Source organism: Pseudoalteromonas sp. S1727 (assembly GCF_005886375.1).
Classification (GTDB): domain Bacteria; phylum Pseudomonadota; class Gammaproteobacteria; order Enterobacterales; family Alteromonadaceae; genus Pseudoalteromonas; species Pseudoalteromonas haloplanktis.
The window spans coordinates 1-42555 of record NZ_PNDT01000057.1 but is presented as its reverse complement, the minus strand read 5'-3'; the positions used below and the strand labels follow the sequence as shown (position 1 = coordinate 42555).

31 protein-coding genes are annotated in these 42555 nt (G+C 40.6%); 27 read left to right on the top strand and 4 right to left on the bottom strand.

The genetic code is table 11. The annotated features are described in order from the left end of the window. Positions 1–242 precede the first annotated feature (242 nt). The 14 genes from nhaC (at position 243) to CWB85_RS13835 (ending at position 24685) form a co-directional block, all read left to right on the top strand. Entirely contained in the window at positions 243–1706 is a 1464-nt protein-coding gene (nhaC, locus tag CWB85_RS13900; protein WP_016709616.1) for a Na+/H+ antiporter NhaC, read from the top strand. Positions 1707–1750: 44 nt separating this feature from the next. Next, a complete protein-coding gene (pepN, locus tag CWB85_RS13895) occupies positions 1751–4345 on the top strand; it encodes an aminopeptidase N (RefSeq protein ID WP_138555208.1) in 2595 nt (864 codons plus the stop codon). Positions 4346–4348: 3 nt separating this feature from the next. Continuing rightward, positions 4349–4570 carry a DUF2835 domain-containing protein gene (locus CWB85_RS13890; RefSeq protein WP_016709618.1) on the top strand — a complete coding sequence of 74 codons (222 nt, stop codon included), beginning with the start codon at positions 4349–4351 and terminating at the stop codon, positions 4568–4570. 237 nt (positions 4571–4807) lie between these two features. Then, positions 4808–6910, top strand: coding sequence for a DUF1302 domain-containing protein (locus CWB85_RS13885; protein ID WP_016709619.1), 2103 nt, complete (start codon positions 4808–4810; stop codon positions 6908–6910). 10 nt (positions 6911–6920) lie between these two features. After that, on the top strand, positions 6921–8285 hold the full coding sequence (locus tag CWB85_RS13880) for a DUF1329 domain-containing protein (protein ID WP_138555207.1): 1365 nt from the start codon (positions 6921–6923) through the stop codon (positions 8283–8285). 131 nt (positions 8286–8416) lie between these two features. Further along, on the top strand, positions 8417–9418 hold the full coding sequence (locus CWB85_RS13875) for a WD40/YVTN/BNR-like repeat-containing protein (RefSeq protein WP_138555206.1): 1002 nt from the start codon (positions 8417–8419) through the stop codon (positions 9416–9418). Continuing rightward, the gene (locus tag CWB85_RS13870) at positions 9418–11742 is read left to right on the top strand and encodes an efflux RND transporter permease subunit (protein ID WP_138555205.1); all 2325 of its coding nucleotides are present in this window, start codon (positions 9418–9420) and stop codon (positions 11740–11742) included. Before CWB85_RS13875 ends, CWB85_RS13870 begins: the two co-directional genes overlap by 1 nt. Positions 11743–11952: 210 nt before the next feature. After that, on the top strand, positions 11953–16794 hold the full coding sequence (locus tag CWB85_RS13865) for an NAD-glutamate dehydrogenase (protein ID WP_138555204.1): 4842 nt from the start codon (positions 11953–11955) through the stop codon (positions 16792–16794). A 114-nt stretch (positions 16795–16908) separates the two neighbouring features. Continuing rightward, a complete protein-coding gene (pyrD, locus tag CWB85_RS13860) occupies positions 16909–17919 on the top strand; it encodes a quinone-dependent dihydroorotate dehydrogenase (protein ID WP_138555203.1) in 1011 nt (336 codons plus the stop codon). A gap of 121 nt (positions 17920–18040) precedes the next feature. Then, positions 18041–18571 carry a cell division protein ZapC domain-containing protein gene (locus CWB85_RS13855; protein WP_016709625.1) on the top strand — a complete coding sequence of 177 codons (531 nt, stop codon included), beginning with the start codon at positions 18041–18043 and terminating at the stop codon, positions 18569–18571. A gap of 90 nt (positions 18572–18661) precedes the next feature. Continuing rightward, on the top strand, positions 18662–20779 hold the full coding sequence (rlmKL, locus tag CWB85_RS13850) for a bifunctional 23S rRNA (guanine(2069)-N(7))-methyltransferase RlmK/23S rRNA (guanine(2445)-N(2))-methyltransferase RlmL (RefSeq protein WP_016709626.1): 2118 nt from the start codon (positions 18662–18664) through the stop codon (positions 20777–20779). Next, positions 20772–21014, top strand: coding sequence for a glutaredoxin family protein (locus CWB85_RS13845; RefSeq protein WP_138555202.1), 243 nt, complete (start codon positions 20772–20774; stop codon positions 21012–21014). The genes rlmKL and CWB85_RS13845 overlap by 8 nt, the downstream gene beginning before the upstream one ends. Positions 21015–21023: 9 nt before the next feature. Beyond that, complete coding sequence (gene uup / locus CWB85_RS13840) at positions 21024–22937, top strand: ATP-binding cassette ATPase Uup (protein ID WP_016709628.1); 1914 nt, start codon at positions 21024–21026, stop codon at positions 22935–22937. Between the two features lie 11 nt (positions 22938–22948). Next, on the top strand, positions 22949–24685 hold the full coding sequence (locus CWB85_RS13835) for a DUF3466 family protein (protein WP_016709629.1): 1737 nt from the start codon (positions 22949–22951) through the stop codon (positions 24683–24685). Positions 24686–24780: 95 nt separating this feature from the next. On the opposite strand, the gene CWB85_RS13830 is transcribed toward CWB85_RS13835, so the two are convergent. Beyond that, positions 24781–25287: a DUF2062 domain-containing protein gene (locus CWB85_RS13830; protein ID WP_138555201.1), complete on the bottom strand. Its 507-nt coding sequence runs from the start codon at positions 25285–25287 to the stop codon at positions 24781–24783. On the opposite strand from CWB85_RS13830, the gene CWB85_RS13825 reads away from it, so the two are divergent. Genes CWB85_RS13825 through tcdA form a run of 7 tightly spaced genes read left to right on the top strand, consistent with a single transcriptional unit; the run spans position 25267 to position 32740 of the window. Further along, on the top strand, positions 25267–27546 hold the full coding sequence (locus tag CWB85_RS13825; RefSeq protein ID WP_138555200.1) for a DNA internalization-related competence protein ComEC/Rec2: 2280 nt from the start codon (positions 25267–25269) through the stop codon (positions 27544–27546). The two genes, CWB85_RS13830 and CWB85_RS13825, sit on opposite strands and share 21 nt — an antisense overlap. 58 nt (positions 27547–27604) lie before the next feature. Then, positions 27605–29350 (top strand): lipid A export permease/ATP-binding protein MsbA, encoded by a 1746-nt coding sequence (gene msbA, locus CWB85_RS13820; RefSeq protein WP_016709632.1) that lies wholly within the window; start codon positions 27605–27607, stop codon positions 29348–29350. Further along, complete coding sequence (lpxK, locus tag CWB85_RS13815) at positions 29347–30327, top strand: tetraacyldisaccharide 4'-kinase (RefSeq protein ID WP_016709633.1); 981 nt, start codon at positions 29347–29349, stop codon at positions 30325–30327. Before msbA ends, lpxK begins: the two co-directional genes overlap by 4 nt. After that, entirely contained in the window at positions 30317–30514 is a 198-nt protein-coding gene (locus CWB85_RS13810) for a Trm112 family protein (RefSeq protein WP_016709634.1), read from the top strand. The genes lpxK and CWB85_RS13810 overlap by 11 nt, the downstream gene beginning before the upstream one ends. Then, entirely contained in the window at positions 30502–31275 is a 774-nt protein-coding gene (gene kdsB / locus CWB85_RS13805; protein ID WP_016709635.1) for a 3-deoxy-manno-octulosonate cytidylyltransferase, read from the top strand. Before CWB85_RS13810 ends, kdsB begins: the two co-directional genes overlap by 13 nt. Beyond that, positions 31268–31939 carry a TIGR01621 family pseudouridine synthase gene (locus CWB85_RS13800; RefSeq protein ID WP_016709636.1) on the top strand — a complete coding sequence of 224 codons (672 nt, stop codon included), beginning with the start codon at positions 31268–31270 and terminating at the stop codon, positions 31937–31939. The genes kdsB and CWB85_RS13800 overlap by 8 nt, the downstream gene beginning before the upstream one ends. After that, positions 31940–32740, top strand: a complete 801-nt coding sequence (tcdA, locus tag CWB85_RS13795; RefSeq protein ID WP_138555199.1) for a tRNA cyclic N6-threonylcarbamoyladenosine(37) synthase TcdA — start codon at positions 31940–31942, stop codon at positions 32738–32740. It begins immediately after the preceding gene. Here the strand turns inward: tcdA and CWB85_RS13790 are convergent. The 3 genes from CWB85_RS13790 to CWB85_RS13780 all read right to left on the bottom strand — a co-directional run bounded on the left by CWB85_RS13790 (position 32737) and on the right by CWB85_RS13780 (position 35797). Continuing rightward, a complete protein-coding gene (locus tag CWB85_RS13790) occupies positions 32737–33153 on the bottom strand; it encodes a SufE family protein (protein WP_016709638.1) in 417 nt (138 codons plus the stop codon). The genes tcdA and CWB85_RS13790 overlap by 4 nt on opposite strands. Positions 33154–33166: 13 nt before the next feature. Next, entirely contained in the window at positions 33167–34381 is a 1215-nt protein-coding gene (locus CWB85_RS13785; protein WP_138555198.1) for an aminotransferase class V-fold PLP-dependent enzyme, read from the bottom strand. Positions 34382–34510: 129 nt separating this feature from the next. After that, positions 34511–35797, bottom strand: coding sequence for a citrate synthase (locus CWB85_RS13780; RefSeq protein WP_016709640.1), 1287 nt, complete (start codon positions 35795–35797; stop codon positions 34511–34513). A 411-nt stretch (positions 35798–36208) separates the two neighbouring features. On the opposite strand from CWB85_RS13780, the gene sdhC reads away from it, so the two are divergent. The 6 genes from sdhC to CWB85_RS13750 all read left to right on the top strand — a co-directional run. Further along, positions 36209–36586, top strand: coding sequence for a succinate dehydrogenase, cytochrome b556 subunit (gene sdhC, locus CWB85_RS13775; RefSeq protein ID WP_080571547.1), 378 nt, complete (start codon positions 36209–36211; stop codon positions 36584–36586). After that, positions 36577–36924: a succinate dehydrogenase, hydrophobic membrane anchor protein gene (gene sdhD, locus CWB85_RS13770; RefSeq protein WP_016709642.1), complete on the top strand. Its 348-nt coding sequence runs from the start codon at positions 36577–36579 to the stop codon at positions 36922–36924. Before sdhC ends, sdhD begins: the two co-directional genes overlap by 10 nt. Then, on the top strand, positions 36925–38697 hold the full coding sequence (sdhA, locus tag CWB85_RS13765) for a succinate dehydrogenase flavoprotein subunit (RefSeq protein WP_016709643.1): 1773 nt from the start codon (positions 36925–36927) through the stop codon (positions 38695–38697). It abuts the gene before it with no gap. Positions 38698–38707: 10 nt separating this feature from the next. After that, positions 38708–39424: a succinate dehydrogenase iron-sulfur subunit gene (locus CWB85_RS13760; RefSeq protein WP_016709644.1), complete on the top strand. Its 717-nt coding sequence runs from the start codon at positions 38708–38710 to the stop codon at positions 39422–39424. A gap of 86 nt (positions 39425–39510) precedes the next feature. Beyond that, the gene (locus CWB85_RS13755) at positions 39511–42333 is read left to right on the top strand and encodes a 2-oxoglutarate dehydrogenase E1 component (RefSeq protein ID WP_016709645.1); all 2823 of its coding nucleotides are present in this window, start codon (positions 39511–39513) and stop codon (positions 42331–42333) included. 3 nt (positions 42334–42336) lie between these two features. Continuing rightward, a partial coding sequence (locus CWB85_RS13750; RefSeq protein ID WP_283235133.1) for a biotin/lipoyl-containing protein occupies positions 42337–42555 on the top strand: 219 nt, incomplete at its 3' end.

Here is a 42555-nt window from a genome sequence, read left to right as displayed (position 1 = left end):
ACCAAGGCTCGCCGCCTAAATAACGCGCTAACTGCGTTATAAATTTATCATGTAGAACAACTACATGTCAAAATTTATGCCTTGTTATCACTCCATTTATCTGTCGCTATAAATGGTCAGTAACTCAACACGATTGGTATAAAAACCGATTAAACGTAGATCATTAGTTACGCTCAATATCGCGTTCGTGCCGAAAAATAATAATTAAATGCGTATATAAAATACGCGTAGGAGCCTCTATTTTGAAGTCATTAGATGAAAAACCTATTCCACAGGCCAGCTTTCTTGATGCCTTGATCCCCATTACTGTACTAATCTGTTTACTCGGTGCAGCGGTCTACTTATTTGGTGATAGTTCATCATCTGGACCTAACCAAATTGCATTGTTGTTTGCAACATTTACAGCAGCATTGATTGGTCTGAAAAATGGCTACAGTTGGAAAAAACTTGAACAAGCAATGATTGAAGGGATCACGTTATCATTAGGGGCTATACTCATTTTATTGATGGTTGGCGCACTGATTGGTACTTGGTTACTCTCTGGGACAGTGCCGACGCTAATTTATTATGGTTTACAAGTCATCAACCCTAGCTGGTTTTATGCCGCGAGCTGTTTAATTTGCGGCATAGTTGCAATGAGTATAGGTAGCTCTTGGACCACAGCTGCAACAATAGGTGTCGCATTGCTAGGGGTGGCCACTGGACTTGGTTTAGAGCAAACAGTCACTGCAGGAGCGGTAATATCAGGTGCTTATTTTGGTGATAAGCTGAGCCCACTCTCTGAGACAACAAATTTAGCGCCAGCTGTTGTGGGCGCTGACTTATTTGAGCATATTCACCACATGCTGTGGACTACCGTGCCTAGCTTTGTTATCGCTTTGATAATCTTTGTTTTTATGGGGTTTAATGCCACGGCTTCTAGTGAAGCTGGACGTATTGATGAGATCACGGCGATTTTGCAGCAAAACTTTAATATTGGTTTCGAAATGTTGGTGCCATTATTGGTTTTATTAGTGTTAGCGATTAAAAAAATGCCTGCTTTTCCTGCTATTTCGATTGGAGCGGTGATAGGGGCTGTTTGGGCTATGCTATTTCAGTCAGACTTAATTGCCTCCCAAATAGATAGCTCGAAAGGAGAGCTTGTTGGATATTTTAAGTTAATTTGGACCACTTTTTTTGATGGTTTTACGATTGCTACCGGCGATGAAAAAATGAACTCATTACTTAGTGGTGGTGGTATGTCCGGTATGCTTACAACCACTTGGCTTATCATGACTGCCTTGATGTTTGGTGCCATTATGGAAAAAACGGGGTTACTTGATATTTTTGTAAAAAGCATTCTTAAAATTGCTAAAAGCACCGGTTCGTTGATTAGCGCGACAATCGCAACTTGTATCGGCACTAATGTCATTGCTGCAGATCAGTACATTGCTATTGTTGTGCCAGGGCGCATGTTTAAAGAAGAATATAAAAAGCGGGGGTTAAAGCCGGTTAATTTATCACGAACCCTAGAAGATGGCGGTACGATAACGAGCCCATTAATCCCATGGAATACGTGCGGTGCGTACATGCAAAGTGTGCTTTTGATTAATCCATTTGATTATGCATTGTATGCATTTTTTAACCTTATCAACCCTTTATTAGCTGTTGTGTATGCTTACCTAGGTATTAAAATTTTACGTATTAAGCCTAAACAACAGGCATAAATTAGTTGCTCCCCGCTCAAGGGGAGCCCTTTTTGGAGTTCTCCATGACTGCAACAAAAAAACCTCAAGCCCAGTATCTTAAAGATTATCAAGCTCCCCCATATTTTATTGAACATGTTGATTTAACCTTTGATCTGGCTCCCTTAAATACCCGGGTAACAAGTGTGATAACGCTAAAAAAAGCGGTAGCTGGTGAAGCTGATTTAGCGTTGGATGGAATTGAGTTAACTTTAATTTCAGTGGCTGTAGACGACGTCGCTTATAGTGATTATACGCTGTTAGATGAACAGCTGGTGATCCATAATTTACCCACAGAGTGTCAGGTCACAATCGTCAATGATATTTCACCAAAAACGAATACTTCCTTAGAAGGTTTATATCTTTCAGGGGGAGCGTATTGCACACAGTGTGAAGCACAAGGCTTTAGAAAAATAACCTACTATTTAGATCGCCCTGATGTGCTTGCAAGCTTTGATGTTACAATTATCGCAGATCAAAGCTATCGTCACCTTTTGTCAAATGGTAATAAATTAACGCAAGGACAATTAGATGACGGTCGCCACTTTGCAAAATGGCAAGATCCATTTAAAAAGCCTAGTTACTTATTTGCACTGGTAGCAGGGGATTTTGATGTACTTGAAGACACTTTTGTCACAAAAAGTGGACGCAATATTGAATTAGCGTTGTTTGTTGATAAAGGTAACTTAGCGAAAACCCCCCATGCCATGACCTCACTTAAAAAATCAATGCAGTGGGATGAGCAACGTTTTAACCTCGAGTATGATTTAGATATCTACATGATTGTTGCCGTGGATTTTTTCAATATGGGCGCGATGGAAAATAAAGGATTGAACATCTTTAATTCTAAGTGCGTACTAGCGAATCAAGAGACCGCGACTGATAAAGATTATCATACTATAGAGTCAATCGTCGGACATGAGTATTTTCATAATTGGACAGGCAACCGAGTTACTTGCCGCGACTGGTTTCAGCTATCATTAAAAGAAGGCCTAACGGTTTTTCGTGATCAAGAATTCAGCAGTGATCTAGGTTCACGAGCACTTAACCGTATTGATGCAGTAAAAGTGATGCGTACCCATCAGTTCAGTGAAGATGCAGGTCCTATGGCGCACCCGATTCGTCCTGAACAAGTGATAGAAATGAATAATTTCTACACGGTGACAGTGTACGATAAAGGTGCTGAAGTTATTCGTATGATGCATACATTGTTGGGTGAAGAAAAATTTCAACTTGGTATGGCTCTTTATTTTCAACGTCATGATGGGCAAGCTGTTACTTGCGATGACTTTGTTGCAGCCATGAGTGATGCCTCTGGTATTGATTTAACTCAGTTTAAACGTTGGTATAGTCAAGCTGGGACACCACGTCTGATTGTTGAGCAAGAATATAATACTGAGGAGGGTATCTTTACATTGAGTATTGAGCAACTCGCGCCAGTTAATCAACCGGATAATGCGCCGTTACATATACCATTTGCTATTGAGTTACTTGATAGGCAGGGCCAACCTGTACCATTGAGCTTTGCAGGTAAACCTATTGACCATGTTCTAGATGTAACCAACACGTATCAGCGCTTTAGTTTTGATGGTTTAGCAACAAAGCCTGTGGCAGTGTTATTAGAAGATTTTTCAGCGCCATGTATTGTCGAGCAACACACAACTGAGGCTGATTTATTACATATAATGCGTTTTGCTCGTAGTGATTTTTCGCGTTGGGATGCGCAGCAACAACTGCTTATTAATGCTGTGAAAGCCGCGATAGAAAACCCTAGAGAGCATTCACTTGCCAAGGAAGTTATAAACGCGTTACGTAGCTTAGTTATTGAGAGAAAGGGTGATTTAGCGTTGATCGCTGAGCTGTTAAAATTACCTAGTTTTGACACTTTAGCCGCAGAATTTGCAGTGATCCCGGTCGATGAAATTGTTGCTATCACCCAGCAATTTGAACTGCAAATAGCGAAACAATTGCAGTGCGAGTTTATCGCATGTTATCAAAGCTTGGTTGATGATGGTTCTGTTAGCGCCGATGCCGTTGCAGTACGTGCATTAAAAGGAATATGTTTACATTATTTAGCAAAAATTGATGAACCTGAGCATGCGCAACTACTTTGCGATGCCGCGAACTCTCATAATATGACCAACGTATTGGCAGCCCTGAGTGCTGTTGTTAAGGCCGACAGTCCTTTATCTGTTGAATTATTAAATCAATTTGACAGCCAATGGCGTCATGATGTGTTAGTGATGGACAAATGGTTTGCATTACAAGCAATGCAAGGTGGCGATAACGCAATTGTTAATATCAATAAGCTCTATGAACATCCTTGTTTTGATTTTTCTAACCCAAATCGCGTAAGGGCATTAGTGGGGAGTTTTAGTCACTTTAATACAGCGCAATTCCATCGTAAAGATGGTGCAGGTTATCAGTTATTAGGGGACTTGTTAGTCAAATTAAACGCTATTAATCCGCAAAATGCATCACGCATGCTTACACCATTTATGTCGTGGCGTCGTTATGACGAAGTACGCTCGATGGCGATGAAAGCCCAGTTACAGCGTCTTGCAGAGCTGGACAATTTAAGCGATGATTTATTTGAAAAAGTTGATAAAGCATTGCAATAAATTATGGTTGAATATTATTTTCTACTTAATCTTACCTACAAACAATGTATGGATTATTACGAAGGCAAGTACACGTCGGTACAAGTAATTGAAGATGGCGGCAAGAAAGTTCGTTTTGCCGCAAGCCATTTACGTCCTTTTATTTCTTCGTTAGGAGTGAGAGGACGCTTTCGACTTTTACTTACACCTGAACACAAATTCTTACGCTTGGAGCGAATAGGTTAGAACAGTATTTTCTTATAATATTGTTTTTTTTGTTAATTCAATTTGTCCTATTGTTAATTTACGTGTATAAATTATCTGGTAGGACGTCTTACCATTACGTAAACGCCAACTAAACAGAAAAATTATGACTGATTGAACGCGTTCTATTTGTAATTTCTTTATTTCGCTTCTATCGTTACGACTACACTAAAAACAATAACTTGATCACAAAATTACCCGCGACAGGGGGAACACACAATGATAAGAAGATCGCTTTTTGTTAAAAACAAAATATTTTTAGGCCTAGCTGCTGCAACATTAGGTTTATCAACAGGTGCGTCACACGCTGCTAACTTTGAAGTTGGTGGCTTTGATGTAACATTTGATTCAAACTTTTCCTATGGTCAAAGTATCCGCGTAGAAGACCGCGACTTTTCTTTGATTGGTAAAAGTAATAATCCTGCTTTTAATTGGACAGGCTATGATCCATCCCTTAATCCAATATACACAGCACAAGATGTGTGGGCACAGCCTGGCGCCTACTCAAATAATGGTGATGCTGGGGATTTAAATTTTGACAGTGGCGAATCCTTTTCGAAACTATTAAAAGGCACACACGATTTATCGATCAATAAAGATAACTATGGCTTGTTTACTCGCTTTATGTATTTTTATGATTTTGAGTTAATGGATGGCGATCGGGCTTATGTTAACCCTGTATCAGGTGGTGGCGTTGACCCATGTGATGATCCAGATACTAAAGAGCAAGTGTGCGCGGACATTCGCTTACTCGATGCCTTTGTATGGGCAGATTTTGATTTAAATGATGGTAAAAATCCATTATCAGTGCGGTTAGGTCAGCAAGTTGTCAACTGGGGTGAAAGTACGCTTATTTCACACGGTATCAATGTTAACCCTGTTGATATAGACCGTTTAAAAGCGCCTGGTGCTGAGCTAAAAGAAGCCTTTATTCCTGTAGGCATGCTATGGGCATCATTAGGTATTACCGACAACATCAACCTTGAAGCGTTTTATCAGTATGATTGGCATGAAACACGACTACCAGCAGCGGGGAGTTATTTTTCGACCAATGACTTTGCATCTGAAAACGGTTATCAGCAAAACATTCAGCTTGGCTTCACGTCTAACCCAGATATTGATCTGGCGTTTTTAACACAGAGCTTAAATAATTTACAAGCATCGTTTGGTGCTGCAGCTGCTGCACAAGGTATCGACCCAACCAGTGCTGAAGGTCAAGCATTACTTGCTAATATGTATTTAGCTTACCCAACTAAAGTAGCACTTAAAGGTAAGGGAGATGCAGGTAAGACTGAGCCAAAAAATGGCGGCCAATACGGTTTACGTTTAGGGATGTTTTTACCTGAATTAAATGATACTGAAGTGGCGTTATACCACATTAACTATCATAGTCGTCGTCCACTTATTTCAGGTCAAGTATCTAACTTTACAAATGAAGCGATTGCTGAAGATTTGGCGATGATCCTCTCGCCGGATACACAGATCACTGAAGACAATATCACTCAACTGAACGCATTTACACAAGGTAAGTTAGTCTACCCTGAAGATATTAAGCTCTATGGTGTTAGCTTTAATACTTCAATTGGTGAGACGGCGTTTGCGGGGGAGTTTGCATTTCGTGAAGACGAGCCTCTGCAAATTGATGACGTTGAACTACTTTATGCAGGTATGCCTGAGCAGTTAGCTGTTGCAGGTATTCGTCCTGATTTTGCGGGTATTTCACAAATGAGCCAAGGCGATGCAATTAGCGTTGTAGGACCTGGCGAAACAGCACAAGGTTATATTGAACGTAATACTGCACAACTACAGTTTACTGCTACACATTTATTTGGACCATCACTTGGTGCAGATAGTTGGGCTGTGGTCGGTGAAGTTGGGGGGGTGCGTATTAATGATATGCCAGAGTACGACGAGTTACGTTTAAATGTCTCAGGTACTGGTCGCAGTGGTGTTATCACAGGTCCTGGTACTGATGATTATTCAACGCTGCATCTTGGTTTATCAAATGGGCCTGAAACGAACCCTTTCCCGAGCGCATCAGCATGGGGTTACCGCTTAATTGCTAAAGGTGATTATTTTAACTTCTTTAAGGGGGTTAACTTTTCACCTCGATTTGTTTTTTCTCACGATGTAAATGGTATTACACCTGATCCAATGTTCTTATTTATTGAAGACCGTAAATCACTAGGTGTAACAGCAAACTTTAATTACCAAAACGCGTGGTCGTTTGACTTTAGCTACAACTCATTCTGGGGTGGTGGTCAAACTAATACATTCTCTGACCGCGATTTTGTTTCTTTTAATATTAAATATTCAATTTAAGGGTATCATCATGATAAAAAAACCTACCCTCATTGCACTAACGCTATGTAGTTTGTTTTCTACAACGGCTGTAGTTGCTAAAATGACTAGCGAAGAAGTCGCACGTTTAGGTGCGGATTTAACACCAGTAGGTGCTGAAAAAGCAGCCAATGCAGATGGCTCGATTCCAGCTTGGACGGGTGGTATCACCACTCCACCTGCAGGGTATACGCCAGGTATGCATCACCCAGACCCATATGCCAATGACAAAGTACTTTTCACCATTGATAAATCAAATGTTGATAAATACAAGGCTAACTTAAGCCCAGGCCAAGTTGCACTTTTTGAAGCGTACCCAGATACCTTTAAAATGAATATCTATACAACCCATCGTAGCGCTTCTAATCCGCAGTTTGTTTATGATGCAACGAAGCAATATGCACCTACTGCAGAGTTGATTGAAGAAGGTAACGGCATAAAAAATACCGCCATTGGTATTCCTTTTCCAATTCCTAAAAATGGCTTAGAAGCGATTTGGAATCACTTATTACGTTATCGTGGTCTCTCGATTGAACGTTTTGGTGGCCAAGCTGCACCGACTGCGTCAGGCTCATACAACATGGTTGGCTTTGATGAGCAATTGTTAGTTAAATATTCAGACCCAAAAGCGACTCCAGCGGAGCTGCAAGAGTCAAATATTTTATTTAAATTTAAACAAAAAGTGACAGAGCCTGCACGACTTGCAGGAACGGCGTTATTAGTTCATGAGACGATGGACCAAATACTTACCCCTCGCCAAGCATGGACTTACAATACCGGTCAGCGTCGTGTTCGTCGTGCTCCTAACGTAGCCTATGATGCACCTGGAACTGCGGCTGATAGCCTTCGTACCACAGATGATTTTGATATGTTCAATGGTTCACCAAATCGCTATACGTGGACATTAAAGGGTAAGCAAGAGCTTTATGTTCCTTACAATAGCTACAAATTGCATAGCGACAAGCTTGAATATGATGATATTTTAATGGCGGGGCACATTAATCCTGAGCATGTGCGTTATGAAAAGCACCGTGTTTGGGTCGTTGAAGCGAACCTAAAAGGCGATACTCGTCATATCTATAAAAAGCGCGTGTTTTATATAGATGAAGATAGCTGGCAAGTTCAAGTAACAGATATCTATGATAACCGTGATCAAATGTATCGAGTTGCGATGGCGCATACGATCAACTACTACGATGCGTTGACTAATTGGAGTACGCTCGATGTGTATCATGATTTGAATTCACGCCGCTACCTTGCAATCGGTTTAGATAACCAAGAGAAAATGTACGATTTTTCACAATCGTTTAACGATAATGAATTTACCTCGAGCGCACTGCGCCGCGAAGGTCGTTAATTCATTCAAGCACCTGGTCTAAGCCAGGTGCTTTTTTGTTCCAAATCGCGTTTGTCATTCTGACACGTATGGGGTCCCCCGATTGCTCGTTATATACCGACAAACACACTCTTTCAAGGCGATTTAAAAATATGAAGTACATGCTTTATGCAGGCCTTGCTATTACTGCAAGCCTTTCAACACAATCAATAGCGTCTGAACCGCTTGCGGCTATTACTGCAACAAAAGCAGATAAAACGTTGTTGACTGATATTGAATTTACAGGAAAGCAATTGGTCGCTGTAGGGAAGCACGGCACTATAATTACAAGTGTTGATGCAAAAGACTGGCAACAAGCTGCTGTGCCAAGCCAAGTGTTATTAACAGCGGTCACCTTTAATGGTAGTGAGCGCGGTTGGGCGTGTGGCCATGATGCAACAATCATTAACACAACGGACGGCGGGGCGAATTGGCAATTACAACAAGTAAATACACAATTGGATAAACCCTGCCTAGACATCTTATTTATCACTGAGCAACACGGTTTTGCCGTTGGTGCTTATGGTATGTTTTATGAAACCACAGATGGTGGAGAAAACTGGCAAAAACGCTTTTTAGATTCATTGCTATTTGCAGAAGACCAAGAATACTTAAATGATTTAAAAGATTCTGATCCTGAAGCCTATGAAGCTGAAACAGCCTCAATACTGCCGCACTTCAATCGTATTGTTGCAACGGGTAATAAACTTATGCTGGTTGGTGAAATGGGGTTACTTGCTCACAGTACAGATAATGGTAAAAGCTGGCAACGTGATGAAGAAATTTATATGGGCTCTTTCTTTGCATACGCCAGTGACGATCATGGCGAGGAAGTTGTAGCGGGATTACGCGGCAATATTTTCAGCCGTCAACAAGAACAGCAGTGGCGACCAATAAACAATGATAAAACAGCCACAGTAAACAGTATTATTAAAGCAGGTGAAAACCATTGGCTGTTACTTGCTAATAGCGGGGTGATTTTTCATTACATAAATAATCAATTAACAGTTGAGCAGTTACCCGATGGTAAAGCTATTTTAGATGCGGTTCTTTTTGATAATCAGTTGGTTATGGCTTCAGAAAATGGCATTAAAGTGAAGGAGATGGCTGAATAATGCATGCAATCGTAGAATTCTTAGAAAAAGCTGTTTTTCGTCATCGATTATTGATGGTAATGAGCTTTATTGTAATTACGTGTTTTTTAGGGTTTAAAGCCACGCAAATCCAACTAGATGCCTCATTTAATAAAAATATTCCACTTAATCATGATTACATGAAAGTGTATTTAAAGCATGAAAAACAATTTGGTGGGGCAAATAGTATTTTAATCTCCGTATGTGATGATAGCGGCGATATTTTTAATCCTGAATTTTTTACACAATTAAAAGCGGTCCACGATCAGCTGTATTTTATACCTGGAGTAAACCGGCCCTTAGTGAATTCAATTTTTGCCCCTAGCGCACGTTTTGTCGAAGTCGTTGAAGATGGGTTTGCCGGCGGACCAATTATCCCAGCTAATTTTACAGCAGACAAACGTGGTTTAGCGGTTGTAAAAGAAAATATTGAAAAGGCCAAAGTAGTTGGTCGCATGATAGCATCCGATTATTCATGCGCCATGGTAACAGCGCAGTTAATGGAAACGGATCCACAAACCCAAGAAAAACTGGATACCTTAGCGTTTGCTCAAAAACTAGAAAGTGAAATTAGAGAGCCATTAAGTACGGATAAAGTCAGCATCCATATCATTGGTTTTGCCAAGATGGCTGGTGATATTGCTGAAGGCGCGAAGGGCGTCGTGTTATTTTTTGCTATCGCAATTGCGTTTACCTTCGTGATGGTGTGGTTATTTTGTGGCAGTTTAAAGCTGACTATTTTGCCAATTACTTGTTCTATTATCGCCGTGGTTTGGCAGTTAGGATTATTATCGAGCCTAGGATTTGGCTTAGATCCGATGTCAATTTTAGTGCCATTTTTAGTGTTTGCGATTGGTGTAAGCCATGGTGTACAAATGATCAATGCGATTGGGAAAAAAGTTGCAGAGCAAGACAGTGATACCCGTCGTTGTTGTCAGGCAAGTTTTAGAGCGCTATTGATCCCAGGTGGCATTGCATTGTTATCTGACACCGTTGGCTTTTTAACCTTACTGACAATTGATATTGGTATAATTCGTGAGTTGGCTATTACAGCAAGTTTAGGTGTTGCGGTTATTATTTTCACTAACTTAGTGTTATTACCTGTGTGGGCATCTTATATGCATTTTGACAACACAGTGCATATCCAATCAGGAAATAGTGACAAGCCAAATATGCTTGATACTTTGCGTGACTTATTAGTGAAAACCACCGATCCTAAATGGGCTAAAGTCATTATAGCCAGTACTCTAGTGCTATTTGCTTTGGGCTATTGGCAAGCAGGAAAAATGCATATTGGAGATTTACACGCGGGTGCACCGTCATTGCATCAAGATGCGCGTTATAACCAAGATACATTTTTAATATCGGACAAATACACCATTTCTTCGGATATTCTTAAAGTGATTGTAGAAGCGTATCCAGCAGCTTGTACAGAGCACGATGTAATGGAGCGGATCAGCCGCTTTCAATATAAAGTTGAAAACCTTGCCGGAGTGCAGTCTGCTGTAACGCTAAGCTCAGTTGCGCAATCAGTAAATGCAGGCTACAACGAAGGTAATTTGAAATGGCAAAGCTTGCCACGTAATACCGCAAGTTTAGTACAGTCAACGGCAAGAGTTGAAACCAGTACCGGGTTACTCAATGGTGATTGTTCAGTCATGCCAGTGATCATCTTTTTAGACGATCATAAAGCGCAAACCATTGAGCATATCATTGCAAGTGTTAAGCAATTTGCTATCGAAGAGCAAACCGACACATTACACTTTAAGTTGGCATCAGGACCTGTAGGCGTAATGGCTGCAACCAATGAGTCAGTCTCAGCGGCGCAATTGCCAATGATGCTTTATGTCTATGGGGCGGTGATTATTTTATGCTTAATTAGCTTTAAGAGCGTAAAAGCAACCATTGCTGTCGTGCTACCTCTATACATAGTGTCCACGTTGGCTCAGGCTTTGATGGTGCAGCTTGAAATAGGGCTAACAGTTTCAACCTTGCCTGTTATTGCATTAGGGGTGGGAATTGGTGTTGATTACGGAATTTATATTTTGTCATCTATGATGGGGCAACTAAAGCAAGGTGTGGCATTACCTGTTGCGTATCGAAATGCGCTAATTGAACGTGGCAGTGCGGTATTATTCACCGGAATTACCTTGGCCATCGGTGTCAGTACTTGGATTTTCTCTGATCTGAAGTTTCAAGTAGACATGGGGATATTGTTAACCTTCATGTTTTTGGTCAATATGCTCGGTGCGGTGTTACTTTTACCGGCAATCGGCAGTTTACTCTGGACTGACCAGAAAAAATAATGTGAATAATTTTGCTCCTAAATGGCCTGTATAGGCCATTTATATCTATAATTTGTGAATAGATGACCAAATAGCTGAAATGCTTAAAATGTTTTCATCGAAAGGGCTGTTTATTAATTTTAAAAGGGTTAGAATTTGCCTGACTCCACACAATAAATTGCTGTACAAATTTTCCACCTAAGTCGGTGGTATAGATTTAAGGAACATGTAATGACACGAAATGAAGGGCAAGCCTCGGTTATCTTAGATAATGTCTGTAAGCTGATCCAGAAAAAAGTTCACGCTGATAATGTGTTACTCGTTGAGAAATTCGCCAAATCCTTGTACAGCAATATGTCTAAAGAAGATTTGGCACATCGCAATGATAGTGACTTATATGGCGCTGCACTTAGCCTATGGAACTCGCTAGAAAAAAATACCTCTGATGACGCGGTTATCCGTGTTTTCAATCCTGAAGTAGCAAAAGATGGCTGGCAGTCATCGCATACAATCGTAGAAATTATCACTAAAGATATGCCATTTCTAGTTGATTCGGTGCGTATGGCGATGACCCGTGAAAATATCGCCTCTCACTTGCTACTGCATAGCCCACTTAAAATTCAACGCGATAAGAACGGGAAGATTTCAGCCGTTTCTAATTTAAAAGCGGAACAAGAATCCAGCTCGACAAAAACGGTATTTTTTATCGAAATCGATCGTCAAACAGATTCTTCAGTGATCGACTCGTTCAAAAAAGAACTTGAGTCAGTGCTCAACGATGTCTCTACTGCGGTAGAAGATTGGCAGCCGATCCGTAAAAAGTTAGTTGCGGTCACCAAAGAGTTACCTAAGCGTCACCACAACAACAATGCCAGTGAAGTAGCTGAAACAGTTGAATTTTTAGATTGGTTAGCGAAAGATAATTTTACTCTAATGGGTTATCGTCAATATGATTTGATACCTGTTCAAGGTGACTATCAACTCAAAGGTAAGATCGAGGGCAGTTTAGGTTTGATGAAAAATTCAACCGAAGAACATTCTCGATTGTTATCTGATTTACCAGAAGTTGCACGCCAAGAAGCGCGTAATAATAATTTACTGATCTTGACTAAAACTAACTCATTATCACGAGTTCATCGCCCAGCATACATAGATTATGTTGGTATTAAACGTTTTGATGACGAAGGTAATGTAATTGGTGAAGACCGTTTTATCGGTTTATTCTCATCAAGTTTCTATAACAACAGTGCCGCTGATGTGCCTGTATTAAAAAGCAAAATTAATCGCATCATGGAAATGTGTGATTTTGCCAAAGGCACACATGCGTACAAAGCGGTATTAAATATTCTTGAGACTTATCCGCGCGATGAGTTAGTACAAGCACGCGAAAGTGAGTTACTTGAAGTTGCAATGGGTGTATTGCAAATACAAGAACGTGATATGTGTCGCTTATTTGTTCGTAAAGATGCTTATGGCCGTTTCTTCTCTTGCATGGTTTATGTACCACGTGAGCGTTATAACACAGCACTACGCCGCGAAACGCAATGTATCTTAGCAAACGCATTTAATTCTGACGATAAAGTCGAATTTACTACCTTTTTCTCAGAGTCAACACTAGCGCGTACTCACTATACCGTGCGTGTGACTGACAACAATATCGAATATAACGTGAAAGACATCGAAAATAATTTAGTAGAAGCCGCTCGTACTTGGGAAGATAAACTACAGTCAGCATTATTAGAATCAGCTGGTGAAGCGCGTGGTAATGAACTTAATCGTAAATACTGCAATGCATTTGCCCGTTCATACAAAGATGAAGTATTGCCAAGTGCGGCCGTTGTTGATATTGAAAAGCTTGAATTGCTTAACGATGATAATAAACTCGAAATGTTGTTTTATCGTCCGCAAGAAGAAGCAAACAGTAATATTGTTCGTTTGAGCCTATTCCATAAAGACGTACCAATTCATCTATCTGATGTTATGCCAATGCTTGAAAACTTTGGCTTACGTGTCATTGGTGAAACGCCATATTCAGTTAAAACCAGTGATGGCAGTGTTAACTGGATCATGGATTTCTCTATGTTACTTGATAGTAAAGGGATCGCTGATTTTGATAAAGTATCCGCGCGTTTTCGTGCTGCATTGACCAGTGTATGGAGTAATCGTTTAGAAAACGATGGTTTTAATCGTTTAGTGCTAATGGGTGGCTTAACTGGCCGTGAAGCATCAATTCTTCGTGCTTATGCAAAGTATATGCGTCAAGTTGGGGTTACTTTCTCGCAAAGTTACATCGAAAGCACCTTAGCGAACTACCCTCATATTGGCTCACAAATTGTCAATTTATTCGCTAAAAAATTCTCAGTGAAAAGTCCAGTAAGTGTTAAAACACTTGATAAGCTAATTGCGCAAATTTACCTTGAGCTTGAAAACGTTGCTAACTTAGATGATGACCGTATCATCCGTTTGTACGTGGATATGATCATTGCTACGTTACGTACTAACTACTTTCAAAAAGATGACACTGGCCAGTTCAAATCGTATGTGTCATTTAAAGTTAACCCGAGTTTAATTCCAGATATGCCATTGCCGTTACCGGCATTTGAGATATTTGTTTATTCACCGCGCGTTGAAGGTGTGCATTTACGCGGTGGTAAAGTGGCTCGTGGTGGTCTGCGTTGGTCTGATCGTCGTGAAGATTTCCGCACTGAAGTATTGGGCTTAGTTAAAGCACAACAGGTTAAGAACACGGTGATCGTCCCGGTAGGGTCTAAAGGTGGCTTTGTATGTAAACAACTGCCTACGGATCGTGATGCGTTTTTCAAAGAAGGCCAAGAGTGCTACAAAATCTTTATTCGCGGTTTATTAGACATTACAGATAACATCATCCAAGGCGAGATTGTGCCACCTGTTGATGTGACACGTCATGATGAAGATGATGCATACTTAGTTGTTGCAGCGGATAAGGGCACGGCGACGTTCTCAGATATTGCCAATGGTATCGCGAATGAATATAACTTCTGGCTAGGTGATGCATTTGCATCGGGTGGCTCTGTGGGTTATGACCATAAGAAAATGGGTATTACTGCGAAAGGTGGTTGGGAATCTGTTAAGCGTCACTTCCGTGAAATTGATATTGATACGCAAACTACAGACTTTACTGTGGTTGCAATTGGTGACATGGCAGGGGATGTATTCGGTAATGGTATGTTGTTATCGAAGCATATTCGTCTGCAAGTGGCATTTAACCATTTACACATTTTTGTTGATCCAAACCCAGATTCAGCAACGTCTTACCCAGAGCGTGAACGCTTGTTTAATTTACCACGTTCTTCATGGGAAGATTATAATAAAGAGTTAATTTCAGCGGGCGGTGGGGTATTCTCTCGCGCTGCTAAATCAATCACTTTAACGCCAGAAATGAAGAAAATGTTGGGCACTAAAAAAGCCAGCATGACACCAAATGAATTGATCAAAGCCAGTTTAATGATGGAGTTTGATTTATTATGGAATGGTGGTATCGGAACTTACATTAAGAGCAGTAAAGAAAGCGATGCTGATGTAGGTGATCGTGCTAATGATGCACTGCGCATTAATGGCCACGAGTTAGGTGCAAAAGTATTTGGTGAAGGTGGTAACTTAGGCGCGACACAACTAGGTCGTATTGAGTTTGCTACTAAAGGTGGTCGTGTAAACACTGACTTTATTGATAATGTGGGTGGTGTTGCGTGTTCTGATAACGAAGTAAATATCAAAATTTTACTTAATGGTTTAGTCACAGCAGGTGATTTAACGCGTAAACAACGTGATGAATTGCTGTACTCAATGACTGATGAAGTAGCACAACTAGTATTGAAAGACTGTTATCGTCAAACCCATACGCTGTCTATTACGCAATCTAAAGGTTCATCAACGCTAAAAGAGAAAGTACGTTTTATCCATGCGCTTGAAAAAGAAGGCAAGTTAAACCGTGCTATTGAATTTATTCCAAGTGATGAAGAATTGGCAGAACGCGCTGCCGCGGGTAAAGACCTCACTCGCCCAGAGCTATCGGTGCTTGTTTCTTATGCCAAGATGGTACTGAAAGAGTCATTAGTGACAGACGAAATTACAGAAAATCCGTATTATCGTCAGCTTTTAGTGAAGTCATTCCCATTACCGCTGCGTGAAAAATTCAACGCAGCAATGGATAATCACCCACTGCGTAAAGAGATCATTGCAACTAAACTTGCTAACAATATCGTTAATGATATGGGCCTTAATTTCATGGTGCGTATGCATGAAGAAACAGGTGCAAATGAAGCTGAAGTTGCATTATGTTACTCAGTTGCCAGTGAAGTGTTCCAAATGCGTGACACCTGGTCTGCAATTGTGGCGCTGGATAATAAGATCCCAGCTGCAGTACAAACTGAAATGCTGTATCAATTACGTCGTACAGTACGCCGTGCAACACGTTGGTTCTTACGTCACCGTAATAAAGCGCAAAATATTGAGCAAACAATTGCATTCTTCGCACCAACGTTTGCTGACTTAAGTGCAAACTTAACCAGCTATATGGTTGAAAAAGAAAGTGAACGTTTAAACAAAGCGGCTGAAAAACTAATAGATAGTGCAGTACCTGCAGAGCTTGCAACACGTATAGTATCGCTATCTAGCCTGTTCTCAGTAATGGATTTGGCTGAAGTAGCTGCGAATTCAGGCCGCAGTATTGATATGGTGTCGAATACCTACTTCAAACTTGGCGCCCGCATGGGTCTACATTGGTTCTTAGATCAAATTACCAATCAACCAGTGGCAAACCATTGGCAAGCCTTGGCACGTGCTTCTTATCGTGAAGAACTTGATTGGCAACAACGTACATTATCAGAAGTAGTACTAAACAACTTCACAGGTGATGACAAAGACGTTGACAGTCAAATTGATCACTGGATGGATAGCCAAGATTTACTATTGCAACGCTGGAAGCAAATGTTGGCTGAGTTTAAAACTTCACAAAGCCATGATTTTGCTAAGTTCTCAGTCGCACTTCGCGAACTTATGTTACTGAGTCATAACTGTGATTCGTCAACAAAATAAGCGATTACTAGTGCTTCATTATTTTCTCAACTGAAAATAATGAGTTAATCACTAAAATTGTTATACAATACCCCAGCCTAGTCTGGGGTATTTTTTTATAAAGAGGATTATTTGATGTTTTACGATCTAGCTCGCCGTTTTATGTTCACCCGTGATGCGGAATGGGCCCATGAATTTGCACTGCATAATTTACGCCGTTTTAATAATACGCCATTCAGTGCCGCATGGTCTCAATCAGTGGCAGATCGCCCCGTAGAATTTCTAGGCTTACAATTTAAAAACCCAGTTGGACTTGCTGCAGGCCTTGATAAAAATGCCGAGTGTATTGATGCTTTTGCAAAAATGGGGTTTGGTTTTATTGAAGTGGGGACTGTCACACCACGTCCACAAGCGGGGAATGATAAACCACGTATTTTCCGCCTGCCAGAATCAAATGCCATTATTAATCGTATGGGTTTTAACAATAAAGGGGTGGATAACCTAATTAATAACGTCAAAGCAGCGAAGTATGACGGTATTTTAGGTATTAATATTGGTAAAAATAAAGATACCCCAAATGAGCAGGGTAAAGACGATTATATCCACTGTATGCGTAAAGTGTTTGAATATGCATCATATATCACTGTAAATATCTCTTCACCCAATACACCAGACTTGCGTGATTTGCAATATGGTGCTGCACTGGACGATTTATTGCAAAGCTTAAAGAACGAACAATTAGATTTAATTGCTAAGCATGATAAACAAGTCCCCATGCTGGTAAAAATTGCGCCAGATCTTGATGAAGTGCAAATTGCCCAAGTGAGTGAGTCTTTGATCAATAATAAGATCGATGGTGTGATCGCGACAAATACAACCTTAGAGCGTGCAGCTGTGCAAGGTCAACAGTATGCAAATGAAGCGGGCGGCCTGTCTGGTCAGCCAGTGCGTCATCGTTCAACCCAAGTTGTGCAAGAGCTGAAGCGTTTAACTGCAGGAAAGTTACCAATTATTGGGGTGGGGGGCATTGATGATTCAGCTAGCGCCAACGAAAAGTTTTCAGCAGGAGCTGATCTTGTCCAAGTATACACAGGATTTATATATAAAGGCCCGCAATTGGTAAAAACGATCCTGCAAGGCTTATAAGGATCAGTTATTTAAGCTTTTGATCATTCAATAAATGTTCTAAGGAAATGTTTATTAATTGGTCAAAAGCGGCTATAATTCGCTATTCATAAGATTAATTTATAAGGAGCATAGGAAACGCATGTTACAAGCATCAAAGCAATGGAAGTGGATTGCTTGTCCAGTAAAAAATCGCTTGTTGATCGACTTAGATCAAGATATGCAACTGTGCACGCCTTATAAACTCCGCCAACTTACTGATTCAGTGCTCACGCAACCATGTTTTAGTTTAGAAGACGCCGCGTTTTATCAGCAAGTTTATCAATACCTTGATGGTTTTAATGTGTGGAAAACTGCGCAATTGTGTCAAATTGCACTCAATGCAACTGCTGCAAAGTTTTACCTAAAACCTATGTTGGCAAAAAGTTGGTTTTTTGACCCTTATACTGGCAGTGAGCCGAGTGTTGAAGCTGTGATAAAACTGCATAGCCGCCTTCAGGCTGGTGAGTTTTTAATTGTAGAACACAGTAAAGATGCGTCATTATGTATTAGTTTAGCTGAGCATTTTCAGCTTGATGAAAATTTAAGTCTGAATCAGTTTGAGGCTATTCGAGTGCTTAATAACCGCGTTCACCCAATTTATAACCACGTTCAAAACAGTAAAACTGCTTAAGCATATTTTTTAGCGTTCCTGCCTTTATCGCGTGTTTGTCTGCCAACCTATGTTATAATCCTGCGCAATTAGCTATCAAGGGTTATTACTTTGCATTTTATCGCACTTACTTCTATCGGAATCGAAAACTTATTGGTTGAAGAACTTACTGACATTGGCGCCACGGTGACCAAGCAAACGGTGGGCTCTGTACGCTTTGAAGGTGACACTACATTAGCACAAAAAGTGTGTTTGATGAGCCGCTTCGCAACTCGTGTACTTATGTTGATTGAAGAGAAAGAAGGCGTAAATGATAAAGAAAGCCTCTACAAGTTTGCTCGTTTGCAACCATGGCAAGAATGGTTTGGCCCAACGCAAACATTCGCAGTTGACTTCAATGGCACTAATGATGCACTTAAGAACACTCAATTTTCAGGTTTGGTGATTAAAGATGCCATTGTTGACTATTTTAATGATTTATACGAACAACGCCCTAACGTAGATAAACAAGATGCCAATGTTCGTGTTGTTGCACGTTTATCGCGTCAAGGTGTGGCTATGTATATTGATTATTCAGGTCCGCGGTTATCAGAGCGTGGTTATCGTGAAGGCCAAGGTAAAGCACCAATTAAAGAGCATTTAGCAGCGGCACTTATTAAACGCAGTGGTTGGCTCGAGAATGTACAGCAGCCATTATTTGACCCTTGTTGTGGTGCCGGTACTATTTTAATAGAAGCTGCTGGTATGGCACGTAATGAAGCGCCGGGACTATTCCGTGAAGGTTTTGCATTTGAACGTCTACCAAGCTTTAGAATTGCCAAGTACAAAGAATTAAGAGAGCAGTTAATTGCTCAGATCACCGATCCTAAACTATGGCTTATAGGTCATGATTATGATGCCAATGTATTAAGCAAAGCAGTAGATAATGCGCGCAGAGCTGGACTTGGTGATGTAATTAAATTTAAACAAAGTGATGCAACTAAACTGACCTCAGTGGCAAAACTACCTGGTGTGGTTATTTCAAACTTGCCTTATGGTGAGCGTATTGGCTCTATGGCTGAGTTAGTCAGTTTGCACAGTGCGTTAGGCACTGGCTTTAAAAAACATTTTAATAACTGGAAACTTGCTCTATTGGGCATGGATGAAAGCCTATTTAAATTATTAAAACTGGTTAAACTTAAACGCTATAAGTTTAAAAATGGCCCGCTTGATGTGGTACTTAATCTATACCAGTTAGATGATAAACAAGTTAGCCAAACAACCGAAGACAAGCCCGCATTGAATTTTGAAGGCTCGTTGTCATTTGCTAATCGCGTGAAGAAAAATAAGCAAGGGTTAAAAAATTGGCTTAAGCAAAATGAAATTCAAGCTTATCGTGTGTATGACGCTGATATTCCAGAGTACAATGTTGCAGTGGATGTTTATGGCGATTCGGCGGTTATTTTTGAATACGCAGCCCCGAAAGAAATTGATGATGCTACCGCACATAAACGTTTACAAGACGTAATCTCTCTAACTGCACAACAGCTTAATATTGCACCAGGCAATATTGCTGTCAAAGTCCGTAAAAAACAAAAAGGTGAAGAGCAATACACACCAATGGCCAAACAAAACAGGACTCAAGTCGTTGAAGAGTTTGGTGCCAAGTTTAAGGTAAACTTATTTGATTACCTAGACACAGGGTTGTTTTTAGATCATCGCCTTGCGCGTCGCTATATTCAAGAAAACGCCAAAGATAAACGCTTTTTAAACTTGTTTGCTTATACAGGCACAGCCTCTGTCCACGCAGCTCTTGGTGGTGCAAAAGCGATTACCACGGTTGATTTATCAAAAACCTACTTAAAGTGGGGGCAGGATAATTTTGAGCTAAATAATATTAGTAATACCCGTTATCGCTTTGAGCAAGCAGATTGTTTGAAGTGGCTGGAATATGCAACTAGCCAATATGATTTGATCTTTTTAGATCCACCGACATTTTCTAACTCAAAACGTATGAAAGATGCATTTGATGTACAACGTGATCACATTAAGTTATTAACGTGGGTTAAAAAAATTCTCAGTCCATCAGGTACTTTGATATTTTCGAATAATAAGCGTGGTTTTATCATGGATGAAGTGGGTTTAATTGGCTTAGGCTTAAAAGCGCAAAATATTTCAGAGCAAACATTATCGCCTGATTTTAAACGTAATAAACAGATCCATAATAGCTGGTTAATTACGCATGGCTAATTGGGTACTATATCATACTGATGGGTGTCATTTGTGCGAGCAAGCGCAGTCTTTGATTGATCCATTGTTAGGTGATGATTCATTACTGCTTGTTGATATTATCAGCGATGATTCATTGATCGCTGAATATCAGACTAGTATCCCAGTTTTAAAAAGCGAACAAGGCAGACAATTGTATTGGCCTTTTACTGCGCAAGATGTGCGTCAGTTTTTTACGCAAACAGAAAAAGAGTAAACAGATCATATGGACTTAATTAGAATTTCTAAAGCTCAACTCGCGTACGGCACGCACCCATTACTTGATAACGCGGATGCAATTATTGAAAGTGGTGAGCGCGTGTGTGTGGTTGGCCGAAATGGCGCTGGTAAATCAACACTATTAAAAGTACTCGATGGCCAAGTGATTTTAGATGATGGTGAAATAAATCAGCTTGGTAGCATTAAAATTTCACGCTTAGAGCAAGATCCTCCAAAAGGTGCCAGCGGTTCGGTGTTTGATTATGTCGCACAAGGCATGCCTGAAATAGCTAATTTACTCATTGATTATCATCATGTTAGTACCCAGCTACAAACGCAGTGCACAGATCAACTATTAAATAAGTTAGAGCGTTTATCAAACCAGCTCGAAGCGGCAGATGGCTGGCGCTTTGATAGTCGAATTCAATTAGTTTTAACGCGTTTGGAATTGTCTCCTGAAGCTAAACTTGAGTCGCTTTCAGGTGGTTGGTTACGAAAAGTGGCACTTGCGCGTGCGCTGGTCAGTGAGCCTGACTTACTGCTACTTGATGAGCCTACCAACCACTTAGACATGGAAAGCGTGATGTGGCTTGAGCAGTTTTTGAAAGAGTTTAAAGGTGGCATTGTATTTATTTCTCATGACCGTGCTTTTATTCGCGCTGTGGCGACACGAATTTTAGATTTAGACCGTGGTAAATTAATTTCCTACCCTGGTGACTATGCAACTTATTTAGAGCAAAAAGCCCACGATTTAAAAGTCGAAGAAGCACAAAATGCGTTGTTTGATAAACGCCTAGCTGAAGAGGAAGCGTGGATCCGCCAAGGTGTTAAAGCCCGACGTACGCGTAATGAAGGTCGGGTACGTGAACTTAAGCAACTTCGTAATGAGCGTAAGCAACGAGTGGATCAAGTTGGTAAAACTGACTTTAACATTGAAACGGCTGACCGCTCTGGTAAATTAGTGTTTGAGGCTAAGCACTTAAACCATCAATTCAATAAAGACAAAGTAATTGCTCGTGATTTCTCTACCCTTGTTATGCGTGGTGATCGCATCGGTTTAGTTGGGCCTAACGGGATTGGTAAAACAACCTTATTAAAATTATTATTTGGTGATATTGCAGCGGATGAAGGAATAGTTAAACAAGGCGTCAATCTTGAGTTTGCTTATTTTGACCAATACCGCCAGAAGCTAGATGAAGAAGCAACAGTACAAGACAATGTTGCAGAAGGTAAGCAAGAAGTGATGATGAATGGTCGTTCACGTCATGTGCTTGGTTACTTGCAAGACTTTTTGTTCCCGCCTGCGCGTGCGCGTACGCCGGTTAAAGCATTGTCTGGTGGTGAAAAGAACCGCTTATTATTGGCAAAGCTCTTCCTAAAGCCGTCAAACATTCTGGTTCTGGATGAGCCAACCAATGATTTGGATATAGAAACCCTTGAGTTGTTGGAAGATATCATTAATCAATATCAAGGTACTGTGCTAATTGTTAGTCATGACCGTGAGTTTATTGATAACACTTGTACCAGTGTTTGGGCGTTTGAAGGAAATGGCGTGATCACCGATATTGTCGGTGGTTATAGCGACTACGAAGCCTATACAAACTATTTAGCACAACAAAAAAAGCATGAGAGCACGCCAGCTAAAAAGCAAGCTGTAGTTACAGCTCCTGTTATTAAAGCTGAAAATAAAACGAATAAACTCTCTTACAAATTAAAACTTGAATTAGAGCAATTACCCAGTAAGCTTGAACAACTTGAGCAAGCATTAGAAGCACAGCAAGTTGTGGTTAATGACGCTAATTTCTTTAAACAAGATGCCAGCATAACAACCAAAGAGTTGAACCATTTAGCACAACTTGAGTCTGACCTTGAAGCCGCTTTGGAGCGCTGGGAAGAACTTGAAGATTTAAAGAATCAGTAGTAAGGACTAAAATGAAATATAAATTACTCGCTGCTAGTATTTTAGCTACCATGAGTACCTCGGCACTTAGTGCAACGTATCAGTTAACTGAGCTGAGTGTATTAGCCGATACAAAGCATAACTATGTTAAAGATGTTAGTGAAAGCGGGCACATAATTGGCCTTTCTAACGGCTTATACAACTTACCTATTGATGTTAGTTATATTGATTTCACAGATAGCGCAATCGAAAGAGCTTATGAACAACAAGAAGACTACTTCGAGTTAATTGATAAGCAAATTACTTTTACGCTTGATGATATTGAAAATAATAATGCAGCGGCAACTAATCCTGATGCTCACAGTTTTATGCTGTCTTTTTTAACAGCGCAAGCAACGAACCCTGATTATCAAAAACTAGCTAATATTGTCGGGTACAATATTTTAAATGGCGAAGCCCAAGAGCAAGTATTATTTGATATCGCTTCAGTTGATTATGATGGTTTAACGCGTTCTGTTAGCAATTTTTATAATGCCGTAGCAGAAGATGGAATCGCAGTGGGCTGGGGCAGTGCGCCTTATGAAAAAACAGTGTTTACTCCAGATGGTGAAACTGAAGAAGAAACCCGTTTCGTGCGCGATTTTATCTCTCGGGGTATTATTGTCTCTCCTGACGGATTGAGTGTGCCACTGGTCCCTGAGTTTGATGAATACGGCGGAATAAGTAGTGCCAGTGATATTGTAAAAACAAATTCAGGCTATACGGTGGTAGGCCAAGTGTCGACAGGTATACCAGCTGATCGTCAAGAAAATATCGATGATTCTTGCGATGGTGAAGACCAACCCGTTTCTGTGTGTATTGAAGGTTTACAAAGAAGTACTTCGTCTCGTTTATTTGATACCCGCGCTGTTAGATGGAGTTTAGATAGTAATTTAAATATTACCAATACAGAGTTATTAGGTTTAGGGTTAACACCTGAAGAAGATGATGACTTTGCCTTTATAAGCAATGCACTGGCTGTTAATAGTAATGGCACCGTTGCAGGTTTTTCTGATGTACGTGATCATGATAGTTCATCAACGATTCGTTCGTTACCTGTTTATTACAAAGACGGTAAAGTGGTTGAAATGCTTGATCAAGAAGATGACTGGACTGCAGGTAAGTCATTAGCGATTAATGAGAATGACGTTATCGTGGGGTATGGCATAAGAAGAATTGAAGGTTCAGACCGACTTAAATTTTTCTACCACGACATTGCAAGTAACAGTACAGTGTTCCCTACGGATTACTTTAATAGCTCAGCGTCAATAGCTAATGATATTAATGATAATGGCTACATTGTAGGTGAAGGTGAAACCGATGTATTTAATGTTGGCTCACGTCGTCGTGAAGGTTTCTTGTATAAGATTGGTGAAGATGCAATCACCAACATTAATGATTTATTACCGTGTTACGAAGCTGATGGTGAAACGCGTTATAAATATGTCGTGTCAGAAGCAAAAGTAATAAACAACAAAAATGAAATTTTTGGTGTTGCAACGAAGACTGTTGAAAAAACGGATACATTAGGTGGCGTGGTACGAGATATTAACGGTGAAATAGAATACGAAAGTATTGCAGTCCCAGTTAAGTTAACACCTATTGATGGCAGTATCGAAAGTTGTTCAGATCCTGAGACGGACACTTACGAACGTCAATCTGCTAGTTTTCCTTGGTATACGTTATTGTTGTTACCGTTAGTTGGCTTACGTCGCGCGTTTCGTAAATAACAGCTGAGCCATTCAATTAATTATATAAATAAAAAACCCTGCTTCACTCAGCAGGGTTTTTTTTGTCTATACTTTAACTAAATTAGGAACGTTGACTATTTATGGCGATTTACCCAAGCCTTGCGTACTGAACGACGCCATAAAAAGTCCACGCCGAAATAGCCTATCGCAGAGGCAAAAGTAGCGCAGATCAAGGATCCAACTAAAAAAGCAGGGCCGATAGTGGTTAAGCTGTCTAAAAACCATTGCCAGCTAGGTTCAAAAGCAAAGTGTTGCTCGGGCTGACCTAGTGCAATAGTGCCGATCAGATAAGAGCAGTAAAAGATAGGTGGCATTGTTAGCGGGTTAGTGATCCACACAACGGCGACTGAAATAGGTAAATTAACTCGTAACGGAATAGCCAGAGCGGCGGCAAGCACCATTTGAAAAGGAACAGGGATGAAAGCGAAAAATAAACCGACAGAAAATGCCCCACGAGCGGAACGGCGATTTAAATGCCAGAGATTGGCATCGTGGAGTAAACGACCAAAAATTTTTAAAGATTTATGATGTTTAACTTTATTGTGATCGGGTAAAAACCGTTGGATCGTTTTCTTAGCCATTTAAAGCAACCATTTACATCTGTTTGGTTAAGCGTTGGGTTTGTTGTTGGTTGTATTATAACCGTTTTTTATTATCAGACCCTTGTATTTACAGTTTTCGCTTTATCTCTATTAATTGCGAGCGCTTATTTTAAGCCGTTTTACACAGTATTGTTAGGTTTTATTTGTGGAATTTGCTGTGTTTGGGGACATTTTTCTAGCTTCTATACTATTTCACCGTTAGTTTTGCATGAAAATCAACCGTACTATTGTCAGCTCACTGTTGTTGACGTTATTTCACAGCGTGATCACTTCTATGTGAAAGTTCAGCTTAACAAGATTAATCAACAAAGTCAGTCAGCGCTAAAACCGCCTTTTGCACTAGTTACGTTAAAAAGTGAGCAGCAGCTTGAAGCTGGTGATGATATTAACACTTGGCTACAGCTAACAAAATATCGCAGTCAAAAAAACTATGCTGTGTTTGATAAAGAGCGCTATGCATTTAGTGAACGAATCTTTTTTAAAGGGAAACAGGTAGGCAATTATATTGAAATAACCAAAAATACAGATGCTGAACTGATTAAATCGTATCGCCAATATATCAACAATATATACCAAAATAGCACGTTAAACTGGTTGTACTACCCACTGTTAACGGGCGATCGCAGTGAGATGAGTTTTTCACAAAAAGAAGAGCTGCAGCAACTCGGCATCAGCCATTTATTAGCTATTTCAGGATTGCACATAGGCTTAATGTTTAGTATCGGCTTTTTCATTACTCGTACTATCATGAGCTGTTTAAACTTTATGGTTAAACCTTGGACACAGCAGTTAAATTTGTCACAGATTTATGCTTTAGGTGGGTTTTTACTGGCATTTAGTTATGTGTATTTAAGTGGTTTTATAGTCTCTGCTACGCGAGCATTACTTATGCTAGGCTGCTATTTAGTTATTTATTTTTATGCCAAACAAGCATTACGTTGGCGTAGTATTTTGTTTGCTTTGGTGTGCGTATTACTTATTGACCCCTTTAGTCTACTTAATCCTGGGCTTTACTTTTCATTCACTGCGGTAGTCATCATTTTCTGGGTATTGAGTGTTATCTCCTTCTCTGCGATAGGTTTAGTTGCAATCATTAAAACTTTGATCATTTTACAAATAGCCTTGTTTATAGGTTTATTGCCGTTATCACTTTATTATTTTAATGGGGTCAGTGTAATTGGTTTAGCTGTTAATTTAGTGGCGATACCAATACTTGGTTTTATTATAATGCCAAGCTTAGTGTTGTTTTCAGTGATGAGTCTGCTGCTTGATATGAGTAACTTGATTGGTGTGTTTGATTATTTGTTACAGTACGCCTATCGGTCATTAACTTTACTACCGGTTGAGTATCGCTGGATTGATACCGCTACATTTAGTTTGCAATGGCTAATTAGTAGTTATCTCACAATTTTCATTGTATGTTTTACACCATGGCGATTAATGGGGTGTTTTCCTATTGCTGTTAGCTTTTTTGACTACTATTTGCAGCCAAAACCAGTGTGGCAGCTTGATGTGTTTGACGTAGGTCATGGCACAATGGTGTTAGTTAGCAAACAAGGTAAAGGCTTTATTTATGATTTGGGACCTGTGTATTTTAATACATATACAAGGATAAACAATACCTTAGTGCCTTACTTAATCAGCAAGGGAATTGAAACCGAAGTTACCTTGATAAGCCATATGGATAAAGACCATGTTGGCGGGTTGGCTCACTGGTTGCAGCACGGCTATCATCATACCTTTAGTTTGCTACATCCGAATGGGCCGGAGCAAGGTTGTAAAGCGGGTAAATATAGCTTCTATAACTTGATGATTACAGTACACGAGCCTGCAGAGTATTTACAAACTGAGAATGATAATTCGTGTGTTGTTCATATTAGTGATGGGACTTTTAGTGTTTTACTACCAGGAGATATATCAGCTAAAAGAGAAGCGCAATTACTCGCACGGCAAAATGGACTTAAGAGTACTGTTTTACTGAGTCCCCATCACGGTAGCAACACATCATCGAGTGAACTATTTATTAAAGCAGTATCCCCAGAAGTGGTGATCCATTCAACAGCCTATAAAGGGCAATGGCAATTACCGCATCGGCAAGTTGTTGCACGATTTGCTGATCATAATGTATTGCAATACACAACGGCCGCACATGGACAGATAAATATTGCCTTTTATCAACATGAATACACGATAAATCTAGCTCGATATGATGAAAGTTATTGGTTTCTAAAAGATTGAGTTTAGTTTTATGGAGCTGGAGGCTACAATAGCCACAGACTATGAATAAGAGAGTGTTATGGATCAAACTACATCACAAATTTATAAGCGCTTATTGTCGTATGTGGGTGATTATAAAAGTATCGCCATATTAGCTGTGATCGGCATGATAGGTTACTCGGCTATGGATGCTTTATTCATTCAATTAATGAAACCATTTATTGACCAAGGTTTAAATGAACGCAATAGCGATGTTTTAAAATACGCTCCATTCGTGGTGATTGCATTAGTAATAGGTCGTGGCTTTTTTAATTATATGTCATCTTACTGCCTCAGTTATGTTGGGTCTCAAGTTGTGCGTGCGTTGCGTCAGCAATTGTTTGAGCATATTTTACATCTGCCTGTTTCATTTCACGATAAAAACTCAACGGGTGATTTAATTTCTAAAATAACCTTTGATACTGAACAAGTACAACAAGCAATTACTAAAGCGATGCTTGTTGTTGTTCGTGAAGGAGCTTTCGTTGTTTTTTTACTGGGGCTTATGTTTTATACCAGTTGGAAATTATCACTGATATTCTTAATTATTATTCCGCTTGTTGCTGTCATTGTCAGTGTCGTATCCAAGCGTTTTCGTTATATCTCTAAAAATATTCAATCAGCAATGGGTCAAGTAACCCGTAGCTCAGAACAAATGCTCAGTGGTCATAAAGTGATCCATGGCTTTGGCGGGCAGCAGCAAGAAATATCACAGTTTGCGCACATTAATAATCATAATCGCCAACAGCGCATCAAAATGGACGCCACCAAAGCGTTAAGTGTTTCTATTATTCAGATTTTAGCTGCCAGTGCGATGGCAGTTATTTTATGGGTGGTTGCAATGCCGTCGATGATCGATGCCATTAGCTCTGGAGATTTTGTGGTACTTATTTCATCTATGATGATGTTACTACGCCCACTTAAGCAACTTGCTAATGTTAATAGTGATCTACAACGTGGTATTTCAGCCGCGCAGAGTATTTTTTTAGTTCTTGATGAAGAAGTAGAAAAGGATAGCGGTACAGTGTGCGTGGATAAAGTACAAGGGCATATTGAAGTTAAACACGTCACCTTTAGCTATCCCACTAAAGATGAGCCAGTATTAAAGGATTTATCACTGACCATTAAAGCGGGTGAGAGCATTGCCTTAGTGGGGCGTTCAGGATCTGGTAAATCAACGATTTCTAACTTATTACCGCGCTATTATGACTTACAACCACCGGGTGAAATATTACTAGATGGTATTGCGCTCAGTGATTATAAGTTGACTGATTTACGTAAGCAATTTGCTTTGGTTTCACAGCAAGTTGTGCTCTTTAATGACACCATTGCTAACAACATAAGTTATGGCATTAACCGTGAACTTACTGGCGATGAACTCTTAAATGTAGCTAAGCAAGCACATGTGTGGGAGTTTGTTAAAGATTTACCTGATGGTCTAGATACCATGGTCGGTGAAAATGGCGTAATGTTATCAGGCGGGCAACGCCAGCGTATCGCAATTGCGCGAGCGATTCTAAAAGATGCACCAATTTTAATTTTAGATGAAGCAACATCTGCATTAGACACAGAATCAGAAAAGTTAATCCAACAGGCACTTGAACACTTGATGAAGGATAAAACCTCAATTGTGATTGCTCACCGTTTATCAACGATTGAAAACAGTGATCGGATTTATGTTATTGATAATGGTCAAGTGATCGAAAGTGGTGATCATCAGTCATTACTTGAAAAAGACGGCACGTATTCAGCTTTATGCAAAATGCAATTTGGTGAAAACGGGTGAGTAAAATAGAACAAAGCTGGTATCAAGGGCTCAGTGTTATCACTGTATTGCTGTTACCTTTGAGTTTAGTGTTTTGGTTGATCAGTACAGTGCGCCGTGCAGCATATGAAATAGGGTTCTGTAAAGCGTACATGAGTCCAGTGCCAGTTATTGTGGTTGGTAATATAAGTGTCGGCGGCAATGGTAAAACCCCTTTTGTGATCTGGTTAGTTAGCCATCTACAACAGCATAATTTAAAAGTAGGGGTGATCAGCCGTGGTTATGGTGGCCATAGTAAAGATTACCCTTTGACTGTGACAGAAAGTACCAGTCCTGCTGATGCTGGTGATGAACCGGTGTTAATACAGCGAAGATTAGCCTGTCCTGTGGTGGTAGGTCCAAACCGAGAAGCAAACATCAAACAGTTACTTAGCGAGCATCAACTCGATGTCATTGTCTCCGATGATGGCATGCAACATTACAAAATGGCTAGGGCCATAGAATGTTGTATTGTCGATAGTCAACGTCGCTTTGGTAATGGTTTTATTATGCCTGCAGGGCCACTGAGAGAAACCCAAGCACGATTAAATTCTGTGGATTTAGTCATTGAAAATGGTGGCGATAACCCATTTAACTATCAACTGAAAAGTGCAGAGTTATTGACCGTTGCTAATGCAACAGCAGCACAAACAACCTTACTTGAAGGTCACGCTGTAAGTGCAATAGGAAACCCACAACGCTTTGAAAATAGTTTACGTGAACAGGGGATATCGCTATTAAGTTGTCATCATTATCGTGATCACTATGCGTACAGCTCAGCTGACTTTGAAAAATTTAATGATGAAATAGTGTTTATGACAGAAAAAGATGCGGTAAAATGTCAATTATTCGCAAAACCAACATGGTATTTTTTACCTGTAGACGCGCAGCCATCTGCAGCGGTGGTTACTAAACTAGATTTATTACTAAAAGAAAAAGGGATCCTCGATGGCCTTTGATACAAAGTTACTTGAAATAATTGCCTGCCCAGTCTGTAAAGGCAAGCTACGTTTAGATAAAGAAAACAATGAGTTGATCAGCACGGCAGCAAAGTTGGCTTATCCAATTCGTGATGATATTCCAGTATTGCTTGAAAACGAAGCACGTGAGTTATCGCAGCAAGAGATTGAAAAGTGGAATTCGTAGTTGTTATTCCAGCGCGATACGCATCTAGCAGGTTACCGGGTAAGCCGTTAGCGGATATTTGTGGCAAACCGATGATCCAACATGTGTATGAAAAAGCAATGGCAGCAGGAGCGAGTAAAGTAGTTATTGCAACCGATCATCAAAAAGTATTCGATGCAGTTAGTGCGTTTACCAAAAATGTACTAATGACCAGTGAAGATCATCAATCAGGCACAGAGCGTCTAGCACAAGTAATGGATTTACTCGCATTAGCGGATGATACTATTGTGGTAAATGTACAAGGTGATGAGCCATTACTTGCTTCTGAAAATGTTGCACAGGTTGCTGCATTGCTTGCCGATTCATCTGCACCAATGGCAACGCTAAGTGTTGCCATTGACGATATAGCTGAAATATTAAACCCTAATGCAGTTAAAGTAGTCAGTGATATTAATAAAAATGCCTTGTATTTTTCCCGTGCCAGCATTCCTTTTGACCGCGCTAATATGATGGAGGCGGCCAACAACCATCAATTAAATACTGCACACTATCAGCGACATGTGGGAATCTATGCTTATCGTGCGGGCTTTATCAAGCAATACATTGAACTGACGCCTTCACCACTTGAACAATTAGAATCGTTAGAGCAACTTCGTGTGCTGTATCACGGTCATCAAATTAAAATTGAACAAGCACAAATAGCCCCCCATGCTGGGGTAGATACACCTGAAGATTTAGCGCGTGTGATAAGCTATTTAGAAAGTAAAGCTGCGAGTGAATAAGCTTATTTTATCCGTGCATGCTCGGCATGATGATTTTTATATTATAGAAAAACCACCAGGGCTTAACTTTCACAGCGAAGATGGCCCAGGTTTCGTGGTACTTGCAGAGCAGCAGCTAAATGAAAAGCTTTATGCGGTACATCGTTTAGATAAGGTGACATCTGGTTTAATTATCTTAGCGCGAAACAGCACAGCGGCGGCTGAGTTCACTCGTTTATTTACTACACATCAGGTTGACAAGTTTTATCTCGCGCTATCTGATGCTAAGCCGAAGAAAAAACAAGGCTGGGTGAAAGGTGATATGATTAAATCACGTCGTAGTAGTTTTAAGCTTTTAAAAAGTATTGAAAACCCTGCGATCACCCGTTTTTATTCACTCAGTGTAGCAGCTAACTTACGTGGCTTTATTTTAAAGCCATTTTCAGGAAAAACCCATCAATTACGGGTTGCTTTAAAGAGTTTAGCGGCGCCTATTTTAGGTGATCCACTGTATGGTGGCACGTCCGCACAGCGTACCTATTTGCATGCTTATGCACTTTGCTTTAGCTGGCAAAATCAACAATATCAGTTTGTGTGTAAACCTGATAGTACAACACTGTTTAGGCAGTTAATTGAACACGAAAATTTTCACACATGGCAACAGCCATGGCAATTGGATTGGTAAATGACAGACTCTATAACCGATATTCGTTTTGGCGGTATAAAGCGCTTATATGGACAACAACAATTTGCATGGCTGCAAGAGGCACACTTTTGTGTTATTGGTATAGGTGGTGTTGGCTCTTGGGCCGCAGAAGCCTTAGCAAGAACTGGCGTTGGTAAGTTGACGCTTATTGACCTTGATGATATTTGTGCAACGAATGTCAATCGACAAATTCATGCCTTAACTGGCACTGTGGGTGAAGCAAAAGTGGAGGCAATGAAAACACGCTGTGAGCTTATTAACCCAGAGTGTGAAATTAATGTGATTGATGATTTTATTACGTTAGAAAATATTCGTGAATATATCCAGAATTTTGACTATGTAATTGATTGTATTGATGCAGTAAAAGAAAAAGCAGCGTTAATCGCACATTGTAAACGAAATAAAATACCGGTAATCACCACAGGTGGAGCTGGTGGACAAACAGATCCTAGCCAAATAACCTTTGGTGATGTTGCTAAATCAACCCAAGACCCTTTACTTGCGAAAGTACGTTATATTTTGCGTAAGCAGTATAACTTTAGTAGCAACCCTAAACGTAAATTTAATATCGACTGTGTCTATTCAACAGAGCAACTGGTTTATCCTGGTACGGATGGCAGTGTATGCCATACAAAACAAAATGCGGATGGCTCACTGAATATGGATTGTAATAATGGCTTTGGCTCTGTGACTATGATCACTGGCAGTTTTGGCTTTTTTGTAGCCGCTAAAGCGGTGCGTAAATACCTAGACAAAAAACACCGTTTAGCAAAGGTTTAAAGTGATCTATCAGCAGCCATGGATTGAATTCGTTCAACCATGGCTTTAATGCCATTCCCCCGTGATGGACTTAAATGTTGAATAAGCCCTAATCGTGAAAATTCAGCAAGCGCGTCGGTTTTAATCACTTGCTCTGGCGTCAAGCCATTATATAAAGCTAATACAATTGCCAATAAACCTTTGACTATACGTGTATCAGAGTCGCCAACAATAACGAGAGTGTTCTCTTCTAGATCAAAGTCTAAATATATCCATACTTTACTTTCACAACCAGGTACAAGGGCGCTATCTGTTTTTAAAACGCCAGGCATTGGCGGCAATTGTTTACCTAAAAGCATTATTTCACGGTATTTTTGCTGCCATGCTGGTGCATTTTCAATGGAAAACGCAATCTCTTTAAACGTTTTAATCATGTCTTATCCGAATTTAGTCTAATAACGCAATGCATTCTTGCAAAGCTGCGATGAATAAATCAACGTCTTGGTGATTATTATAAAATGCAAAACTGGCGCGCACACTGCCATTTATGCCTAAATGTTGCATAAGAGGTTGAGCACAATGGTGACCGCTACGTACAGCTACACCATAGCCATCTAATAGGGTGGCTATATCAAAAGGATGTTCATCTTTATAGTTAAAGCACAAGGTGCCAATGTTGTTGTTAATGTCGCTATAAATAGTAATTCCATCAATTAGTTGTAGTTTTTCTACTGCATAATTAAAAATAGCTTGTTCATGCGTATATACATTAGTCTTATCTAAACTGACTAGATACTTAATTGCAGCAGAAAAAGCGATGACAGCGGCGATATTGGGAGTACCAGATTCAAATTTTGCGGGCGCTTGGCGAAAAGTTGTTTCAGTTAATGTGACAGTTTCAATCATTTCGCCGCCAGTTTGATACACAGCTAAGCTATTTAAGCGCTCATAACGGCCATATAATCCGCCTAAACCCGTTGGCCCGAGCATTTTATGTGCTGAAAATACGTAAAAATCGCAACCTAGTTGTTGTAAGTTAGGCTGTAAATGTAGGGCTGCCTGCGCACCATCTACTAGCGTGATGGTATGTTGCTGCTTTGCTGCGTGTAAAATTGTTTCAAGTGGAGTGATATTGCCCAGTGCGTTTGATGCATGTGTTATTGCAAGTACCGTGGGCTTGTGTTGTTCAATAAAATTAACACATTGTTCAACGTTAAAGCGTCCATTTTGCTGTAAAGGTAAAGTCAGCAATGTTGCGCCTGTGCGTTTCGCAAGTTGTTGCCATGGCACAATATTAGCGTGATGTTCTAACGCAGAAATGACAATTGTAGACTGGTTATCTAGCTGTTCACTCAGGCCATTGGTAACAAGGTTGATCGCCTCAGTTGCGCCTTTCGTCCATACTAATTCATTGGCTGTGATATTAAAAAACGCAGCAACAGTAGCTCTGGCTTGCTCATAGGCGAGGGTGGCTTGCTCACTGAGTGTATGTCGGCCGCGGTGTACATTGGCATTGTTCCGTGCATAAAATTGCTCAGTTGCAGCAATGACAGCTTGCGGTTTTTGAGTTGTCGCAGCTGAGTCAAGGTAGACCAGTGGTTGCTCGTTGATAAGTTGCTTGAGAGCAGGAAAGTCTGCACGAATTTTTTCTACATCAAACATAACGTTTCAACATCTAATAAGACAAACCAAATTTAAAATGAGCGAGAATTGTAATCACTTTATGATTTTTCTCAAGGGCTGGACACAAAAAAGGCCGCAAATGCGGCCTTTTTTAGCATTAACTAACGGTTAACGCTTATCAGATGATACGTAATCACGATGTGTGTGACCAGTATAAAGCTGACGTGGACGGCTGATCTTATGACCCGGTTGAGATAGCATCTCATCCCAGTGCGTGATCCAGCCTACAGTACGTGCCATTGCGAATATCACAGTGAACATGCTTGTAGGAATACCGATTGCTTTTAAGATGATACCTGAGTAGAAATCTACGTTAGGGTAAAGTTTCTTCTCTACAAAGTACGGATCTTCAAGTGCAATTTGCTCAAGCTTCATTGCAATATCAAGTAATGGATCTTGAATGTTAAGTTCAGCTAATACTTCATGGCACGTTTGACGCATCACCGTTGCGCGTGGGTCGAAGTTTTTGTAAACACGATGGCCAAAGCCCATAAGACGGAACGGATCCGCTTTATCTTTTGCTTTAGCAACGTATTCATCAATACGGTCTACTGAACCAATTTCTTCTAACATGTTTAAACATGCTTCGTTTGCACCGCCATGAGCAGGGCCCCAAAGTGATGCGATACCCGCTGCAATACATGCATATGGGTTAGCACCAGAAGAACCTGCAAGACGTACAGTAGACGTTGATGCGTTTTGTTCGTGATCAGCATGAAGCATAAAGATTTTATCCATCGCTTTAGCTGTAACAGGGTTCACTTTGTATTCTTCAGCTGGAACAGAGAACATCATGTGTAAGAAGTTTTCTGCATAGCTTAAGTCATTACGTGGGTAAACAAATGGTTGACCTACGTTATATTTATAAGCCATCGCCGCGATAGTTGGTAATTTAGCAATCAGTTTCACTGCACTAGTTTTACGCTGAGTAGGGTCCGTGATATCAAGATCTTCATGATAAAAAGACGATAATGCACCTACTACACCACAAAGCATTGCCATTGGGTGAGCGTCAAAACGGAAACCTTGGAAAAAGTTTGCAATTTTCTCATCAAGCATAGTGCTATGCGTGATTTCTGATGCAAATTCAGCATATTGCTCTTTTGTAGGTAATTCACCATTTAATAGTAAATAGCATAGCTCAACGTAATCTGAGTCTTCTGCCAATTGCTCAATTGGGTACCCACGGTGCAATAGAATACCTTTGCCACCATCAATGTAAGTGATTGAAGATTCGCAAGAACCAGTCGACATGAAACCTGGATCATAGGTAAAGTGACCGTGAGCACCTAACGTACGTACGTCAATAACATCTTGACCAGCAGTGCCTTGGTAAATTGGAAGTTCGATTGGATCTAGACCATCAATATGGACCGTGGCTTTCTTATCCGCCATCTATTTATCTCCTATTAAGATAACAACTCTGATTGTTATGTTCTGAATCTGTTTAAGCACATTCTTTTCATTTTAACGTGAAAGAGGGGGTTAAAGTCAATTTTTATAAACATTATGCACAAATGTATAATAAATATTCTGACGGGATTAAATATTATACCATTGGCTAATTCGCAAACGTCTCTAACTAAACAAGAATTGTAAAAAGACCTTGGGCTATATATACTATCGAAGGTTTTATACCGTATTGTCTGTAGGTAAATGTTATTTTTGCAGCTAATTTTTGCATAAATGTGAACTTTGTTGTTAAAAAGAGCTTTGCTTAGATAGTTCCATCAGAAAAATCGTTTTCTGATGGGTTAAGAAAAACAAGTAGATGAGCCCCAATGTGGGCAAGATGGGCAAGTAACTGTGAAAAAGCAAAGACCTGTAAATCTAGATCTAACAACTATATCTATGCCGGCATCGGCTAAAGCATCAATTTTTCACCGCGTCACCGGTGTTGCATTATTTTTTGCTTTAACGTTTGTCATTTGGGCTTGGTCAGAGTCTCTTTCTTCAGCTGAAGGTTTTGAATTCGTCAAGGGTCTGTTTAGCGGATTCATTGCCAAATTTATAGCTTGGGGCACCATTTCTGTATTGGCGTATCACCTAATTGGTGGTATCCGTCATATCATTATGGATATGGGACATTGGGAAGAACTTGAATCAGGTAACCTCAGCGCTAAAATTGCAATGGCACTTGGCGTTGTGGCTTCTGTATTAGCAGGGGTGTGGATATGGTGTTAAATCAAGCAACTCTAAAACGTGACGGCGTACAAGATTATGTTTCGTTACGTACCACGGCACTAGTAATTACCGCGTATGCGATTTTTATTATTGGCTACTTCTTATGTACGCCAGAAGTCACTTTTGAAGCATGGCAAAGCCTGTTTTCAAACCTCGCAATGAAAGGGTTCACACTTATTACCCTCGTTTGTATTATGGTTCATACCCGTATTGGTCTTTGGCAAGTATTGACTGACTATGTTAAGTGCGCAACTTTACGTGCTGTTCTAGGGTTTGTATTAAACCTGATGGCCGTCGCATACGTAGCAATTGGTCTAATCGTTTTATGGGGTGTTTAAGTGAAATATTCTGTTCGTGAATTTGACGCCGTTGTGATTGGCGCAGGTGGTGCGGGTATGCGCGCGGCACTTGCAATCACTGAATCAGGTAAAACCTGTGCGCTTATCTCTAAAGTTTTCCCAACCCGTTCTCATACTGTGTCTGCACAAGGTGGTATTACGGTTGCGCTGGGTAACTCGCATGATGATAACTGGGAATGGCATATGTATGATACGGTAAAAGGTTCCGATTTTATCGGTGACCAAGACGCTATCGAATACATGTGTAAAACAGGCCCAGAAGCAATTACTGAATTAGAAAACATGGGTCTACCGTTTTCTCGTTTTGAAAATGGCCGTGTTTACCAACGTCCTTTCGGTGGTCAATCGAAAAACTTTGGTGGCGAGCAAGCTGCTCGTACAGCAGCAGCTGCTGACCGTACAGGTCACGCGTTATTACACCTTCTTTATCAGCAAAACGTTAAAAACAAAACCAATGTGTTCTCTGAGTGGTATGCATTAGATTTAGTTAAAAACGATGATGGTAATGTGGTAGGTTGTACTGCAATCGATATCGAAAGTGGTGAAGTTGTTTATTTCAAATCGAAAGCGGTGGTATTGGCAACTGGTGGTGCAGGTCGTATTTTCGCATCAACAACGAATGCACACATCAACACTGGTGACGGTGTTGGTATGGCGACTCGTGCTGGTATTGCTATGCAAGATATGGAAATGTGGCAGTTCCACCCAACAGGTATTGCAGGAGCAGGTACACTTGTAACTGAAGGCTGTCGTGGTGAAGGTGGTTATCTTTTAAATAAAGATGGCGAACGTTTCATGGAACGTTATGCACCAAACGCGAAAGACTTAGCGTCACGTGATGTTGTTGCCCGTTCAATGATGACAGAAATTCGTGAAGGTCGTGGTTGCGATGGCCCTTGGGGTCCACACATTAAGCTTAAACTTGACCACTTAGGTGAAGAAACGCTTAATCTACGTCTTCCAGGTGTATGTGACCTTGCTAAAACATTTGCTCACGTTGACCCAGCTAAAGAGCCAATTCCAGTAATTCCTACTTGTCACTATATGATGGGTGGTGTACCAACTAACGTAAATGGTCAAGCCCTACAAATTGATGCTAACGGCAACGAAAAAGTAGTAGAAGGCTTATTTGCGGTTGGTGAAATTGCCTGTGTATCTGTACACGGTGCAAACCGCTTAGGCGGTAACTCATTACTTGACTTAGTGGTATTTGGTCGTGCGGCTGGTAACTTCTTAGGTACTTACCTAAATGATGTTGAAGTGTCAAAAGACGCATCAGATTCAGACTTAGAAGCGGCACTTGCACGTTTCAATCGTTGGGAAAACTCAACGGCTGGTCAAGGTGAAGATCCAGTACAAATCAAGAAAGACTTGCAAAAATGTATGCAACTTAACTTCTCAGTATTCCGTGAAGGTGAGTCTATGGCAGCTGGTTTGCAAGAGCTTAAAGAAATTCGTGAACGCTTGCAGCATGCACGTCTTGATGATAAATCATCAGACTTCAATACTGCACGTATCGAATGTCTAGAGCTAGATAATTTGATGGAAACAGCGTACTCAACAGCAGTTGCTGCAAACTTCCGCACAGAAAGCCGTGGTGCTCACTCACGTTTTGACTACCCAGATCGCGATGACGAAAACTGGTTATGCCACTCAATATTCAATCCGGTTACGGATGAAATGAGCAAACGTGATGTTAACTACGCGCCTAAATTGCGCGAAGCATTTCCACCTAAAGCACGTACATACTAGGAGCGAGACGATGGCACAAGTACAATTTTCTGTTTATCGTTATAATCCAGATGTTGATAACGCCCCACGTATGCAAGAATATACTTTGCAAACTGAAGAAGGCCACGACATGATGGTATTGGACGCACTTTTATTATTAAAAGAGCAAGATCCAACGTTATCATTCCGTCGCTCATGCCGTGAAGGTGTATGTGGTTCTGACGGTGTTAACATGAATGGTAAAAATGGTCTAGCATGTATTACTCCTTTATCTACGCTACAAAAAAATGGCAAAGGTAAAATTGTAATTCGTCCGCTACCAGGTTTACCAGTGGTTCGTGACCTTGTTATTGACATGAGTCAGTTCTACACTCAATACGAAAAAGTAAAGCCTTATCTAATTAATGATACACCTGCTGCAGGTGAGCGCCTTCAATCAATCGAAGAGCGTGATAAGCTAGATGGTTTGTATGAGTGTATTCTATGTGCATGTTGTTCTACATCGTGTCCTTCGTTCTGGTGGAATCCAGACAAGTTCATAGGTCCAGCTGGTCTTCTTCATGCATATCGTTTCTTGGCTGATAGCCGAGATACTGCAACTGAAGAACGTTTAGCAGACTTAGACGATGCATTCAGCGTGTTCCGTTGTCACAGTATCATGAACTGTGTTAGCGTTTGTCCTAAGGGTCTTAATCCTACTAAGGCAATTGGACAAATCAAATCAATGTTAATAAGCCGTTCGGTTTAATAATCTTGATAAAAGTAAGATGGCTAATGTTAATTAGCCATCTTGTAATAACAATTAATTTCTGCGCTAAAGAAAAGGGCTTATAAATGCACGAAGGTGTGATGAAGGCATGGCTAGAATCTTCACATTTAAACGGCGGAAACGTTGCTTATATAGAAGAGCTTTATGAAGCGTATTTAGACAATGCGACTTCTGTGCCAGAAGAATGGCGAGAAGTGTTCGAACAGTTACCAAAAGTTGATGGTGTGGATGTTGAAGTTAAGCATTCAGAAGTTCGAGCACAGTTTGCGGCGCTTGCGAAAAACAAGCATAGAGAAGTAGTGGTAGCAGAGGGCAGTGGTAGCGGCGATCCTAAACAGGTTAAAGTACTACAGCTCATTAATGCTTTCCGTTTCCGTGGTCATCAAAATGCCAACCTAGATCCATTAGGAATATGGCAGCGTGAACGCGTTCGAGACTTAGAGCTGGAATACCACGACTTATCTGAAGCTGATTTTGACCGTGAATTTAACGTGGGATCGTTTGCCGTCGGCCGCGATACCATGCCTTTAGGTGAATTATATCAGGCACTCAAAACTACATATTGTGGTTCTGTTGGTGCTGAGTATATGCACATCACATCAACTGAAGAAAAACGTTGGTTACAACAGCGTTTAGAATCAGTGCAATCACGTCCAACATTCAGTAAAGATGAAAAACTGCGTATCCTAAAAGGATTAACTGCAGCTGATGGTCTTGAAAAGTATTTAGGGGCTAAGTTCCCAGGTGCTAAGCGTTTCTCGCTCGAAGGCGGTGATGCATTAGTGCCTATGCTGAAAGAGTTAATACACCGTGCTGGCGAAAGTGGCCAACAAGAAGCGGTTATTGGTATGGCTCACCGTGGACGCTTAAATGTGCTTGTTAATGTACTTGGTAAAAACCCATCAGAGTTATTTGATGAGTTTGCCGGTAAACATAAAGACACGCTAGGTTCTGGTGATGTTAAATACCACATGGGTTATTCTTCTGATTTTGCTACAAAAGGTGGCAAAGTTCATATGGCACTTGCCTTTAACCCATCTCACCTTGAAATTGTTAACCCAGTAGTAATGGGCTCTGTACGTGCTCGTTTAGACCGCTTGGGTGACAGTTCTGGTATTAAAGCACTGCCAATCACGATTCATGGTGATTCGGCAATTGCAGGCCAAGGTGTAGTACAAGAAACCTTCAACTTATCGCAAACTAATGCGTTTAGTTGTGGTGGTAGTATTCGTATCGTAGTGAACAACCAAGTTGGCTTTACTACTAATAAACAAGACGATGTGCGTTCAACAGATTACTGTACCGACATCGCAAAAATGGTGCAATCGCCAATTTTCCACGTAAATTCTGATGATCCTGAAGCAGTTGCGTTTGTAACGCAAATCGCGCTTGATTTTAGAAATCAATTTAAACGTGATGTGGTTATTGACCTTGTTTGTTATCGCCGTCATGGTCATAACGAAGCGGATGAGCCAAATGCGACTCAACCGATCATGTATCAAAAAATCAAAAAACACCCTGTACCACGTTTGATCTATGCTGATCAACTGATGGCTGAAGGGTCGTTTACCGAAGATGAAATTAAAGCACTTGCTGATGAATACCGTAATGGTTTAGACGATGGTCATTGTGTCGTTGAAGAGATTCAGCCAGAAACATCACATTCTTCTGATTGGGCTAAATATGTAGGCCATGAATGGAGTGTTGATTATGATGCCAGCGTGCCAGTTGAAAAACTGAAAGAACTTGGTGAAAAAGTAGCAAGCTACCCTGCGCAATATAAAGCACAGTCACGCGTTAAAAAGATTTACGATGATCGTAAGTTAATGGCCGCGGGTGAAAAACCGCTTGATTGGGGTATGGCAGAAACATTGGCTTATGCAACAATCGCTAGTGAAGGCACAGACATTCGTCTGACAGGGCAAGATTCAGGACGTGGTACATTCTTCCACCGTCATGCCGTTGTTCACAGCCAATCTGATGGTGCAACGTATACGCCGCTAGAACACATAAGCGAAAAGCAGGGTACATTCCAAGTATTCGACTCAGTGTTATCTGAAGAAGCGGTTGTCGCGTTTGAATATGGTTATGCAACAGCAGAGCCTACATCACTGGTATTGTGGGAAGCACAATTTGGTGACTTCGCTAACGGTGCGCAAGTTGTATTTGACCAATTCTTAAGTTCAGGTGAGCAAAAATGGGGCCGTTTATGTGGTCTTACAATCTTGCTACCGCATGGTTATGAAGGACAAGGTCCAGAGCACAGTTCAGCACGTTTAGAGCGTTTCTTACAGCTTTGTGCTGATCACAATATGCAAGTATGTGTGCCTTCAACACCAGCTCAAGTATACGCTATGCTACGCCGCCAATCAGTTAGACCACTTCGTCGTCCATTGATTGTTATGACGCCTAAATCGTTATTACGTCATCCACTTGCGACATCAACACTTGAAGAGTTATCTGAAGGTGTGTTCCATAATATGATCGACGAAATCGATGATATTGATGCGGCTAAGGTAGAGCGAGTGATTTTCTGTAGTGGTAAAGTGTACTACGAGTTACTGCAAGAGCGTCGTAAACTTGAACTTAATAACATTGCTATTGTGCGTGTTGAACAACTATACCCATTCCCACATGATGAAATGGACGCTATTATGGCCCGTTATCAACATGTAAAAGACTTTGTTTGGTGTCAAGAAGAGCCGCAAAATCAAGGTGCTTGGTATTGTTCACAACACCACTTTGTAGAAGCAATTCCACAAGGTGCGAAGCTTAAATACGCAGGGCGCAAAGCATCAGCGTCTCCTGCATGTGGTTACATGTCAGTGCATACTAAAGAACAACAAGCGCTAGTCGCAGACGCGCTTACTATTGAAAATAAAGGATAAGCAATGAGCACAGAAATTAAAGTTCCTGTTCTTCCTGAGTCGGTTGCTGATGCTTCCGTTGCTACATGGCATGTAAGTGTTGGCGACAAAGTAAGCCGTGATCAGAACTTAGTAGACATCGAAACAGATAAAGTTGTTTTAGAGGTTGTTGCACCAAATGACGGTGTGATCACTGAAATTTCACAAGAAGAAGGTGCAACCGTGCTTGGTGATCAAGTGATC

What these genes read in the sequence shown, in the direction of transcription:
- pepN (WP_138555208.1), top strand. Translation starts at nt 1,751, where the DNA reads ATGACTGCAACAAAAAAACCTCAAGCCCAGTATCTTAAAGATTATCAA.
- CWB85_RS13890 (WP_016709618.1), top strand. Translation starts at nt 4,349, where the DNA reads ATGGTTGAATATTATTTTCTACTTAATCTTACCTACAAACAATGTATG.
- CWB85_RS13885 (WP_016709619.1), top strand. Translation starts at nt 4,808, where the DNA reads ATGATAAGAAGATCGCTTTTTGTTAAAAACAAAATATTTTTAGGCCTA.
- CWB85_RS13880 (WP_138555207.1), top strand. Translation starts at nt 6,921, where the DNA reads ATGATAAAAAAACCTACCCTCATTGCACTAACGCTATGTAGTTTGTTT.
- CWB85_RS13875 (WP_138555206.1), top strand. Translation starts at nt 8,417, where the DNA reads ATGAAGTACATGCTTTATGCAGGCCTTGCTATTACTGCAAGCCTTTCA.
- CWB85_RS13870 (WP_138555205.1), top strand. Translation starts at nt 9,418, where the DNA reads ATGCATGCAATCGTAGAATTCTTAGAAAAAGCTGTTTTTCGTCATCGA.
- CWB85_RS13865 (WP_138555204.1), top strand. Translation starts at nt 11,953, where the DNA reads ATGACACGAAATGAAGGGCAAGCCTCGGTTATCTTAGATAATGTCTGT.
- pyrD (WP_138555203.1), top strand. Translation starts at nt 16,909, where the DNA reads ATGTTTTACGATCTAGCTCGCCGTTTTATGTTCACCCGTGATGCGGAA.
- CWB85_RS13855 (WP_016709625.1), top strand. Translation starts at nt 18,041, where the DNA reads ATGTTACAAGCATCAAAGCAATGGAAGTGGATTGCTTGTCCAGTAAAA.
- CWB85_RS13845 (WP_138555202.1), top strand. Translation starts at nt 20,772, where the DNA reads ATGGCTAATTGGGTACTATATCATACTGATGGGTGTCATTTGTGCGAG.
- uup (WP_016709628.1), top strand. Translation starts at nt 21,024, where the DNA reads ATGGACTTAATTAGAATTTCTAAAGCTCAACTCGCGTACGGCACGCAC.
- CWB85_RS13835 (WP_016709629.1), top strand. Translation starts at nt 22,949, where the DNA reads ATGAAATATAAATTACTCGCTGCTAGTATTTTAGCTACCATGAGTACC.
- CWB85_RS13830 (WP_138555201.1), bottom strand. Translation starts at nt 25,287, where the DNA reads ATGGCTAAGAAAACGATCCAACGGTTTTTACCCGATCACAATAAAGTT.
- msbA (WP_016709632.1), top strand. Translation starts at nt 27,605, where the DNA reads ATGGATCAAACTACATCACAAATTTATAAGCGCTTATTGTCGTATGTG.
- CWB85_RS13810 (WP_016709634.1), top strand. Translation starts at nt 30,317, where the DNA reads ATGGCCTTTGATACAAAGTTACTTGAAATAATTGCCTGCCCAGTCTGT.
- tcdA (WP_138555199.1), top strand. Translation starts at nt 31,940, where the DNA reads ATGACAGACTCTATAACCGATATTCGTTTTGGCGGTATAAAGCGCTTA.
- CWB85_RS13790 (WP_016709638.1), bottom strand. Translation starts at nt 33,153, where the DNA reads ATGATTAAAACGTTTAAAGAGATTGCGTTTTCCATTGAAAATGCACCA.
- CWB85_RS13785 (WP_138555198.1), bottom strand. Translation starts at nt 34,381, where the DNA reads ATGTTTGATGTAGAAAAAATTCGTGCAGACTTTCCTGCTCTCAAGCAA.
- CWB85_RS13780 (WP_016709640.1), bottom strand. Translation starts at nt 35,797, where the DNA reads ATGGCGGATAAGAAAGCCACGGTCCATATTGATGGTCTAGATCCAATC.
- sdhD (WP_016709642.1), top strand. Translation starts at nt 36,577, where the DNA reads ATGGTGTTAAATCAAGCAACTCTAAAACGTGACGGCGTACAAGATTAT.
- CWB85_RS13760 (WP_016709644.1), top strand. Translation starts at nt 38,708, where the DNA reads ATGGCACAAGTACAATTTTCTGTTTATCGTTATAATCCAGATGTTGAT.
- CWB85_RS13755 (WP_016709645.1), top strand. Translation starts at nt 39,511, where the DNA reads ATGCACGAAGGTGTGATGAAGGCATGGCTAGAATCTTCACATTTAAAC.